Here is a 50,057-nt window from a genome sequence, read left to right as displayed (position 1 = left end):
CGGATTCTTACACAGCCACTGGATCGATCAACCGATCCTTAACTGATCGGCATTACAGCGTAATGCTGGCATTTTCATTTTCAGAGCTATTCGCTTTCAGCCGGTAGCCTGGGCAGCCAGTCAATGGGCGCTTCGCCGCGTTCGGTCAGCCACTGATTCGCCTGCACGAAATGATTACTGCCAAAGAACCCGCGGTGGGCGGAGAGGGGCGACGGGTGCGGCGCTTTGAGCACGCAGTGGCGCTGGCGATCGATTATCGCGCCTTTCTTCTGCGCATGCGAACCCCACAGCAGAAAGACGACGCCTTCCCGATGCTGGTTAATCAGCGAAATGACTTTATCGGTAAAGGTTTCCCAACCGAGGCTGGCGTGAGAGTGCGCTTGTCCGGCACGTACCGTTAATACGGTATTGAGCAGCAACACGCCCTGGCGCGCCCAGCTTTCGAGATAACCGTGAGTCGGGCGCTGAAAGCCTGGTATCGTCCCTTCTAGTTCCTTGTACATATTCAGCAGCGATGGCGGGATCTGAATGCCCGGTAGAACCGAGAAGGCGAGGCCGTGCGCCTGCCCTGGTCCATGGTAAGGATCCTGGCCGAGAATCACCACTTTAACGTCGCTTAGCTCAGTATAACGAAACGCGTTAAAGACATCTTTTTGCGGGGGATAGATGGTGATTCCCGCTTGCCGCTCGTCAGCAACGGTTTTCAGGGTATTAACAAAATAGGGTTGCTGCTTCTCTTCTGCCAGCACGTCATGCCAGGTTAATGGGGCGGTCATTTTGCTCTCCTGCAAAGTGTCATTGCCATAGCTTAACTGCATCTTTCAACATCACAAAATTTGCCCCACGCGATTGACGCTCTTTATGCAAAAAAAATTGAAAACTTACAAATTTATTTGGTAGGCGGCATGGCGTAACTTGATGTAAAACAATAATATCCGCCTATGACCACTTTTGTGATGTGGTTTTTGTTGATTTAAATCAAAGAATGCCGGGTGTACGGCTGATATATATACACTCATAGAACAATGGTTTTACCAATTGGCCGCGAAGGCCAATAATCGAACAAACCCTGCCTGGGAGGCATAAAATGATTACTGGTATCCAAATTACTAAAGCTGCAAACGACGACCTGCTGAACTCTTTCTGGCTGCTGGATAGCGAAAAAGGCGAAGCCCGCTGCCTGTGCGCGAAAGCCGGTTTTGCTGAAGATGACGTGGTTGCAGTGAGCAATCTGGGTGAAATCGAATACCGTGAAATCCCGGTAGACGTGAAGCCTGAAGTCCGCGTTGAAGGCGGTCAGCACCTGAACGTTAACGTGCTGCGTCGCGAAACTCTGCTGGACGCGGTTGAACATCCGGAAAAATACCCGCAGCTGACCATTCGCGTGTCTGGCTATGCGGTACGCTTTAACTCTCTGACTCCGGAACAGCAGCGCGACGTTATCGCCCGTACTTTTACTGAAAGCCTGTAAGATTCCGTTTTAATGTGAAAACGCCGGGATATCCCGGCGTTTTTTTACTCTTCGTTTGACTTCTGCGGAGCATCCGCTGCGCTTGGTTTACGACGCTTACCAATGTTTTTGGTATCGCGATGGCGTTTTTTCACGCGCGGTTTCTCTTTTTCTTTCTCTTTCTTCTCTGCACGCTTGGCTAAAACCTTCTTGGAAGGTTTACCGGTTTGCTTCTCGCTGGGTGCGCGAGTGGTCGGGCGCAGTTCATCGATGACGCGGGCTTTTAACGGCTCTTCAATATAGCGGCCAATTTTACCCAGCAGCAGATGGTCGTGGGCTTCGACCAGAGAGATGGCCGTTCCCTTTTTACCCGCGCGTCCGGTACGACCGATACGGTGCAGATAGATGTCGGCCGTGCGCGGCAAGTCGAAGTTGAAAACGTGACTGACGTCCGCGATGTCGATCCCGCGCGCGGCAACGTCGGTGGCGATTAACACGTTAATACGGCCATCGGTCAGGCGGCTAATCGCTTCATTACGTTTTGCCTGTACCATCTCGCCTTCCAGCCAGCAGGTGTTGATACCCGCTTCACGCAGCCAGCCCGCCAGCTCATGCACGCGCTCGCGCTTACGGACGAAGACGATAGAACGCGTCGCTTCCGGCTGCTTTAGCAGATGGACCAGCAGCGCGGTCTTATGCTTGACGTCATCGGCGCGGTAATACCACTGGTGAATCTTTTTACGCTCGCGGGTGGAGGGAGTCGCAGAGACTTCCACCGGTTCTTCCAGCAGACGCTCAGCAAAATCTTTAATGGCGTCACCTTCGAGGGTGGCGGAGAACAGCATGGTCTGCTTACGCCAGCGGGTTTCACCGGCAATGTGTTCGATATCCTGCGCGAAGCCCATGTCCAGCATGCGGTCCGCTTCATCAAGGATCAGCGTTTCAACGGCGCGGCAATCAAAGTTTTCTTCTTTAATATATTGCAGCAGGCGACCGGTCGTGGCGACCACGATGTCCTGGTTCTCGCTGAACACTTCGGCATGGTTCATATAGGCGACACCGCCGGTGATCGTGGCGATATCCAGATGAGTATGTTTTGCCAGCTCACGCGCATGGTCGGCAACCTGCATCGCCAGTTCGCGCGTGGGGGTCAGGATAAGAATGCGCGGCGGACCAGACTTCTTGCGCGGAAAATCGAGCAGATGCTGCAACGCTGGCAGGAGATACGCCGCCGTTTTACCGGTGCCGGTCGGGGCTGAACCGAGAATATCACGGCCATCAAGCGCAGGCGGAATAGCGGCGGCCTGAATGGCTGTCGGGCGTGTGAAACCTTTATCCTGGAGGGCGTCCAGCAGGTTTTCGTCGAGTTCAAGTTCGGAAAAAGTCGTTACAGTCATGATCTACCTCTGAGTGGACCGCCGATTATAGACGTTACGGACGCAATGTTCATCTGTTTGTAAGGCTATCTGTTCTCCGGTATTGTGCATAGCCTTAAGCTCAGGAGTTTTTTGCCCGCAAGGTTATCGAGGATGTCCCAGTCGAAGTTCGCGCTGCCGCGCAATGGTTTTACGTTTAAGCAGTTTTTTGTCGCCCACGATCGCTGTGCGATGAAAGTGGGTACCGACGGCATTTTACTCGGCGCATGGGCCCCCATCGCTCAGGTTAAGCGCGTGCTGGATATCGGCGCGGGCAGCGGTCTGTTAGCGCTGATGCTCGCGCAGCGAACCGGCGAGGCGGTCATCGTGGATGCCGTGGAGCTGGATGAAGAAGCGGCAGAACAGGCGCGAGAAAACGCCGCGGATTCTCCCTGGGCCGAGCGCCTGCAGATTCATCAGGCGGATATTCAGCAATGGCAGCCGCAGCAAACCCGGCGCTATGAGCTGATTGTCAGCAATCCGCCTTTTTTCGCTGAAGGTGTACCTTGCGCCACCTCGCAGCGCGAGCAGGCTCGCTATACCTCCTCCCTCGATCACGCAACATTATTAACCTGCGCCGCCGAGCTTATTACGGAGGAGGGGTTTTTCTGCGTCGTGCTTCCGGTCGACATTGGTAACGCCTTTGTGCAGCGGGCGCAGAATATGGGCTGGCATCTGCGTCTGCGTACCGACGTGGCGGAAACGGAAGTGCGCCCGCCGCATCGGGTTCTGTTGGCTTTTTCGCCGACGGCGGGGGAGGAGTGCTTTAGCGACAGATTGGTCATCCGTGGGCCAGAGCAGCAGTATTCCGAAGGATTTACCGCTCTGACCCAGGACTTTTATCTTTTTATGTGAGCCAGCGGCGAGAGCACCGACGGCCCGCTCTCCGGCAACTGGTCAGGATAGTCCAGCGTATAGTGAAGCCCGCGGCTCTCTTTACGCAGCATGGCGCAGCGCACAATCAGCTCGGCAACCTGCACCAGGTTTCGCAGCTCCAGTAAATTATTGGAGACGCGGAAGCGGGCGTAGTATTCGTCCAGCTCCTGCTGCAGCATAGTAATGCGGCGCAGGGCGCGCTCAAGACGGCGGGTGGTGCGCACGATGCCGACATAATCCCACATCAGCAAGCGCAGCTCATGCCAGTTGTGCTGAATCACGACCAGTTCATCAGGTATTTCAACCTGGCTTTCGTCCCATGATGGCAGTTCATTGACCGCCTGCGCGAACGGCAGACGCTTAACGATATCTTCGGCGGCGGACCACCCGTAGACGAGGCACTCAAGCAATGAGTTTGATGCCATCCGGTTAGCGCCGTGTAATCCGGTATAGCTTACTTCGCCGATGGCATACAGCCCGTCGACGTCGGTGCGCCCGTGATCGTCAACCATGACGCCGCCGCAGGTGTAGTGCGCGGCAGGAACCACGGGCACCGCTTCTTTTGTCAGATCGATGCCCAGCCCCAGCAGCTTCTCGTAGATCATCGGGAAGTGGTGGCGAATAAATTCTGCCGGTTTATGGCTGATATCCAGATACATGCAGTCAGCGCCAAGGCGCTTCATCTCATGATCGATGGCTCTGGCGACGATATCGCGCGGAGCCAGCTCGCCGCGCTCGTCAAAGTCCGGCATAAACCGCGTGCCGTCAGGGCGTTTCAACAGCGCGCCCTCGCCGCGCAGCGCTTCCGTCAGCAGGAAGTTGCGCGCTTGCGGATGGTACAGCGCGGTTGGGTGGAACTGATTAAATTCGAGGTTGGCGACCCGGCAGCCGGCACGCCAGGCCATCGCGATACCATCGCCGGAAGAGACATCAGGATTCGTCGTATATTGATAAACTTTAGCCGCGCCGCCGGTAGCCAGCACCACGGCCTTTGCGCTACAGGTTTCAACCGCTTCTTTATTACGATTCCAGATCCACGCGCCCACCACCCGGCGCGTGCCGGGCAGGCCGATTTTATCGGAGATAATAAGGTCAACGGCGTTACTGCGTTCCAGTATGCGGATATTTGGGTGGGCCAGCGCCTGGCTCACCAGGGTAGTCTCAACGGCTTTACCGGTCGCATCGGCGGCGTGGAGAATTCTGCGGTGGCTGTGACCTCCCTCGCGGGTCAGATGGTAGCTCTCTTCGCCGTTCGCCTGAACCTGAGTATCAAACAGCACGCCCTGATCGATTAGCCACTGAACGCAGGGTTTGGCGTTGCTCGCCACGAATGAGACCGCATGGCGATCGCAAAGACCCGCTCCGGCTATCAACGTATCCTCGATGTGCGATTCAACGCTATCGGTTTCATCAAATACGGCGGCAATACCGCCCTGAGCGTAGAAAGTAGAACCTTCACTGATAGGGCCTTTGCTGAGAACCGTGACCGCGCAGCGTTCCGCCAGGCGTAAGGCAAGGGATAATCCGGCAGCGCCGCTGCCAATAATCAGCACATCACAGGAGGAATCGGAAGTTGTTTTCATGGCCTTTGTTTAATTTACTAAACACAATAAGCGAACAATAGCACCAGCCAGCGAGAAGTCGTACATTTTTTTTACTCAGCGTTGCGAGGACTAAACATAGCGGCGTAATGAGGCGGGCTGTAAATGGAAAAAAGGTTTTGCGAAGCGGCTCGTGAGCTTCAGATTTTATAGTGAAATAAAAGCCGGGTTACGTTACCCTTCTGGCGGGTCTTGCGCTTTTTCTTATTATCTTACATATCGTTTAGCAACCGGGACATATAATGAGAGATAACAATCCGTCAGCCGGTGCCGGACGAAAAACAAAGGCGTAACGGAACTTTATTGTTTTCAGACACTCCAACCCTCTGCTTGCTCACTTGATGCAGTAATTGGGTGGTGTTTTTGAATACGCATGGGAATTGGGTTTGGGGAGACATTACCTCGGATGAGCGAGCAGTTAACGGATCAGGTCCTCGTTGAACGGGTCCAGAAAGGAGATCAGAAAGCATTTAACCTGCTGGTGGTGCGCTATCAGCATAAGGTTGCAAGTCTGGTCTCCCGCTACGTGCCGCCGGGCGATATCGCTGACGTTGTTCAGGAATCGTTCGTTAAAGCATGGCGTGCGCTGGATTCTTTCCGGGGGGATAGCGCTTTTTACACCTGGTTATATCGCATCGCCGTAAACACGGCGAAGAATTATCTTGTTGCTCAGGGACGCCGTCCGCCATCCAGCGATGTTGATGCGAATGATGCTGAAAACTTCGAAAGTGGCGGGGCATTGAAAGAAATTTCGAACCCTGAGAACTTAATGTTGTCAGAAGAGCTGAGACAAATAGTTTTTCGTACCATTGAATCGCTTCCGGAAGATTTACGCATGGCAATTACCTTGCGGGAGCTGGATGGCATGAGCTATGAAGAAATAGCCGCCATCATGGATTGTCCGGTGGGCACAGTGCGTTCGCGCATCTTCCGGGCGCGAGAAGCTATTGATAATAAAGTTCAACCGCTAATCAGGCGTTGACGATAGCGGAATACTGGAAAAGGGTATCAGGCATGCAGAAAGAAAAACTTTCGGCCTTAATGGATGGTGAAACGCTGGATAACGAACTGCTCAACGAGCTGGAGCGTTCATCTGAAATGCAAAAAACCTGGGAGAGCTACCATCTCATCCGCGATACGCTGCGAGGCGATACGAGTGAGGTGCTCCATTTTGATATCTCAGCTCGCGTCATGGCCGCCATTGAAAACGAGCCCGTTCGTCAGACGGTTCCTCTAATTCCTGAATCTCAGCCCGCACCGCACCAGTGGCGTCAGATGCCTTTCTGGCAAAAAGTACGCCCGTGGGCCAGCTCGCTTACCCAGATGGGCGTTGCCGCGTGCGTATCCCTTGCTGTGATTGTCGGCGTTCAGCAGTATAATGGCCAGTCTGATTCATCCCAGCAGCCAGAGGCGCCGGTGTTTAACACCATGCCGATGATGGGTAAGGCCAGCCCGGTCAGCCTGGGCGTGCCGGCGGATGCTTCGGCAGGTAGCGGTCAGCAGGCTCAGGTGCAGGAACAGCGCCGCAGAATTAATGCTATGCTGCAGGACTATGAATTGCAGCGTCGCCTGCATGCGGAACAGCTTCAGTTTGGCCAGGCCCAGACTCAGCAAGCCGCTGTTCAGGTGCCGGGCTATCAAACTTTAGGAACACAATCGCAGTAATGAAGCAACTTTGGTGTGCCATGTCGCTCATGGCAGGCAGCCTGTTCTTCTCCGTCAACGCCTCGGCTGATACATCGTCCGGGGCGTTGTTGCAGCAGATGAACCTGGCCAGCCAGTCCCTTAATTACGAGCTCTCTTTCGTCAGCATCAACAAGCAGGGTGTTGAGTCGCTGCGTTATCGACACGCTAAACTAAACAATCGCACCCTGGCACAGCTGCTCCAGCTTGACGGGCCGCGTCGGGAAGTGGTGCTGCGCGGAACGGAAATCAGCTATTTTGAGCCCGGACTCGATCCTTTCACCCTGAACGGCGACTATATCGTTGATTCGCTGCCTTCATTGGTCTACTCCGACTTTAAACGTCTGTCATCCTATTACGACTTCATTTCCGTGGGGCGGACGCGTATTGCCGATCGTTTATGCGATGTTGTGCGCGTCGTGGCTCGCGATGGCACCCGCTATAGCTATATCGCATGGTTAGATGCTGAAACTAAGCTGCCTCTGCGCGTTGATCTGCTTGATCGCGACGGCGAAACGCTTGAGCAGTTCCGCGTCGTCTCGTTCAACGTTGGCGATAACGTTAGCGCCAGTATGGAAACCCTGTCTAAGGCTAACCTGCCTCCGCAGCTGTCGGTGCCGGAAGGGGGCAATAAGGCCAACTTTAACTGGGCGCCAACCTGGCTGCCGCAGGGCGTGGCCGAAGTCTCCAGCAGCCAGCGTCGTCTGCCCACTTTCGATGGCCCGGTAGAGTCCCGTTTGTATTCCGACGGGCTGTTTAGTTTCTCTGTCAATATCAATCGCGCCACGGCAAATAGCAGCGATCAGCTGCTGCGTACCGGCCGTCGTACCGTGGCGACTACCGTGCGTGATAACGCAGAGATAACCATCGTTGGCGAGCTGCCGCCGCAAACGGCGAAGCGTATTTCCGATAGTATTAAATTCAGGGCAGTACAATGATTAAAGAGTGGGCGACGGTCGTTTCCTGGCAAAATGGCGTTGCGCTGGTGCACTGCGATGTGAAAGCCTCCTGCAGCAGCTGTGCTTCTCGCGCCGGTTGCGGAAGCCGGGTGCTGAATAAGCTTGGGCCGCAAACCAGCCATACCCTTAGCGTCCCCTGCGAACAGCCGCTGTCGGCCGGGCAAAAAGTCGAACTGGGCATTGCCGAAAGCAGCCTGCTCGGGTCGGCGGTATTGGTTTATATGGCGCCGTTAGTCGGTTTGTTCTTGATGGCATCGATATTCCAGGTGCTGTTTGCCAACGACTTTGCCTCGCTTTGCGGGGCAATTTTGGGCGGCGTTGGCGGGTTTCTGGTCGCTCGCGGTCTTTCGCCTGGCTTAGCCTCCCGGCAGTCGTGGCAGCCGGTTATTATCAGCGTCGGTTTACCGCCAGATTTAGTCCGCATCGAGACGCCTTCCTCCCAGCTGGGTCAGTGATTTCACTGGCCCTTATCTTTATTTACAACTCCCGCAAGAACTCATCGTTTACTCCGGTTATGCTAGCGGTAAGAGCATTTCCTGGTTTCGTGGATGTAGTGTAGAATGCGGCGTTTTCGGATTAAAAAACGTCAGGCACAGAACAGCGGCCTCATGATTCGCGTAAGGCATAATTAACTCTAAATATGAAGAATATACGTAACTTTTCCATCATCGCTCACATCGACCACGGTAAGTCGACATTGTCTGACCGTATTATCCAGATTTGCGGTGGCCTTTCCGATCGTGAAATGGCAGCCCAGGTTCTGGACTCCATGGATCTTGAACGTGAGCGCGGTATCACTATCAAGGCGCAGAGCGTCACCCTGGATTACAAAGCAACTGATGGCGAAACCTATCAGCTGAACTTTATCGACACCCCCGGCCACGTCGACTTCTCTTATGAAGTTTCTCGTTCGCTTGCCGCCTGTGAAGGCGCTTTGCTGGTGGTTGATGCCGGCCAGGGCGTCGAAGCCCAGACGCTGGCTAACTGCTATACGGCGATGGAAATGGACCTTGAAGTCGTACCGGTCCTGAACAAAATCGACCTGCCCGCAGCCGATCCGGAACGCGTAGCGGAAGAGATTGAAGACATCGTTGGTATTGATGCCACCGATGCGGTGCGCTGTTCAGCGAAGACCGGCGTTGGCGTACCGGACGTGCTGGAGCGCCTGGTGCGCGATATTCCGCCGCCGGAAGGCGATCCGGAAGCGCCGCTGCAGGCTCTGATTATCGACTCCTGGTTTGATAACTACCTCGGTGTCGTTTCTCTGGTGCGTATCAAAAACGGCACCATGCGCAAAGGCGATAAAATTAAGGTGATGAGTACCGGGCTGGTGTATAACGCCGATCGCCTGGGCATCTTCACGCCGAAGCAAGTGGACCGTACCGAGCTGAAATGCGGCGAGGTAGGCTGGCTGGTTTGCGCCATTAAAGACATCCTCGGCGCGCCGGTCGGCGATACGCTGACGCTTGCGCGCAACCCGGCAGATAAAGCACTGCCCGGCTTTAAAAAGGTGAAACCGCAGGTCTATGCCGGCCTGTTCCCGGTCAGCTCCGATGATTATGAAAACTTCCGCGACGCGCTGGGCAAACTGAGCCTCAACGATGCTTCTCTGTTCTATGAACCGGAAAGCTCTACGGCGCTGGGCTTCGGTTTCCGCTGCGGCTTCCTGGGTCTTCTGCATATGGAGATCATCCAGGAGCGCCTGGAGCGTGAATACGATCTGGATCTGATCACCACGGCGCCGACGGTAGTCTATGAAGTCGAAACCACCTCGAAAGAGGTTATCTACGTCGACAGCCCGTCGAAGCTGCCGCCGCTGAACAATATTCAGGAGCTGCGCGAGCCGATCGCGGAGTGTCATATGCTGCTGCCGCAGGAGTTTTTGGGCAACGTCATCACCCTGTGTATCGAAAAGCGCGGCGTACAGACCAACATGGTCTACCACGGCAATCAGGTTGCGCTGACCTATGAAATCCCGATGGCGGAAGTGGTGCTCGACTTCTTCGACCGACTGAAGTCTACCTCCCGCGGCTATGCGTCGCTGGACTACAACTTCAAGCGCTTCCAGGCTTCCAACATGGTGCGTGTGGATGTGTTGATTAACGGCGAGCGTGTGGATGCGCTGGCGCTGATCACGCATAACGACAATGCGCCGTACCGCGGCCGCGAACTGGTAGAGAAGATGAAAGAGCTGATCCCGCGTCAGCAGTTCGATATCGCTATCCAGGCTGCCATCGGCAACCACATCATTGCCCGCTCTACCGTAAAACAGCTGCGTAAAAACGTCCTGGCGAAATGCTATGGCGGCGACGTCAGCCGTAAGAAAAAGCTGCTGCAGAAGCAGAAAGACGGTAAGAAACGCATGAAGCAGGTCGGTAACGTTGAGCTTCCGCAGGAAGCGTTCCTCGCCATTCTGCACGTTGGTAAAGACGGCAAATAACCCTAAGGAGTTGGCATGGCGAACATGTTTGCCCTGATCCTGGTCATCGCTACTGTGGTGACGGGTCTGTTGTGGTGCCTGGATAAGTTTATCTTTGCGCCAAAACGTCGCGAAAGTCAGGCCGCTGCGCAGGCGGCGACCGGCGACCAGTTGGACAAGAAAACGCTGAAAAAGGTCGGCCCGAAACCGGGCTGGCTGGAAACCGGCGCGTCAATCTTCCCGGTACTGGCGATTGTGCTGGTGGTTCGCTCATTCATTTATGAGCCCTTCCAGATCCCCTCCGGATCGATGATGCCGACGCTGCTGATCGGCGATTTTATTCTGGTTGAGAAGTTTGCCTACGGCATTAAAGATCCGATTTACCAGAAGACGCTGATCGAAACCGGACATCCGAAGCGCGGCGATATTGTCGTCTTTAAATATCCGCAAGATCCGCGCCTGGATTATATCAAGCGTGCGGTCGGTTTACCGGGTGATAAAGTGACTTACGATCCGATTGCCAAGCAGGTCACTATCCAGCCGGGCTGTAGTTCTGGCCAGGCCTGCGGCAACGCGCTGCCGGTCACTTACTCCAACGTTGAGCCGAGTGATTTCGTACAGACCTTCTCCCGCAGCAACGGCGGCGAAGCGACCAGCGGTTTCTGGCAACTGCCGAAAGGCGAGACGAAAGCCGATGGCATCCGTCTGACCGAACGTAAAGAGACGCTGGGCGAAGTGACGCACCGTATATTGACCGTACCGATTGCTCAGGACCAGGTGGGGATGTATTACCATCAGTCCGGTCTGCCGCTGGCGACCTGGATTGTCCCGCCGGGGCAGTATTTTATGATGGGTGACAACCGCGATAACAGCGCCGATAGCCGTTATTGGGGCTTTGTGCCGGAAGCGAATCTGGTGGGTAAAGCAACCGCAATCTGGATGAGTTTCGAAAAACAGGAAGGCGAATGGCCTACCGGCGTACGTTTATCGCGTATCGGTGGTATCCAGTAAATTTTTCCTGCTTTATTCACGCTGCCGACGCAATAACGGCAGCGTGAATTATTTAAAATTTAAATCTATTCAAACTAACGACATCCCTTGTCGTTGCGTATAGAATATCCCCCCGAAGTTTTAGGTTGTCTCTCGTAAGATTGACACAGCACACGAAACCGCGTTGGTTTTTACTCAGGTCGGTTTCGTGTGCTGCATTTTTGACGCATTCATCTATTGGTAACGCATGAACCCCATCGTAATTAATCGGCTTCAACGGAAGCTGGGCTACACTTTTCATCATCAGGAGCTGTTGCAACAGGCATTAACTCACCGCAGTGCCAGCAGCAAACATAATGAGCGCCTGGAGTTTTTAGGCGACTCAATATTGAGCTTTGTGATCGCGAACGCGCTCTATCATCGTTTCCCTCGGGTAGACGAAGGCGATATGAGCCGCATGCGCGCGACCCTGGTACGAGGCAACACGCTGGCAGAAATTGCCCGCGAGTTCGAATTAGGTGAATGTCTGCGTCTTGGGCCGGGTGAACTGAAAAGCGGGGGCTTTCGCCGTGAATCTATACTGGCGGACACCGTTGAAGCGTTAATCGGCGGGATTTTCCTCGACAGCGATATTCAGAACGTTGAGCGCCTTATTCTCTCCTGGTACCAGAGTCGTCTGGATGAAATCAGCCCGGGTGACAAGCAAAAAGATCCGAAGACGCGCTTGCAGGAGTATCTGCAGGGGCGCCATCTGCCGCTGCCGTCTTACCTGGTGGTACAGGTTCGCGGTGAAGCGCACGATCAGGAATTTACTATCCACTGCCAGGTTAGCGGCCTGAGTGAACCGGTGGTTGGCACGGGTTCTAGCCGTCGCAAGGCGGAGCAGGCTGCCGCCGAACAGGCGCTGAAAAAGCTGGAGCTGGAATGAGCGAAGAAAAGAACTACTGCGGATTTATTGCCATCGTTGGTCGTCCAAACGTGGGCAAATCCACATTGCTGAACAAGCTGCTCGGGCAGAAGATCTCGATCACTTCCCGAAAAGCGCAGACGACGCGTCACCGCATCGTTGGTATTCATACTGAAGGTCCGTATCAGGCGATCTACGTCGATACCCCGGGCCTGCATATGGAAGAAAAACGCGCGATTAACCGTCTGATGAACAAAGCGGCAAGCAGCTCCATTGGCGACGTAGAGCTGGTTATTTTCGTCGTTGAAGGTACCCGCTGGACGCCGGACGACGAGATGGTGCTCAACAAGCTGCGCGATGGTAAAGCGCCGGTGATTCTGGCGGTCAACAAAGTCGATAACGTACAGGAAAAAGCCGATCTTCTGCCGCACCTGCAGTTCCTTGGCAGCCAGATGAACTTCCTTGATATCGTGCCGATTTCCGCGGAAACGGGGCTGAACGTTGATACCATCGCCGGTATCGTGCGTAAGCATCTGCCGGAAGCGATTCATCACTTCCCGGAAGATTACATCACCGACCGCTCTCAGCGCTTTATGGCTTCCGAGATCATTCGTGAAAAGCTGATGCGTTTCCTCGGCGCTGAACTGCCGTATTCCGTTACCGTGGAAATCGAACGTTTTGTAACCAACGAGCGCGGCGGCTACGATATCAACGGTCTGATTCTGGTTGAGCGTGAAGGGCAGAAGAAGATGGTGATTGGCAACAAAGGGGCCAAAATCAAAACCATCGGTATCGAAGCGCGTAAAGACATGCAGGATATGTTTGAAGCGCCGGTTCACCTCGAGCTGTGGGTGAAAGTGAAGTCCGGCTGGGCTGATGACGAACGCGCGCTGCGCAGTCTCGGTTACGGCGACGATCTCTAAGTTTGGATACTCTATGGCTTTCGAGGTGCAGGACAAAACACAAAGTGTTTTGAACAGCGCTTGCGCTGGCTGCGAAGGAGCGAGGCCAGAGGCTGAGTCACGCGGCAAGACCGCGAGTCCCCGGAAGCTTACTTCAGTAAGTGACTGGGGTGAGTGGGCGCAGCCAACGCACCTGCGGCTTGAAAGACGACGAGTATGATGGAAGGCTGGCAACGCGCTTTCGTACTGCATAGCCGTCCCTGGAGCGAAACCAGCCTGATGCTGGACGTCTTCACGGAAGAATCCGGCCGCGTGCGCCTTGTGGCTAAAGGCGCACGTTCCAAACGTTCGAACCTCAAAGGCGCGCTTCAGCCTTTTACTCCCTTACTGCTTCGCTTTGGCGGGCGCGGCGAAGTCAAAACGCTGCGCAGCGCGGAAGCCGTCTCGCTGGCGCTCCCTCTCAGCGGCATCACGCTCTACAGCGGCCTTTACGTCAACGAACTTCTCTCTCGCGTGCTTGAGCATGAAACGCGCTTTTCCGAACTCTTCTTCGATTATTTGCACTGTATCCAGTCTCTGGCTGGCGCAAGCGGCTCGCCGGAACCGGCGCTACGGCGTTTTGAACTGGCGCTGCTGGGGCATCTGGGATATGGCGTGGATTTCCTGCACTGCGCCGGCAGCGGAGAAGCGGTTGACGACGCAATGACCTATCGCTACCGTGAAGAAAAAGGCTTTATCGCCAGCGTGGTTATTGATAACAACACCTTTACCGGGCACCATCTTAAGGCGCTGGCGAGCCGTGAATTTCCGGACAGCGATGCGCTGCGCGCGGCAAAGCGTTTCACCCGTATCGCCCTGAAGCCCTATCTGGGCGGGAAGCCGCTAAAAAGTCGCGAGCTTTTTCGTCAGTTTTTGCCCGCGCGGGCAGCGCGAGCCGATAAAACAAATAACGATTAACGAGGATTGTCATGGCTGAATTACTGTTGGGGGTCAATATTGACCACATTGCGACATTACGCAACGCTCGCGGTACCGCTTATCCGGATCCGGTACAGGCGGCCTTTATCGCCGAGCAGGCCGGCGCTGACGGTATTACCGTCCATCTGCGCGAAGATCGTCGCCATATTACCGATCGCGATGTCCGTATTTTGCGCCAGACGCTGGATACCCGCATGAACCTTGAGATGGCGGTGACGGAAGAGATGCTGAAGATTGCCTGTGAGACTCAGCCCCATTTTTGCTGCCTGGTGCCGGAAAAACGTCAGGAAGTGACCACCGAAGGTGGACTGGACGTGGCGGGCCAGATCGACAAAATGCGCGACGCCTGTAAACGCCTTGCCGATGCCGGTATCCTGGTTTCGCTGTTTATTGACGCGGACAACGCGCAAATTAAGGCGGCAGCGGACGTTGGCGCGCCTTATATCGAAATTCACACCGGATGCTACGCTGATGCGCAAACTGACGCTGAGCAGGCAAAAGAGCTGGAGCGTATTGCCAAAGCGGCGACCTATGCCGCCAGCCTGGGGCTGAAGGTTAATGCCGGTCACGGTTTGACCTACCATAACGTGAAGGCCATTGCCGCGCTGCCGGAAATGCACGAGCTGAACATCGGCCACGCGATTATTGGCCGTGCGGTGATGAGCGGCCTGAAAGAGGCGGTGGCGGAAATGAAGCGCTTGATGCAGGAAGCGCGCGCCTGATGGCCATTCTCGGACTGGGTACTGATATTGTAGAAATTGCCCGTATTGAAGCGGTAATTGCCCGCAGCGGCGATCGTCTGGCGCGTCGCGTCCTGAGCGATAGCGAGTGGGCGATATGGGAACAGCATCAGCAGCCGGTCCGTTTTCTGGCCAAGCGTTTTGCCGTTAAAGAAGCGGCGGCCAAGGCGCTTGGTACCGGCATCCGCAATGGGCTGGCGTTTAATCAGTTTGAGGTTTACAACGACGAGCTGGGTAAGCCAAAGCTGCGATTGTGGGGCGAAGCGAAAAGTCTGGCCGAGCGCATGGGCGTAAGCAGCATTCACGTGACGCTGGCCGACGAGCGTCACTATGCCTGCGCCACGGTGATTATCGAAAGCTAGAGTGTTACAGGCCGGAGAGGTCGGTTAACGCCGCCATCCGGCAATATCACAGTTTGTCCGCGTGGTGCAGCAGGACAAACTTATCCCACAGCTGCTCTTCATTTTCGTTATGGGCCGGATCTTTCAGAATGGTATTTGGGATCGGGCACACCTTCTGGCAGGTCGGCGTATCATAGTGGCCAACGCATTCGGTGCAGCGATCGCTGTTAATTTCATAAATGCTATCACCCATGGATATCGCCTCATTCGGGCACTCCGGCTCGCACATATCGCAGTTGATGCATTTTTTGGTGATTAACAGCGCCATCAGGAAATTCTCAGAAACAACACAAACAGGGCGGGCATTATACGCCCATTTTTCGCCCGGGCCAGCTCTTTTCAACCGCGGTGCGACCATCCGCAGCGGAGAAATTTTGCCCGGCCTGAGCCAATAAGAGAGTGTGTGCTTTTGACAGCGGGCAGGGCACCCGGGGTTACACCAGCTTTTTCACCAGCGCTTCGCTATGGCGAATCCGCTCCGGAGCGTGCTCAAGATCCTGCTGCACCAGCCCCATAAACAGAAGATCGGTCAACATCATTTGCGCGCTGGTGGAGGAGATCGCAGCGCTACGCGTGGCCTGCTCTTCCGCAATGGTGTACAGGCACAGCGTTGCCTGCTGCTGAAGCGCGTTGGGGTTAAAGCCGGTGATCGCCAGGATCTGGCTTCCTACCCGCAGCGCTTCACCGGCCGCCATATTGATCTCGCGTCGTTCACCGGAATAGGAGATGGCCAGCAGCAGATCGTCCGAAGACATCGCCTGTACCGTCGCCAGCAGGGCGTGCATATCCTGTTCTGATACCGCGTTAATACCGATTTTCATCAGCTTCCAGCTAAAGTTTCTCGCCACCAGGCCCGACGCGCCGATGCCGGTAATGATGACCCGACGGGCGTGGCGCAACAGCGTGACGGCTTCCAGCAGCTTCTCTTCGGTGTTGACGTCCAGCGAGGCGTGCATGGCCGCGACGTTATCTTTAATCAGCTTTTCGCCAACCAGGCGCAGGGGATCGTCGCCGCGAATCTGGTTATGCACCGGTACGGATTGCGGAGTCGGCGCACTTGCCAGGGCTTCGCTCAACGCCAGCTTTAACGCCGGGAAGCCTTTGAACCCCATCTTCTGCGCAAATTTCACTACGCTTGACTGGCTGACGCCGGCTTCGCCCGCCAGCTGCTGCGAGCTGAGGTGGCGGGTTTGATCCGGTTGAGCCAGAATGAAATCGGCCAGTTTTTTATCGCTTGCGGCCAACGTCGGATAGCGCTGGCGAATACGGGTCAAACAGTTCATAGCGGCTCCGGAGGACAGCTTCACCCTCGGCTGAAAGAATTTTGTATTCGATTATAAGAGGATTATCGCGAATTAAAAATTCTGTGCCTAAGATTTCTCGGCAAAGACGTTTTCTTAATACGGATTCAACAGCAGCGTATGTTTTCGCTATTGGCGACGTAAGGCTGTTAAGCTATTGGTTATCATGCGATCGTTCAGGGGAGTGGGTTTTGAATAGCAGCACGCGGAGAGTGGTTTTCTTTGATCTGGATGGAACCTTGCATCAGCAGGATATGTTCGGCAGCTTTTTGCGCTATGCCCTGCGCCATCAGCCGCTGAACGCGCTGCTGCTGCTTCCTTTATTGCCGGTTATCGCGGCCGGACTGATGTTATACGGTCGCGCCGCGCGCTGGCCGATGAGCCTGCTGCTCTGGGCATCAACCTTTGGACGCAGCGAGCAGCAGCTTAAACGCCTGGAGGCCAATTTTGTTCGCTGGTTTCGCCAGCACGTCACGGCATTCCCGGTTGTTCAGGCGCGGCTTAAACATTATCTGACCAGCACGGACGCTGACGTCTGGCTGATCACCGGTTCGCCGCAGTCGCTGGTTGAACAGGTCTATTTTGATACCGCCTGGCTGCCGCGGGTGAATCTGATCGCCAGCCGAATGGAGCGACGCTACGGCGGCTGGGGGTTAACCCTGCGCTGTCTCGGTAATGAAAAAGTGACGCAGCTGGAACAAAAGATCGGCGCACCGCTGCGCTTGTATAGCGGCTACAGCGACAGCGAGCAGGACAACCCGCTGCTCTCTTTTTGCCAGCACCGCTGGCGGGTAACGCCGCAGGGCGATCTTCAGCAGTTAGAATAGTGTGTAATACATAGCGCCCATGTATAATGCGCCCCGCTTTTCTGCAGGAGTGCCCGCTTTGTCTGACCATGAATTAAATGATGAATACTGGATGCGTCACGCCCTGACGCTGGCCAAACGCGCCTGGGAAGAGGGCGAGGTGCCGGTCGGCGCCGTGCTGGTGCATAATCATCAGGTCATCGGCGAGGGCTGGAACCGGCCCATCGGCCGCCACGATCCCACCGCGCACGCCGAGATTATGGCGCTGCGTCAGGGCGGGCTGGTGTTGCAAAACTATCGCCTGATTGACGCAACGCTGTACGTTACTCTCGAGCCCTGCGTGATGTGCGCCGGCGCAATGGTGCATAGCCGTATTTCCCGGCTGGTGTTTGGCGCCAGGGATGCGAAAACCGGCGCCGCAGGGTCGCTGATTGATGTGCTGCATCATCCGGGCATGAACCATCGGGTAGAAATAGCGGAAGGTGTTATGGCGGAGGCCTGTTCCGGCATGCTGAGCGATTTCTTCCGCTGGCGGCGGGAAGAGAAAAAAGCGCTAAAGCGAGCTGGCCAACAGGCGCAAGATTAATGCCCCATTCCGGGGATTTTTAATTTTGCGTTATCGACCAGCGTTTCGGCGCGAAAGTTAAAAAAGGACCTGGTGTACTGCTCTTCTTTATCCAGCTCATCCGGCATGACCGCCGGATAGTGTTCACCTAAGGCCGCCATCTGCGCGTCTTTTTTCTCTTTTTCAGAGAGATAGCCCACGAGGCTGATATGATATTTGCGGATATTTTCGACGTAGGCGTAGGCTTCGTGCCCGCGTGCAAAGCCGTACTTCAGTCGGCTGTAGTAGTTTTTCTGGCTTAGCAGCGGCAGACGCTGCTTCACATCCGCCCAGCTATTCGGGTTGCCTTTCTGCTTTTTGGTCAGCGCCATCGCGTCAAGCATGTGCGCGTAGCCCATATTATAAGCCGCCAGCGCAAACCAGATGCGCTCGTCCTGTGGGACCGACTCCGGCACTTTATTCATCATGTCCTGTAAATAACGCATGCCGCCGTCGAGGCTTTGCTCGGCGTCGGTACGATCGGTCAGGCCCAGGCTTTGCGCCGTATTGCGGGTCAGCATCATTATCCCGCGAACGCCCGTCGGAGAGGTGGCCTGCGGATCCCAGTGCGATTCCTGCCATGAGATAGCCGCCAGCAGCCGCCAGTCTATCTGTCGGGCGTATTTTTCAAACATCGGCTGCAGGTCAGGGAGGACGCTCTCCACGGCGCGCAGGAAGGTGCGGGTGTCAACGTAGTCAAAATCGTTGCCGTGGCCGAGGTATTTCTCCTCCAGCCTCGCCAGGGTGCCATCTTCGTTAATGTTATTGAAGAAATCGAGCATTGCCGCCGGCAGGGAATTATCCTCACCTTTTTCGCTAAACCAGGTGACCGGCTGTTCGTCGCTGATATCGAGGGCGACGGCCAGCTCCGGGTGAACGCGCTGGAACAGACTGACGGCGACCGAATCAGCGACGGTATAGTCGAGTTTGCCATCGATAACCGCCTGCATCAGCGCCGTCGTGCCTCGCTTATCGTCCACGTGCCACTCAAGGTCGGGATATTTTTGCTTTTTCAATGCCTGGAGATCGTTAATCGCCACGTGTCCGGGAGCGATGGCCAGCTGCGCGGCGGTGATGTTTGCCAGGGTGCGCGGACGCAGGTTGCCTTTGCGATACACCAGCTGTTGCGAAACGGAATAGTAGGTCGGCCCGACCTGATAGTTTTTCACCCGCTCGGAGTTGTAGACCAGCCCGGCTGCCAGCATGTCGGCTTTGCCTTCATCGAGGTCGTCGAATAGCTGGCTGATATTCTGCCTGACGGTGACTTTGAGCTCGACGCCGAGGTAGTCGGCAAACTGCTGCGCCAGCTCATAATCAAAACCATAGGTCTTGTCATTGATAGTCGCGAAGGTCATCGGCGAATTAATGGTGCTGATTCGCAGTTCTCCGCGCGCCATGATCCCCGCCACGCGGTTTTCTGGTTTTCCCATCCACGGGAGAGACGGCCACAGGGCAGCCGCCAGCAGGAGGGTCACAATGCCGATGAGCAGATAATTAATCTTTAATTTTTTCAGATAGTTAATCTTCTGCAGCTTCGCGTTCCTCAGCAGATTATGACCAGAAAAAGTAAAAGGTTGTCCTGGAATGAGCGGCATTTTGCTTAAGAATGCGCCAGTTGGCAACTTATTCGCGAGATGAGTCACATTAATTGATAAACCCCGGCAATCATTTTATTTCTACGCAAACGGTTTCGTCGGGGCGCAGGATTCACTATAATGGCGCCCGTTTCCCCCCTGGCTCACCATGAAAGCTTCGAAGACGAGAGACTTATGATGGAAATTTTGCGTGGTTCACCTGCACTGTCGGCATTCCGTATCAATAAACTGCTGGCACGTTTCCAGGCGGCCAACCTTCCGGTCAGCACCCTTTATGCCGAGTACGTTCATTTTGCCGACCTCAGCACCCCGCTCAGCGGCGACGATCGCGAGAGCCTGGCAAGATTGCTCAAGTATGGCCCGAACTTAAGCAGCCATACCCCGACCGGCAAGCTACTGCTCGTTACCCCCCGTCCCGGCACCATCTCTCCCTGGTCTTCTAAAGCTACCGACATCGCCCATAACTGCGGCCTGTCACAGGTTTTGCGCCTGGAGCGCGGCGTGGCGTATTACGTCGAAGCGAGCAGCCTGAATGACGAACAGTGGTCGCAGGTGGCGGCCGAACTGCATGACCGCATGATGGAAAGCGTCTTTGGCGCGCTGGAAGAGGGTGAAAAACTCTTCGCCCACCATCAGCCAACCCCGGTCACCAGCGTTGATCTGCTGGGCCTGGGCCGTCAGGCGCTGATTGACGCCAACCTCCGTCTGGGGCTGGCGCTGGCGGATGATGAAATCGACTATCTGCAGGATGCTTTCCAGAAGCTGGGTCGCAACCCGAACGATATCGAACTCTATATGTTCGCGCAGGCTAACTCCGAGCACTGCCGACACAAGATTTTTAACGCCGACTGGGTCATTGATGGCGAAAAGCAGCCGAAGTCGCTGTTTAAAATGATCAAAAACACCTTCGAGAAAACCCCGGACTACGTGCTGTCTGCTTATAAAGACAACGCCGCGGTAATGGAAGGTTCAGCCGTGGGGCGCTACTTCGCCGACCACGAAACCGGCCGCTACGACTTCCACCAGGAAGACGCGCATATTCTGATGAAGGTCGAAACCCATAACCACCCGACGGCGATCTCTCCGTGGCCGGGCGCGGCGACCGGTTCCGGCGGCGAAATTCGCGATGAAGGCGCCACCGGGCGCGGCGCGAAGCCGAAAGCGGGTCTGGTGGGCTTCTCGGTTTCTAACCTGCGTATTCCGGGGTTTGAGCAGCCTTGGGAAGAGGATTTCGGTAAGCCGGAGCGTATCGTCACCGCGCTGGATATCATGACCGAAGGCCCGCTGGGCGGCGCGGCGTTTAACAACGAATTTGGTCGTCCGGCGCTCAACGGTTACTTCCGTACCTATGAAGAGAAAGTGAGCAGCCACAACGGCGAAGAGCTGCGAGGCTATCACAAGCCCATTATGCTGGCGGGCGGTATCGGCAACATTCGCGGCGAACACGTGCAGAAGGGCGAGATCGTCGTCGGCGCGAAGCTGATTGTTCTCGGCGGTCCGGCGATGAACATCGGTCTTGGCGGCGGCGCGGCCTCTTCAATGGCTTCCGGCCAGTCCGATGCCGATCTCGATTTCGCCTCCGTACAGCGCGACAACCCGGAAATGGAACGTCGTTGCCAGGAAGTTATCGACCGCTGCTGGCAGCTGGGCGACGCCAACCCGATTCTGTTTATCCACGACGTCGGCGCCGGCGGTCTGTCGAACGCGATGCCTGAACTGGTCAGCGACGGCGGACGCGGCGGTAAATTCCAGCTGCGCGATATCCTCAGCGATGAGCCGGGCATGAGCCCGCTGGAGATCTGGTGTAACGAATCGCAGGAACGTTATGTGCTGGCGGTCGCGCCGGAGCAGCTGCCGCTGTTTGATGAGCTGTGCCGCCGCGAACGCGCGCCGTATGCTGTGATTGGCGAAGCGACCGAAGCGCTGCATCTGAGCCTCGACGATACTCACTTTGACGATCGCCCGATCGACCTGCCGCTTGACGTGCTGCTGGGCAAAACGCCGAAAATGACCCGCGACGTGCAGACGCTCAAAGCCCAGGGCCAGAGTCTGGAACGCCAGGGAATCACTATTGCCGACGCGGTGAATCGCGTGCTGCACCTGCCGACCGTGGCGGAGAAAACCTTCCTCGTCACCATCGGTGACCGTACCGTCACCGGTATGGTGGCGCGCGATCAGATGGTGGGTCCGTGGCAGATCCCGGTGGCTAACTGCGCGGTGACCACCGCCAGTCTCGACAGCTACTATGGCGAAGCCATGTCCATTGGCGAGCGCGCGCCGGTGGCGCTGCTGGACTTTGCCGCTTCCGCCCGTCTGGCGGTCGGCGAGGCGCTGACCAACATCGCGGCGACGCAGATTGGCGCGCTCAATCGCGTGAAGCTGTCGGCAAACTGGATGGCCGCAGCCGGTCACCCGGGCGAAGACGCCGGTTTATATGAAGCGGTAAAAGCGGTTGGCGAAGAGCTCTGTCCGGCCCTGGGACTGACCATTCCGGTGGGTAAAGACTCCATGTCGATGAAAACCCGCTGGCAGGAAGGCGCTGAACAGCGCGAGATGACCTCTCCGCTGTCGCTGGTGATTTCCGCCTTTGCCCGCGTGGAAGACGTACGCCGTACCGTCACCCCACAGCTCGCGACCGAAGACAACGCCCTGCTGCTGATTGATTTAGGCAAGGGGAACAATGCGCTGGGCGCGACCGCGCTGGCGCAGGTTTATCGTCAGCTTGGCGATGTGACCGCCGACGTGCGCGATGTCGCGCAGCTGAAAGGCTTCTGGGACGCAATGCAGGCGCTGGTGGCCGAAGGTAAGCTGCTGGCGTGGCACGATCGGTCTGACGGTGGCCTGCTGGTCACGCTGGCCGAGATGGCCTTTACCGGCCACTGCGGCGTCAAGGTTGATATCGCCGCGCTCGGCGAGGATCGTCTGGCCGCGCTGTTTAACGAGGAGCTTGGCGGGGTGATTCAGGTTCGTGCCGCCGACCGCCAGGCGGTGGAAGCGCTGCTGGCCGCTCATGGTCTGGCGGATTGCGTTCACTATCTTGGCCAGGCCACGACGGGCGATCGCTTTATCATCGAGGCCGACGGTCACCCGGTATTCAGCGAAAGCCGCACAACGCTGCGCATGTGGTGGGCAGAAACCACCTGGCAAATGCAGCGTCTGCGCGATAACCCGGAGTGCGCCGACCAGGAGCACGAGGCGAAAGCCAACGATGCCGATCCGGGCCTTAACGTGAAGCTCTCCTTCGATATCAATGAGGATATCGCTGCGCCTTATATTGCCACCGGCGCGCGTCCGAAGGTTGCGGTGCTGCGCGAGCAGGGCGTGAACTCCCATGTAGAAATGGCCGCGGCGTTCCATCGCGCGGGCTTTGATGCCATCGATGTGCACATGAGCGACCTGCTGGCGGGGCGTACCGGTCTTGCTGACTTCCAGGCGCTGGTGGCCTGCGGCGGCTTCTCCTACGGTGACGTTTTAGGCGCGGGTGAGGGCTGGGCGAAATCGATCCTGTTCAATGAGCGGGTTCGCGACGAATTTGCCACCTTCTTCCATCGTCCGCAAACCCTGGCGCTGGGCGTATGCAACGGCTGCCAGATGATGTCTAACCTGCGCGAGCTGATCCCGGGCAGCGAGCTGTGGCCGCGCTTTGTGCGTAACCAGTCCGACCGCTTTGAAGCGCGCTTCAGCCTGGTTGAAGTGACCCAGAGCCCGTCGCTGCTGCTGCAGGGGATGGTGGGGTCAATGATGCCGATTGCCGTATCTCACGGTGAAGGACAGGTGGAAGTCCGCGATGGCGCGCATCTGGCGCAGCTGGAAAGCAAAGGCCTGGTGGCGCTGCGCTTTGTCGACAACGTCGGTAAGGTGACGGAAAACTATCCGGCTAACCCGAACGGTTCGCCGAACGGTATCACCGCGGTGACCAGCGAAAGTGGGCGCGCGACCATCATGATGCCGCACCCGGAACGCGTGTTCCGCACCGTGTCGAACTCCTGGCATCCGGAAAACTGGGGCGAAGACAGCCCGTGGATGCGTATTTTCCGCAACGCGCGTAAACAGCTGGGCTAAAACCGCTCACAAATCGCATTAAGCCTCCTGCCCGCGCAGGGGGCTTTTTTATTGGTGAGGCGTATCGACAGCAGGTGTCGGGGATCGCCGACAAACGCGCTATAGTGGTGTCGTCAAAAGGTGACGCTTAACATATTGATTTATAATGGCATTGCTAAACCATTCATCCGGTGTTGCTAATCAGCGACACTTTGCGCGAAAACCGACCATCATCATTCATGCCCATGAATAGTAAAAAGGTATTATATTTCATTGTGTTAATAAAATGTTTTGAGATGTGGCATAGTTCGTGCATAATTATAACCAGTGGCTCATTCACCTTCTTATGTCAGCCCCTTCGGGACGCGCTACATAAACTTCGAATGACGCACAAACAGGTGCCTGCCGTCCAACTCCTGATAACAGCTCTGCTTTATCAGTCATCGGGCGAAACGTCGAGTAAGGCACCGCCTCATTTCTTAATAAAGCCAGGCTCCTGTAGCCTGGCTTTATTATTTCCGGCGTAGATGTTTATTGCGTCCTCGGTTAGCATCGTCATGAGCTAATGATTGAGACCCTATCCGTGAAGCGACTCTCCCTTTTCCCCCGTTCGCTGCGCCAGCTGGTCACGCTATCCTTCGTGCTGATCCTGCTGCCGCTGCTGGTGCTGGCATGGCAGGCGTGGCAAAGCCTCAACGCGCTGAGCGCGCAGGCGGCGCATATCAACCGTACTACCCTTATCGACGCCCGCCGCAGCGAAGCGATGATTAACGCATCGCTGGAGATGGAACGTAGCTACCGTCAGTACTGCGTGCTGGACGATCCGACGCTGGCGCGGGTCTACCAGAATCAGCGCCAACGCTACAGCGAAATGCTTGATGCTCACGCGGGCGTCCTGCCCGATGAGAAAATCTGGCAGGCGCTGCGTCAGGATCTCGACGATCTGGCCGAGCTGCAGTGTAAAAATAGCGGTCCGGCGGCGAAGTCAGCCGCCAGCCTGGAAGCGTTTGCCTCGGCCAATAGCGACATGGTGCAGGCAACCCGAACGGTGGTCTATTCGCGCGGGCAGCAGCTGCAGCAGGAAATTGCCGAGCGCGGGCAGTTCTTCGGCTGGCAGGCGCTGGTGCTGTTCCTGCTCAGCCTGGCGCTGGTGCTGCTGTTCACCCGCATGATTATCGGCCCGGTGAAGGGCATTGAGAGAATGATCAACCGACTGGGGGAGGGGAAGTCGCTGGACGACGCCGCGCTGTTTACCGGTCCGCGCGAGCTGCGCTCCGTCGGTAAACGCATTATCTGGCTGAGCGAACGCCTTGCCTGGCTGGAATCCCAGCGTCATCAGTTCCTGCGCCATCTTTCCCATGAGCTGAAAACGCCGCTGGCCAGCATGCGCGAAGGGACGGAGCTGCTTGCCGACCGGGTGGCCGGGCCGCTGACGCCCGAGCAGCAGGAGATCGTTGAAATTCTGGATAACAGCAGCCGCAACCTGCAAAAGCTGATCGAGCAGCTGCTGGATTACAACCGTAAACAGGCCGATGGCCCGATTGCGCGCGAGACGGTAAACCTGGCCGAACTGGTGGAAAATGTGGTTTCTGCCCATAGCCTGCCGGCAAGAGCTAAAATGATGCATACCGAACTGTTGCTCAGCGAGCGTTTATGCGAAGCGGAGCCCGCTCTGCTGGTGAGCGTCCTGGATAATCTCTACTCCAATGCGGTGCACTATGGTGCTGAATCCGGTAACATTCGCATTCATAGCTATCGGCACGGCGAGCAGGTGCGCATTGACGTCATTAACGACGGCGAGCCGATCCCGCCCGCAGAGAGAAACATGATTTTTGAGCCTTTTTATCAGGGAAGCCACCAGCGTAAAGGGGCGGTAAAAGGCAGCGGTCTGGGGCTGAGCATTGCCCGCGACTGCGTACGGCAAATGCAGGGCGAGCTGAGCCTGGTTGATGATAAATCAGGGCTAATCTGTTTTCGTATCACGCTCCCCGTCGCCGAGTCTGGACAAAATAACGTATAACTATCGGGTGAATATGTCCCACTTCTTCGCACTTGTCCGTCCCCTCAGGGGATGGCTGCTGTCAGGCATGTCCTGCCTGGCGCTGGCGGGATGTTCCGCCTCTACATCACCACACGCCGCGGATGGCAAAACGCTCTCCGCGCTGCCGCAGCATCAGGTCGCCGATTTTCTTTCGGTGGAGTGCGCCGACATCTGGAGCCTGCAAAGCGAGGCCAGTGATAAAAACCCGCTTTACTGGCTGCGGGGAATTGACTGCGCGGATCGCCTTGCTCCGGTACAGGCGCGGGCTGAAGCCCGGCAGCACGATGCCAACAGCTGGCAGGATGCCTTTAAACGCGGCATTTTACTGGCCGATGCCAAAATTACGCCCAACGAACGTCGCGATCTGGTGGCCAGTCTGGATGCCTTCAGCCCGCAAATCGCCGCCCAGGTTCGCCCGCTTTATCAGCTCTGGCGCGATGCCCAGGGCCGGCAGCTTCAGCTGATTGAGGAGCGCTCCCGCTACGCCAAATTGCAGCAGTCAAGCGATGCGGAGCTGGAGACGCTGCGTCAGCAGGAAATTGAACTTCGCAGTCAGCTCGAACTGACGACCCGCAAGCTGGAGAATCTCACCGACATCGAGCGCCAGCTCTCCAGCCGTAAACCCGGCGGGAACTTCAGCCCGGACGCCGGGCACGGCGGCGAGAAGGTCCCGGAGGTGATTCATGACGATCCGTAAACCCGCCCGCCTGCTGCTGGTGGACGACGATCCGGGGCTGCTGAAGCTGCTGGGCATGCGTCTTGTCAGCGAAGGATACAGCGTACTGACCGCCGAGAGCGGGCCGGAGGCCCTGCGCACCCTGAGCCGTGACAAAGTCGACCTGGTAGTCAGCGACCTGCGGATGGACGAGATGGATGGCCTCCAGCTGTTCAGCGAAATCCAGAAGGTTCAGCCGGGAATGCCGGTGATCATTCTCACCGCGCACGGTTCCATTCCGGACGCCGTTGCCGCGACCCAGCAGGGCGTATTTAGCTTTCTCACCAAGCCGGTGGATAAAGACGCTCTGTATAAAGCGATTGATGACGCGCTGGAGCAGAGCGCGCCCACCACCGATGAGCGCTGGCGCCAGGCGATTGTGACCCGCAGCCCGCTGATGGAGCGTCTGCTGGAGCAGGCCGGGATGGTGGCGCAGTCGGACGTCAGCGTGCTGATTAACGGCCAGAGCGGTACCGGCAAGGAGATTGTCGCCCAGGCAATTCATAACGCCAGCCCGCGCCGCGATAAACCTTTTGTCGCCATTAACTGCGGCGCGCTTCCCGAGCAGCTGCTGGAGTCGGAGCTGTTTGGCCACGCCCGCGGCGCTTTTACCGGCGCGGTCAGCAATCGCGAGGGGCTATTCCAGGCCGCAGAAGGCGGGACCCTGTTTCTTGATGAAATCGGCGATATGCCGGTGGCGCTGCAGGTTAAACTGCTGCGCGTCCTGCAGGAGCGTAAAGTGCGCCCGCTGGGCAGCAACCGCGATATCGACATTGATGTGCGGATTATTTCTGCGACCCATCGCGACCTGCCGAAGGCCATGGCGCGCGGCGAGTTTCGCGAAGATCTGTTTTATCGTCTCAACGTGGTGAATCTGAAAATCCCGCCGCTGGCCGAGCGTACGGAAGATATTCCGCTGCTGGCGAACCATCTGCTGCGCCAGTCCGCCGATCGCCACAAACCCTTTGTTCGCGCGTTCTCCACCGATGCGATGAAGCGGCTGATGGCCGCAAAATGGCCGGGCAACGTGCGCCAGCTGGTGAACGTGATTGAGCAGTGCGTGGCGCTAACCTCTTCGCCGGTCATTAGCGACGCCCTGGTGGAGCAGGCGCTGGAAGGGGAAAACACCGCGCTGCCGACCTTTGTTGAGGCGCGGAATCAGTTTGAGCTCAATTACCTGCGCAAGCTGCTGCAAATCACTAAAGGCAACGTCACGCATGCGGCGCGGATGGCGGGGCGCAACCGCACCGAATTTTATAAGCTGCTGTCGCGCCACGAGCTCGACGCTAACGACTTTAAAGAGTAGCTCCGTGTGATGACGCAAGTTATGATACGGTTAGCAACCGGTTACGCGACTAAAACAGGAACACCATGAAAAAGATTGATGCGATTATTAAACCCTTCAAACTGGATGACGTGCGTGAAGCGCTGGCCGAAGTCGGCATCACCGGGATGACGGTAACGGAAGTGAAAGGTTTTGGCCGCCAGAAGGGGCATACCGAGCTGTATCGCGGCGCGGAGTATATGGTCGATTTTCTGCCGAAAGTGAAAATCGAAATCGTTGTCACCGATGATATCGTCGACACCTGCGTGGATACCATTATCCGTACGGCGCAGACCGGCAAAATCGGCGACGGTAAGATCTTTGTTTTCGATGTCGCGCGCGTGATTCGTATCCGCACCGGCGAAGAAGACGACGCGGCGATTTAAGCTGACAAACCGAATGGCGGCCCGATAATTTCCGGGCCGCCTGCATCCATCGCTCTGTTTACAGCACCTTGTGCGGGCCGAAGCACTCGTAATGAATGTTGCCGCTGCTCACGCCCAGATCTACCAGCTGCTTCGCGGCAAACTGCATAAACGCCACCGGGCCGCAGAGATAGAACTGCATCTGCGGGTCGCCGATCTTGTCGGCCAGGGCCGATAAATCCATCAAACCTTCGCTGTCAAACGCGCCGGCGTCACGGTCCGTTTCGCTCGGGCTGCGGTACCAGACGTGAGAAGTAAACTTCGTCAGGGTTTCACCCAGCGCTTTCACTTCCTCCGCGAAGGCGTGCACGTCGCCATTCTCTGCCGCGTGGAACCAGTTCACCTGCGCCGGATGCTGTGCTTTTGCCAGCGTGTCCAGCATCGCCAGCATCGGCGTCTGACCGACGCCGCCGGAGAGCAGCGTGACCGGCGTTTCCGGCGCCACGTTGAGGAAAAAGTCGCCGGCCGGCGCGGCCAGGTAAATCACGTCGCCTTCTTTCGCAGAATCATGCAGCCAGTTTGAAACCTGGCCGCCGTTTTCACGCTTAACCGCAATGCGATAGCCTTTGCCGTCGGGTTTGCGGGTCAAAGAGTACTGACGAATTTCCTGATGCGGAAAGCCTTCCGGCTTCAGCCAGACCGCCAGGTACTGGCCCGGATGGTATTCAGCGACCGCGCCGCCGTCGACCGGCTCAAACTCAAAGCTGGTAATCAGCGCGCTGCGCGGCGTTTTTCTGACGATGCGGAACGCGCGGGTGCCTTCCCAGCCGCCGGTTTTACTGGCGCTTTCGCTGTAGATTTGCGCTTCACGATTAATAAAGACGTTGGCCAGCACGCCGTAGGCCTTGCCCCAGGCATCCAGCACTTCCTGACCCGGGCTGAACATCTCGTCAAGGGTGGCCAGCAGGTGGGTGCCGACAATATTGTACTGCTCGGGCTGGATCTGGAAGCTGGTGTGCTTCTGGGCGATTTTTTCCACCGCCGGCAGCAGGGCGGACAGGTTCTCAAGATTGCTGGCATAGGCGGCAATGGCGTTGAACAGCGCCTCGCGCTGGTCGCCGTTGCGCTGATTACTCATATTAAAGATTTCTTTGAGTTCGGGATTATGAGCAAACATGCGGTCGTAAAAATGGGCGGTCAGTTTCGGACCGGTTTCAACCAGCAGAGGGATGGTGGCTTTCACCGTAGCGATGGTTTGCGCGTCGAGCATAGCAGCTTCCTTTATAGGTTATCTTAATGATGCATATTAAATGCATCTTATAAAAATAACCCTGCTTTGTAAATGGTTCTTTAACTCTTTGCCGTAAGGCAGTTACAACATGAATTATTTGCATCACAAACCTGAAAAGAAATCCGTTGATAATCGAAGGTGCTTTATTGCTCAAAGCCTTGTGTAACGCGGAGCCAATCGTTTGCGTAAAATCCTTTGTCAAGACCTGTTATCGCAGAATGATTCAGTTATACTGTGGGCCGTTGTCCAGGTGGACCGCCTTTTTAGGCCGAAATTTTATTGTTAGCTGAGTCAGGAGATGCGGATGTTAAAGCGTGAAATGAACATTGCCGATTATGATGCCGAACTGTGGCAGGCTATGGAGCAAGAAAAAGTACGTCAGGAAGAGCACATCGAACTGATCGCCTCCGAAAACTACACCAGCCCGCGCGTTATGCAGGCGCAGGGCTCTCAGCTGACCAACAAATACGCTGAAGGATATCCGGGCAAGCGCTACTACGGCGGCTGTGAATACGTCGATATCGTAGAGCAGCTGGCTATCGATCGCGCCAAAGAGCTGTTCGGCGCTGACTACGCTAACGTGCAGCCGCACTCCGGCTCCCAGGCTAACTTCGCGGTCTATACTGCACTGCTGCAGCCGGGCGATACCGTTCTGGGTATGAACCTGGCGCAGGGTGGTCACCTGACTCACGGCTCCCCGGTCAACTTCTCCGGCAAACTGTACAACATCATTCCTTACGGCATCGATGAGTCCGGTAAAATTGACTATGAAGACATGGCTAAGCAGGCTCAGGAACATAAACCGAAGATGATTATCGGTGGTTTCTCCGCTTATTCCGGCGTGGTTGACTGGGCAAAAATGCGCGAAATCGCTGACAGCATCGGCGCATACCTGTTCGTCGACATGGCCCACGTTGCCGGTCTGATCGCCGCTGGCGTTTATCCGAACCCGGTTCCGCATGCTCACGTCGTGACCACCACTACCCACAAGACCCTGGCCGGTCCGCGCGGCGGCCTGATCCTGGCGAAAGGCGGCAGCGAAGAGCTGTACAAAAAACTGAACTCTGCCGTATTCCCTAGCGCCCAGGGCGGCCCGCTGATGCACGTTATCGCGGCGAAAGCCGTTGCGCTGAAAGAAGCGATGGAGCCGGAGTTCAAAGTTTACCAGCAGCAGGTAGCGAAAAACGCGAAGGCAATGGTAGAAGTGTTCCTGAACCGCGGCTACAAAGTGGTTTCCGGCGGCACTGAAAATCACCTGTTCCTGCTGGATCTGGTCGATAAAAACCTGACCGGTAAAGAAGCGGACGCTGCGCTGGGCCGTGCTAACATCACCGTCAACAAAAACAGCGTGCCGAACGATCCGAAGAGCCCGTTTGTGACCTCCGGCATCCGTATCGGTTCTCCGGCAGTCACCCGTCGCGGCTTTAAAGAAGCGGAAGTGAAAGAGCTGGCCGGCTGGATGTGCGACGTGCTGGACAACATCAATGACGAAGCGGTCATTGAGCGCGTGAAGGGTAAAGTGCTGGATATCTGCGCACGCTTCCCGGTTTATGCGTAAGCGTTAGCGTTGACATAAAAAAGGCCGCTGATGCGGCCTTTTTTGCGTCTGTTGATTAGCGGCGGTCGAGCGAAATCGCCCCGGGACCGGTTATCGCCAGCAGCAGGAAGGCGCCGGCAATACTGATGTTTTTCCAGAAGTTAATCATGTTCGGCAGAACCGCATCGCCGGTCATATCCCAGTAGTGATGGCCAATCACCGCGGTACCGAGGGTATAAAAAATAAAGATCACCGCCAGCGGGCGGGTGAAAAAGCCCAGCACAATTAAAATGGCCGCCGGCACTTCCATAATAATGGCAATGATGGCCGCAAGCGTTGGCATCGGCGCGCCGGAGGAGGCCATGTACTGCACCGTGCCGCTAAAGCCGAGCAGCTTGGGATAGCCGAAAAGAATAAACAGCACCACCACCGCGATACGCGCAATCAGCAGCAGCAGAGAGCGGGAGGAGCCAAAGTCAAAGTAGCGTAGAGTGTTCATAATCAGCTCGTTATGAGAGACGTGTGATTTAAACGTAATACACAAATTTGCGCTCCGCCACGTCCGCTGACGATTAACGCAGCGTTTGCAGCTGTTCCTCCACGTACAGATAACCGATCCCCATCAGCTGCTGGGCGCGGGTCAGTTTGCCAAAGCCGATTTGAGTGGCGTGCGCTCGCGGCGTATCGCCGTGGTCAAAGGGATTAAAGCCGGTTTGTTTAACGATACTTTCCAGCCATTGTTCGCCAAAGGCGCAGCTGCGTCCGTATAGCCAGATCTGATTAATATTCAAAATATTTAAGAAATTATAAAGGCTTAAGCCAATGGCGTTGGCCGCGCTATCAACCCATGCGCGAATATGCACGTCTCCCTGTTCCCAGGCTTCAATGAGCGATGCCGTGGTTAATTGCTCGGGAGAGCGCTGCGCTTCCGGCTGCGTTTTGAGCCACATCCGCGCCTGCTTTTTCAACGCGCTGAGGGACGCTACGGTTTCGAGGCAACCGTATCTCCCGCAGTCGCAGGCCTTGCCGTCAGGATTCACAATCGTGTGTCCTATCTGCCCGCTGCCGTAGAGGCTTCCTCGATAAATCTGATCGTTAATCACAAATGACGAGCCGATACCGTAATCGACGTTAATCACGCAAAAATCCGGCTGTATACCCTGATGCTGCCACTTCTCCGCCAGCGCCAGCATCACGCAGTCATTATCCACCCGCACCTGCACGCCGAGCTGTTCCTCCAGCAGATACTTTATTTCAATCGGCGTTTTCCAGCGCGCCTGGGGCATGGTTTGTGACACCCCGGTTACCGGATCAACCTGCCCATGAACGCCAAGCGCGAGATTGATGCTGTGCTGCGGGTAGCGGCGGTGTATACGTCGCCAGCATTCCACGATGGCCTCCAGAAGGGCCTGCGGCGTGGGGGCATCGATGGGCAAATGCTGGTGGCCGTCAACCGCCAGCAGTCGGGCATCGGCAAGCTGATACTCAATGCTGGTCGGCGTGATATTCATGCATAGCGTCCAGGCACCGTGTTCGGGGATCTGGTAGCTTCCGCTGTTCACGCCGCGCTTGCTCATTTTTTCCGTGGAATGGCCGATCAATCCCTCGCTAAGCAGTTCGGCAAGAATGTTGCTCACAGCCGGAATAGAGAGCCCGGTGAGCTGGGAAAGCTGGGATTTACTGAGCTGTTTCTCCCGCCAGAGGTGGGAGAGAAAAATTGATTTGTTGGCCTGCCTGACCCGGGCGTTATTCAAACCGGTGCGCTGCATACACTTAACCCCCTTAACTATATTGCGTGAGCGTTGCGCATTTTAGCAGCTAAATGGCGATATAAACTCCTCTCATAGCAAGTTTTACTTTATTTCGTTTAGTGGAGGCGTCATGTACGGTTCGGTTAAGGTCTGGCAGGAAACAATTACATTACCTACGTGGACGACGGGGGCGGAGGATCCGAACCCCATGTTTCTGGAAAAGCGCGTTTATCAGGGTTCCTCCGGCAACGTCTATCCCTACGGCGTGATAGATACCCTGACCGGCGAGCGTGAAATGCGCGATTATCAGGCAGTATGGATGGAGAATGATTTCATTCGTATCATGCTGCTGCCGGAGCTTGGCGGACGTATTCACCGGGCGTATGACAAAGTCAAACTGCGCGATTTTGTCTATTACAATGAAGTCGTTAAGCCCGCCCTGGTAGGGCTACTGGGGCCCTGGATCTCCGGCGGTATCGAGTTCAACTGGCCGCAGCATCACCGCCCGACGACCTTTATGCCGGTCGATTTTTCGATCCAGCGCGGGGAAAACGGCGTGCAGACCGTATGGATGGGGGAAGCGGAGCCCATGCGCGGTTTACAGGTCATGACCGGGTTTACTCTCTATCCTGACCGCGCGCTGATTGAAATCACCGGTAAGGTTTTTAATGGTAACGCAACGCCGCGTCATTTCCTGTGGTGGGCCAACCCGGCGGTCAAAGGCGGCGATGCTCACCAGAGCGTGTTTCCACCCGACGTCACCGCCGTATTCGATCACGGCAAGCGCGATGTTTCCGCTTTTCCCATCGCCACCGGCACCTACTACAAAGTGGACTATTCTGCGGGCGTCGATATCTCCCGTTATAAAAACGTTCCGGTACCCACCTCGTATATGGCGGAGAAATCGGACTACGACTTTGTCGGCGCTTATCACCACGACGAGCGCGGTGGGCTGCTGCATGTTGCCGACCATCACGTCTCGCCGGGCAAAAAACAGTGGAGCTGGGGCTATGGCGACTTTGGCCAGGCGTGGGACCGCAATCTGACCGACGAAAATGGCCCCTATATCGAGCTGATGACCGGCGTCTACACCGATAACCAGCCTGACTTTACCTGGCTTGCGCCTTATGAAGAGAAGGTGTTTGTGCAAAACTTCCTTCCCTATAGCGAGCTGGGGATGGTGCAAAATGCCAATACGCAGCTGGCGCTGAAGCTGGTTCGTGAGACGGAGCAGCTGCAGCTCGGCGTTTACGCCATTGCGCCGCTGGAAAATATTGTTGTTGAACTCAGCGCGGAAAAGCAGCCGCTGTATGAAACTCAGCTTACGCTGAAGCCCGGCGAGAGCTGGCAGCATACGCTGCCGGAAAATGACGCCCGGCGCTTAACCATTAAGGTGAAAACCGCAGACAACCAGCCGCTGCTGGATTATCAGGAACATATTACTCAGCAGACGCCCCTGCCCGAACCTGCCTGCGCGCCGGCGATGCCGGAAGAGATTCACAACGGCGATGAGCTCTATTTTATCGGCCAGCATCTTGAACAATACAATCATGCAAGCCGCTATGCCGCGGATTACTATCGCCGGGCGATAGCCCTCGATCCGCAAGATTACCGCAATAATGTTGCCCTCGGGACGCTGGCGTTTAATTGCGCCGACTGGGGGCTGGCGGAGCAATGTGCCCGGGCCGCGCTACTTCGCGCCCATCGTCTGAATAAAAATCCGCGCGATGGCGAAGCCAGTATGCTGCTTGGCTGCGCGCTGGAAAGGCAGGGCGATGAAGCTGGAGCATGGGATTGCTATTACAAAGCGTCCTGGAGCGGTAACTGCCGCGATGCCGCCTGGTGGGCGCTGGCAAGGCTGGCGATGAAGCGTGGCGATACCGCCGACGCGCTGGAAAAGGTCAACACCAGCCTGCAGTTTAACGCCAGCAACCATCTGGCTATGGGGCTGAAAGCGCTGGCGTTAGCGAACAGCGGGCGGGCGAAAGAAGCACAGGCGTATATTGTCGTCTGCCTCGAACAATACCCGTTGAGCTATCCGCTGCACTGCGCGCGCTGGATGATTGCGCCGGGCGATGAGTCGCGCGCGAGCCTGCTGCGCGTAACGGGGCGCAGAGGGATCAACGGCAGCCTGCTGGCGGGCTGGCTGCTCTCCATCGGTCAGAAGCAGGCGGCGAAGGAGGTGCTTGAGGTTCTGGATTGCCAGGAGGCGCTGCCGATGCTGTGGCGCGCCTCGTTAAGCGATGATGCGAATAAACGGCAACGGTTAATTGCCGAAGCCGAGCGCTGCCATGCGCGAAAAGTGCGTTTCCCCAATACGCTCGATGAAGTCCAGATGCTGCAAACCCTGAGCGATAGCGCTTTTGCCCGCTATCTGCTCGGTTGCTTCTGGTACAGCAAACGTCGCTATGAAGAGGCGGTCAGCTGCTGGCGCGAGACGCTGGAAAAATCTCCCGACTATGCGCCCGCTCACCGTCTGCTGGGGGTCTACGCCTGGAACAAACAACAGGATGCCGCGCAGGCGCTGGCTTATCTGCAGCGGGCCGTAGAGCTTGAACCCGAAAACGCGCGCTTCCTCTTTGAGCTTGATTTCCTGAAAAAATCACTGGGTACGCCGGTAAACGAACGACTGGAAACGCTGGCGGTGCGCAAAGCGGTGGTGCTGAAACGGGATGACCTGACCGCTGAGCTGTTAAGCCTGTGGAACGCAGCCGGCCATTACGCCGATGCCGCCACTATTCTCGGTACGCGCGTATTTCATCCCTGGGAAGGCGGGGAGGGGAAAGTTACCGGCCAGTATTTGCTCAATCAGCTCCATCGCGCTTTACAGTTGATCGAACGTAAGGCGTTCACGCAGGCCGCTCGCTGCCTGAATGAAGCGTTACGCTATCCCGATAACCTGGGAGAGGGGCGGCTGCCCGGGCAGACGGACAACGATATCTGGTATTTGCTGGGCTATTGCGCGGAACAGGCTGGGGATGCGCACCGGGCAGCGGAATATTACCAGCTTGCCCTGCAAGGGGGCTCAACGCTGGACGCCGGGCGTTACTACAACGATCAGCCCGCCGATTACCTTTTCTGGCAGGGCATCGCGCTGCGTAAGAGCGGTAATTCGACGCAGGCCGAGCAGCACTTCCAGAATTTTATCGCCTGGGCCAGGCAGCATCGGGATGACGTTCCGCAAGCCGACTTTTTTGCCGTCTCTCTCCCGGATCTGGTGGTGCTCGATGTTTCAGCGCAGCGGCAGCATCAGCAGCACTGCTTGTTTATTGAAGCGCTGGGCCATCTGGGGCTGGGCAACGTATCCGCCAGCCAGCAGGCGATGCAGCGGCTGCTGCAGCTGAACCCGGCTCATGATAAGGCGCATCTGATTCGCCACGCCCTGCAAAGCGGCATGTTTTCCTGAACCTGAAACGGGCGGGCCTGGCCCGCCTGAACCCTACTGTTCCCTGCGTTTCCCTTATAGAGGAATCATTATGAATAACGCGCAGACACATCTGAAAATGGGCTACGTCTGGACTATCTGTCTGGTCGCCGCCTGCGGTGGTTTACTCTTTGGCTATGACTGGGTGGTGATTGGCGGCGCAAAGCCGTTTTATGAAGCCTGGTTTTCCATTACCGACCCGGCGCAGTCCGGCTGGGCAATGAGCTCGGCGCTGGTGGGCTGCGTTTTCGGCGCATTAATCTCGGGATGGTGCGCCGATAAACTGGGGCGCAAGCTGCCCTTAATACTGTCCGCCGTGCTGTTCAGCGCCTCGGCGTGGGGGACGGCGGTTGCCAGCAGTTTCGACATGTTTGTGGTTTACCGCATTGTGGGCGGCGTGGGGATTGGTCTGGCATCCGCGCTCAGCCCGCTTTACATCGCGGAAGTCAGCCCGGCAGAAAAAAGAGGGCGCTTTGTTGCGATAAACCAGCTCACTATCGTGATTGGCGTGCTGGCCGCTCAGCTTATCAACCTGATGATTGCGGAACCCGTAGCGACGGGGGCGACGCAGCAGATGATTGTGGATACCTGGAACGGGCAGATGGGCTGGCGCTGGATGTTCGGTGCGGAACTGGTGCCGGCGCTGGCGTTTCTGGTGCTGATGTTTTTTGTTCCTGAGTCGCCGCGCTGGCTCATGAAGGCCGGTAAGCCGGATCGCGCCCGGGCCGCGCTGGAGCGCATTGGCTCCGCCGACTATGCCGACAGGATATTACGCGACATCGCGCACACGCTGGAAAAAGATAACCATAAAATCTCCTACGGCGCGCTGCTGGCTCCGCAGGTTAAACCGATCGTTATCATTGGCATGGTCCTCGCCGTCTTCCAGCAGTGGTGCGGAATTAACGTCATCTTTAACTACGCGCAGGAGATTTTTGCCTCAGCGGGATTCGATATTAACAGTACGCTGAAATCGATCGTCGCAACGGGGATCGTCAACCTGGTGTTTACCCTCGCCGCGCTGCCGCTGGTGGATAAAATCGGCCGCCGTAAATTAATGCTGCTTGGTGCCTCAGGGTTGACGCTGATCTATGTTCTGATTGCCGCCGCCTATGGCATGGGCATCATGGGCTGGCCCGTTCTGCTGCTGGTGCTGGCGGCGATTGCTATTTATGCCTTGACCCTGGCGCCGGTTACCTGGGTACTGCTGGCGGAAATCTTCCCCAACCGCGTTCGCGGACTCGCGATGTCCTTAGGCACCCTGGCGCTGTGGATTGCCTGTTTCTTGTTAACCTACACTTTCCCGCTGCTTAATGCCGGACTGGGCGCGGCGGGCAGTTTCCTGCTGTATGGCGTCATTTGCGCTGCTGGCTACCTCTATATTCTGCGCAACGTGCCGGAAACGAAGGGGGTCACTCTCGAAGCCCTGGAAGAGCAGCTGGCGCAACGTCATGCGGGCGTTCAGGCGATGAAGCAGGAGCAGACGCGCTAATGGCGGAAGAGTGGATTCTGGAAAACGCGCATCTGCGGATGCGCGTCGCTTCTCTGGGCGGCAAAGTGCAAAGTTTATACTCGCGGCGCTATCAGGCGCCGGTGCTGTATGAAAACCCCGCCGGCGGCATGTTTCCGATGCTGCCGCTGGCCAATCGCGTCGCCGGGAACCGCTTTATTTTTCAGGGTCGTGAGATAGTTCTGCCTCGCCACCACGCCGACGCGCATTTTTTTCTCCACGGCGACGGTTGGCTGCAGCGCTGGGATATGATTGCGCGCGGCGGCGACTATTGCGTGTTACAGCTGCGTCGGCAGCATGCCTGCGGTTTCGATTACCTGGCGCAGATCCGCTACCAGCTGCTGCGTAACCAGCTGGTGGCTGCGCTGACGCTTACCCACTGCGGTAGCATGCCCATCCCCTATGGCTGCGGTTTTCATCCGTTTTTTCCTTTTTATAAGCGCAGTACGGTGCAGTTTGTAGCCGCCGGCTACTGGCCGGAAGGGGAGCAGCATCTTCCTCTCGGCTGGCAAGGCCAGTTGCCCGGCTACGCCGATTTCAGCCACGCGCAGTACGGGGAGGATCGCTGGCTGAACGTGGGCTATTCCGGCTGGAGCGGGCGGGCGAGGGTGAGTAGTGGTGTGATGGATATCACAATTCTTTCGCAAACTCCGTGGTTGATGCTTTTCAGAATGCAGGGCGAGCCGTTCCTTTGCCTCGAGCCGCAAAGTCATCCGGTAAACGCCCATAACATGGACGGACAGCCGGGGTTGCGGGTTTTAGGCGCCGGAGATACGCTGAGTTTTTCGCTGAAAATAGACGTACAGGGGCGCGAATAGCGCCATATTTGGGGCGAGGGTATCTTGCACCCGCCCCGCTTTATCGCCAGACTGTCGCCTCCATTCGGGAGGGAATCATGGTCTTACACTCCACGCGCTGGCTGGCGCTTAGTTACTTCACCTATTTTTTTAGCTACGGCATCTTCCTGCCTTTCTGGAGCGTCTGGCTTTCCGGACTTGGCCTGACGCCGGAAACCATCGGCATGCTGCTCGGCGCCGGGCTGGTGTCGCGCTTTCTTGGCAGCCTGCTGATTGCGCCGCGGGTCAGCGACCCGTCCCGTCTTATCTCTTCTCTGCGCATTCTGGCGCTGCTGACGCTGCTCTTTGCGCTCGCATTTTGGATCGGCCACCAGGTTGCCTGGCTGATGGTGATTATCGTCGGCTTTAACCTCTTTTTCTCGCCGCTGGTGCCGCTGACCGACGCGCTGGCGAATACCTGGCAAAAGCAGATCACCATGGACTACGGGCGCGTGCGCCTGTGGGGGTCGATAGCTTTCGTCATTGGCTCGGCGCTGACCGGGAAGCTGGTCAGCCTGTATGACTACCGGATGATACTGGTGATGCTCAGCGTCGGTATTGCCTCCATGCTGCTCGGCATGCTGCTGAAGCCGTCGGTGCAGCCGCAGGGCGAATCCCGCCAGCAGGAAGCGGCCGGCCTGGCGGCCTGGCTTACGCTGGTGCGGCAAAGCTGGCGCTTCCTCGCCTGCGTCTGTTTGCTGCAGGGCGCGCACGCCGCCTACTACGGATTTAGCGCTATCTACTGGCAGGAAGCGGGGTATTCCGCCTCCGCCGTGGGCTACCTGTGGTCGCTTGGCGTCGTGGCGGAAGTGGTGATTTTCGCGCTGAGCAAAAAAGTCTTCCGCCGCTTTAGCGCCCGCGATCTGCTGCTGCTGTCCGCGGTGTGCGGGCTAATTCGCTGGACGTTGATGGGCTGGACGACGGCGCTACCCTGGCTTATCGTCGCGCAGATCCTCCACTGCGGCACCTTTACGGTGTGCCATCTGGCGGCGATGCGCTACATTGCGGCGCGTCAGGGCAGCGAAGTGATCCGCCTGCAGGCGGTCTACTCCGCCGTCGCGATGGGCGGCAGCATTGCGGTGATGACGGTCTTTGCCGGTTTCCTCTACCAGCATCTGCACCAGGGCGTTTTCTGGGTGATGGCGCTGGTGGCCTTACCGGCGCTGGTGGTGCGGCCAAAAGCGGTGGCTTAGGCCTCCAGCATTTTGCAAATCTGCTGCTGCTGATGATCGCTGAACGTCTCTTCGGCGTGAAACAGCGGCGGCGAAAACAGCGGCAGCGCCGTGGCATAGGGAGTGACGATGAGCGTCACTTCCTTCGGCGCGCCCTCTTTCTGAAAGGTGCTCACGCTCAAATACTTTATATTGAGCGGCAGCAGGGTTAACTCGCGCAGCTGCTGCTCCAGCGACTGCTCAAGGTCCGGGTTATCATCGGTCAGCAGAACCACCTGTTTCTCCTGCAGATCGCTTTTTTGCATCAGCCAGGCGCCGAAGATCACCGCGATTAAACTGACTTCCTCCTGGCTAAAGCGTACCTGCCAGCTGGCTTCGAACTCCGCCAGCGCAGCCTGCGTTGTGCGCATCAAACGGGGATAAAGACGGCCAATCTCCTCCGGCAGCGCGTTATCGATACCGATAGCGAAAACGCTGCGGTGTAGCGCCTGCGAAAGGTGAATATAGAGCTGATCGCTCAGCCCCTGTTCATCGCTAAACGGACGGCCCGCCAGGTTCTGAAAGCGGTGAATCAGCCCGGAAATGGCCAGATGCAGACGGCGATCGTGCTGATGACCATCGCGGATAGGATCGGGGGTTTTCAACAGCATAAACAGCAGGGCCAGAAACAGCTGTTCTCCGGCATGGGGCGTTGCCGCAACCCGCCGCTGCCAGTGGCGGACAATCTCCTCGGCGAGGGAAAACTCGGCGGCGGCTTGCGCCCAGCGCTGCTGCTCGTGGGTGAAAGTGGGGCTCTGTCCAAGGTGGTGCTGCAGCAAACAATACTGTAAATAAAGACGCAGAAAATGCACGTCGCGGCAGTCAAACTGCCGGTTCAGGGCGCGCGAGCAGCGGTTGACCAATGCCTGAAGATTGGTGTCGTCATACAGCGTGCGTGCGATACCCTGCTGTTTAAGCTGCGTTTTCAATGCCGGGGTAAAATGGTGGCTGACAAAATGCGGGCACAGGCGCAGCCCGCGGCGCAGGCCGTGCAGCAGGCATAAGCGTTGATCGAGCGCGGCGCCTTCCATCCGATAGCTGCCGTCCGCTTGTGAAGCAAGGGTCAAGCGGTGATAACGCTGAATCTCGCGTCCCGTCTCCGCAATGTCCTGCCGGGCGGTATCCTCATCAACCTGGGTGAGGTTACCCAGCCATTCGGGCGTCACGGACTGCCCGGGCAGATAAAACATCAGGAGCACCTGGCTACGGCGCTGTGGACTGGAAAGCACAGATGGTGGTTCAATCACTGTCATCATCCGGTTAGTTCCAGTTAGGGTTTTCGTTAAGAGTAGTTAATGTATTGAGGGTGAACAGGGCATTTCCGGGTCTTTACATCAGGATTGCTGGCGGGGTTCACAGAATTTTTCACGCGAGGAACAGATGAAGAGAGTGAAACAATGCGTCAGCGTAGCGTTTTTCATGTTTTTATCGCTATCTGCGGCGGCGCATCCGCACAGTTTCATCAGTTTGCAAACGGAGGCCGTGGCGGAAAATGGGCTGCTCACCGGCTTTAAAATGCGCTGGACGATGGATGAAATCACCTCCGCCGATCTGCTCTATGATGCGGGCAACGCTAAACCCGGTAGCGAAATCTGGAAAAAGCTGGCGGCGGAAGTGATGGCGAACGTGCTGGGCCAGCACTATTTCAGCGAGCTATGGCACAACGGCCAGCGGGTGAAGTTTGATAATCGGCCCGCTGGTTATGGCCTTGAACGCAGCGGTCATCAGGCGGTGCTCACCTTTACCCTGCCGCTGGCGAAGCCGCAGCCTCTGGCCGGGCAAACCTTCACCTTTTCCACCTACGACCCGACCTATTATGTTGATATGTATTACGACAAAGACGCAGACTTCACACTACCGACGGCGATGAAGACAAGCTGCACGGCAAAAGTGATGACGCCGAAGCCTAACGAAAAAATGTTGTCCTACGCGCAGTCGCTGGATAAGGCGGATGCGCCGCCGGAGGATATGGAACTGGGGAATTACTTCGCGCAAAAGGTGACGCTGCAATGTCAGTGATTTTTGCTCAAACCGGCCGTTCGCCGCGCTGGCGTCAGCTGTGGCCGCTGGCGCTGTTTCTGCTGCTGGCAGCCGGAGCTGGCTTCTGGCTATGGCGGGCCTGGCCGCAGGTGCTGCTGCAAAGCGCGGTCTGGCAGCGCGCGCTGAATGTCGAACTGAGTCGGCTTCTGCAGGCGGTTGCGGAGAATCCTGCCGCCGCCGGGCTGTCGCTGCTGGGGTTTAGCTTCGTCTACGGCGTTCTGCATGCGCTGGGGCCGGGGCACGGCAAGGTGGTCATAACCACCTGGCTGGCAACCCATCCGTCGAAGCTGAAATCGAGCATCGGCCTGACGCTGGCCGCTTCGTTGCTGCAGGGACTGGTGGCTATCGTCTTAGTGGTGGTGGTACTGACGCTGCTGCGGCTGCCGGCAAGACAGCTGCATCTGAGCAGCTTCTGGCTGGAAAAGGGAAGCTATCTGCTGGTCGGCGCGCTGGGCCTTTTGCTGTGCTGGCGGGCGCTGAAAAAGCTGCGGATGCTGCTGCGCCGGCCGACATTCACCGCCTTCACCGCGCATCACGTTCATCACGCCAGCTGCGGCTGCGGCTGCGGACACCAGCATCTGCCGGCGCCGGAACAGCTGCAAAGCGGCGATGACTGGCGGGCGCGGCTGGCTATCGTGCTGTCAATGGGGATGCGGCCCTGCTCCGGAGCCATTATGGTGCTGTTATTCAGCAAGGTTATCGGCGTATTTGGCTGGGGCATGGCGGCCGCGATGGCGATGGCGGCGGGAACCTCGCTGACGATTAGCGCGCTGGCGCTGCTGGTTCATGGTTTCCGCCAGCTGGCGGTCAGGCTGAGCGCGAATCGGGCGCCGGCGCTGTGGAAGCAGATCGGTTGGGCAACGCTGGCGCTGGCCGGCGGCGTGATTTTACTGGCGGCGGCCATCGTGATGTGGAGTAGCGCGATGCCATCGGGCGGCGGCCTGCGGCCGTTTTAATGCGATAAAAAAAGGAAGCCGCGGCTTCCTTTTGGTTTTTCATGCGGTGAGAAATTAACGCTTCAGCGCTTCACTCAGATGCTCGCGCATATTGGCCAGCATCGCTTTAACGACGCGCGGGTTACCTGCAACGATGTTGCCGGTCAGCAGGTAGTTATGGCCGCCGGTAAAGTCGCAGACGATAGCGCCTGCTTCACGGGCGATCAGCTCGCCTGCCGCGAAATCCCACGGTTTCAGCGCGATTTCAAAGTAGCCGTCAACCCGGCCAGCGGCAACGTAGGCCAGATCCAGGGCAGCGGAACCGGTGCGGCGGAAATCCGCGCATTCGGTGAACATGTTGCCGAGGATGTTCATGTAAGAGGTCGCGTGCTGTTTTGCTTTGAACGGGAAGCCGGTGGCGATGATCGTGCCATCCAGGTCGCGAGCGCTGCTGCCGCGCAGGCGGTAGCCGTTCAGCTGCGCGCCCTGACCGCGGGTCGCGGTGAACAGTTCGTTACGCATCGGATCGTAAACCACGGCCACTTCAGTACGGCCTTTAATGCGTACGGCGATGGAGACGGAGAAGTGCGGCAGACGTTTGACGAAGTTGGTGGTGCCATCCAGTGGATCGATAACCCATTGAACATCCTGATCTTCACCAGCGTGCTCACCGCTTTCTTCGGTGATGATGGTGTGCTGCGGGTAAGATTTGCGAATGGTTTCGATAATCATCGCCTCGGCGGCTTTATCGACGTTAGTCACAAAATCATTGCTGCCTTTCTGGCTGGTTTCTACGGAGTCAGGGGTTTCGTAGTGCTTGGCAATTAAATTACCCGCCTTGCGCGCTGCGCGCACGGCGATGTTCAGCATCGGATGCATCGGTATCTCTCACTGGATGTTAAAGAACGGGAAAAAACGGCGCATATAGTAACAGTGAAATCTCCTTATGTCTTCGTTTTATGATAGCATGCACGAATAATCTTTAGCCGAAGAACCCTAATGCTGCAAAATATTCGAATCGTACTGGTAGAAACCTCACACACCGGCAATATGGGCTCCGTCGCCCGCGCAATGAAAACCATGGGGTTAACCAACCTGTGGCTGGTCAATCCTCTGGTCAAACCCGATTCTCAGGCCATCGCTCTGGCGGCCGGGGCCAGCGACGTCATTGGCAATGCCCACATCGTTGATACCCTTGATGAAGCGCTGGCGGGCTGTAGCCTCGTCGTGGGGACCAGCGCGCGCTCCCGTACGCTGCCGTGGCCGATGCTCGACCCGCGTGAATGCGGCCTGAAAAGCGTTGCCGAAGCGCAGCATGCGCCGATCGCGCTGGTATTTGGCCGCGAACGCGTCGGCCTGACTAACGAAGAGCTGCAGAAGTGTCACTACCATGTGGCAATCGCTGCCAACCCGGAATACAGCTCGCTGAACCTGGCGATGGCGGTGCAGGTTATCTCCTATGAAGTGCGTATGGCCTGGCTGGCGGCGCAGGAGCAAAATGAACCTGTTGTCGAGCATGAAGAAACCCCGTATCCGCTGGTGGATGATTTAGAGCGTTTCTACGGTCATCTGGAGCAGACGCTGCTGGCAACCGGGTTTATCCGCGCCAGCCACCCGGGCCAGGTGATGAACAAGCTGCGCCGTTTGTTTACCCGCGCCCGCCCGGAAAGCCAGGAGCTGAACATCCTGCGCGGCATGCTGGCGTCAATTGAGCAGCAGCAGAAAAATAAAGAGTCATAGTGCACGCCGTTGCCCGGCGGCGCGGTACTGCGGGTTCCCTCTCTCCTTGTGGGAGAGGGCCGGGGCGAGGGCACCAGGCCGCGCTGAAGTGAAACGGCACGGAAAGCCAAATACCTGACTAAAACAGTCAAGTAAATAGTTGACCAATTTACTCGGGAATGTCAGACTTGCCCTTGCTATGCAATACCCATATTAATAAAAAGCCCGGGCAGGGGCGAGTTTGAGGTTAAGTAAGACATGAGACTGACATCTAAAGGGCGTTATGCCGTGACCGCGATGCTTGACGTTGCGCTCAACTCTGAATCGGGTCCGGTTCCGTTGGCTGATATTTCAGAGCGTCAGGGAATTTCGCTTTCCTATCTGGAACAGCTGTTCTCTCGCCTGCGCAAAAATGGCCTGGTTTCCAGCGTACGTGGTCCAGGCGGCGGTTATCTGTTAGGTAAAGAAGCGGGTAGCATCGCGGTTGGCGAAGTTATCAGCGCAGTGGACGAATCCGTTGACGCCACCCGTTGTCAGGGTAAAGGCGGCTGCCAGGGCGGCGATAAGTGTCTGACTCACGCGCTGTGGCGCGATCTGAGCGAGCGACTGACCGGTTTTCTGAATAACATCACGCTGGGCGAACTGGTGAATAACCAGGAAATCCTTGATGTCTCCGGCCGTCAGCACAACCATGAATCCCAGCGTAGCACCCGCGCTCAGGACGCCATCGACGTCAAACTGCGCGCGTAGTTCTCGTTCAGTTTCATCTTGCAGCTATCGGCTGCAAGCTGAAACGAGCTGAGTAAAAAAGATAAAAAAGATTTTCGAATCAGGCCAGGATGTTCCGACATCCTGTGTACTCGGTCGTACATCCAGCCGGTTGCCTGATTCCTTGCATTGAAGCGATGTACGGAGTTTATAGAGCAATGAAATTACCGATCTATCTCGATTACTCCGCAACCACGCCGGTGGACCCGCGTGTTGCCGAGAAAATGATGCAGTTCCTGACCCTGGACGGGACCTTTGGTAACCCGGCCTCGCGTTCACACCGTTTTGGCTGGCAGGCTGAAGAGGCGGTAGATATCGCCCGTAATCAGATTGCCGAGCTGGTCGGCGCTGACCCGCGCGAAATCGTTTTTACTTCCGGCGCGACGGAATCCGACAACCTGGCGATTAAAGGTGCAGCCAACTTTTATCAGAAAAAAGGCAAGCACATCATCACCAGCAAAACCGAACATAAAGCCGTGCTGGACACCTGCCGTCAGCTGGAGCGCGAAGGGTTTGAAGTGACCTACCTCGCCCCTCAGCGTAACGGCATTATCGATTTAAAAGAGCTGGAAGCCGCGATGCGTGATGACACCATCCTTGTTTCCATTATGCACGTGAATAACGAAATCGGCGTGGTGCAGGATATCGCTACCATCGGCGAGATGTGCCGCGCCCGCGGTATCATTTACCACGTTGACGCGACCCAGAGCGTGGGCAAACTGCCTATCGACCTGAGCCAGCTGAAAGTTGATCTGATGTCCTTCTCCGGCCACAAAATCTATGGCCCGAAAGGCATCGGCGCGCTGTACGTGCGTCGTAAACCGCGTATTCGTATCGAAGCGCAGATGCACGGCGGCGGTCACGAGCGCGGCATGCGCTCCGGGACGCTGCCTGTCCACCAGATCGTCGGTATGGGTGAAGCTTACCGTATCGCGAAAGAAGAGATGGAAAGCGAAATGGCCCGCCTGCGCGGCCTGCGTAACCGTCTGTGGGACGGCGTAAAAGATATGGAAGAGGTCTACCTGAACGGCGATCTCGAGCAGGGCGCGCCGAACATTCTCAACGTCAGCTTTAACTACGTTGAAGGCGAGTCGCTGATTATGGCGCTGAAAGACCTGGCGGTCTCTTCCGGTTCCGCCTGTACTTCCGCAAGCCTCGAGCCGTCCTACGTGCTGCGCGCGCTGGGGATGACCGACGAGCTGGCGCATAGCTCTATTCGTTTCTCTTTAGGTCGTTTTACTACCGAAGAAGAGATTGACTACACCATCAATCTGGTTCGCAACTCCATTGGTCGTCTGCGCGAACTTTCTCCGCTGTGGGAAATGTTCAAGCAGGGCGTGGATCTGAACAGCATTGAATGGTCACATCACTAATTCGGCACCAATAAGGAGAATTCATCATGGCTTACAGCGAAAAAGTTATCGATCATTACGAGAATCCGCGCAACGTCGGCTCCTTCGACAATAGCGACGAAAACGTCGGCAGCGGCATGGTTGGCGCACCGGCGTGCGGCGACGTGATGAAGTTGCAGATTAAAGTCAACAATGAAGGTATCATTGAAGACGCGCGTTTCAAGACCTACGGCTGCGGTTCCGCTATTGCTTCCAGCTCCCTGGTGACCGAGTGGGTGAAAGGGAAATCGCTGGACGAAGCTCAGGCGATCAAAAACACCGATATCGCAGACGAGCTTGAGCTGCCGCCGGTGAAAATTCACTGCTCTATTCTGGCGGAAGACGCGATTAAAGCCGCGATTGCGGATTATAAAAGCAAACGTGAAGCAAAATAATTAAGAGTTGAGGTTTGTTATGTCGATTACTTTAAGCGACAGTGCAGCAGCGCGAGTCAACACCTTTCTGGCCAACCGCGGTAAAGGGTTTGGTCTGCGCCTGGGAGTCAGAACTTCCGGCTGCTCGGGTATGGCTTATGTACTGGAGTTTGTTGACGAGCCGGCGGCAGAAGACACCGTGTTTGAAGACAAAGGCGTGAAGGTCGTGATCGACGGCAAAAGTTTGCAGTTCCTCGACGGCACGCAGCTGGACTTCGTCAAAGAAGGTCTTAACGAAGGGTTTAAGTTCACCAACCCGAACGTGAAAGACGAGTGCGGCTGCGGCGAAAGCTTTAACGTGTAATCGGTTATCCCTGACCCCACCGTAGTCTCGCTGCGCGTGGGGTTTGCTTTATCTCGTTAACCCTGAGGTTGCTATGGACTATTTTACCCTCTTCGGGTTACCGGCCAGCTATACCCTTTCATTAGAACCCCTGGCTGCCCGGTACCAGGAGCTACAGCGCCAGTATCATCCCGATAAGTTCGCCAGCGGCAGCGCGGCCGAACAGCTCGCCGCGGTGCAGCAGTCCGCCACCATTAATCAGGCGTGGCAAACCCTTCGCCATCCGCTGACCCGCGCCGAATATCTCCTTTCACTTCACGGTTTCGATCTCGCCAGCGAGCAGCATACCGTGCGCGATACCGCGTTCCTGATGGAACAGCTGGAACTGCGCGAAGAGCTCGATGAGATAGGCAAGGCGAAAGATGAAGCGCGGCTGGAAAGCTTTATCAAGCGGGTCAAAGCGCAATTTGATACCCGGCATCAGCTGATGGTTGAACAACTGAATAACGAGACGTGGGAGGCGGCGGCGGATACCGTGCGCAAGCTGCGTTTTCTCGATAAACTGCGAAGCAGTGCGGAACAACTCGAAGAAAAACTGCTCGATTTTTAATTTTCGGAAGCAATTATGGCCTTATTACAAATTAGTGAGCCCGGACTGAGCGCCGCGCCGCACCAGCGACGTCTGGCGGCGGGTATCGACCTGGGCACCACCAATTCACTGGTGGCTACCGTGCGTAGCGGCCAGGCCGAAACTCTGCCCGACCATCAGGGGCGCTATTTGCTGCCGTCGGTGGTGAACTATCAGGCTTCGGGTTTGACGGTGGGCTATGACGCGCGACAAAACGCCGCTCTGGATCCGGTCAACACCATCAGCTCCGTCAAACGCATGATGGGCCGCTCTCTGGCCGATATCGAGGCCCGCTACCCACATCTGCCTTATCAGCTGCAGGCCAGCGAAAACGGCCTGCCGATGATTCAGACTACGGGAGGTTTGCTCAATCCGATCCGCGTATCTGCCGACATTCTAAAAGCGCTGGCCGAACGCGCCACCGAGGCGCTGGCGGGCGAGCTCGACGGCGTGGTGATTACCGTGCCGGCCTACTTCGATGATGCTCAGCGGCAGGGAACCAAAGACGCGGCGCGTCTGGCGGGCCTGCACGTGCTGCGTCTGCTGAACGAGCCGACCGCGGCGGCGATAGCCTACGGCCTGGACTCCGGTCAGGAAGGGGTCATCGCGGTTTACGATCTCGGCGGCGGTACTTTTGATATCTCCGTGCTGCGCTTGAGCCGCGGCGTGTTTGAAGTCCTGGCCACCGGCGGCGATTCGGCGCTCGGCGGCGACGATTTCGATCATCTGCTGGCCGATTATCTGCGCGAGCAGGCTGGCCTGAACGATCGCAGCGATAACCGCCTGCAGCGCGAGCTGCTCGACGCGGCGATCGCGGCGAAAATCGCCCTCAGCGATGCCGAGACGGCGCGGGTGAACGTCGGCGGCTGGCAGGGGGAGGTGACCCGTAGCCAGTTTAATGCGCTGATCGCGCCGCTGGTCAAACGCACCTTGCTGGCCTGCCGTCGCGCGTTGAAAGACGCCGGCGTTGAGGCGCAAGAGGTGCTGGAAGTGGTGATGGTGGGCGGCTCGACCCGCGTGCCGCTGGTGCGCGAACGCGTCGGCGAATTCTTTGGCCGTACGCCGCTGACCTCTATCGACCCGGATAAAGTTGTCGCCATCGGCGCGGCGATTCAGGCGGATATCCTGGTGGGCAATAAGCCGGACAGCGAGCTGCTGCTGCTTGATGTCATTCCGCTCTCTCTGGGGCTGGAAACCATGGGTGGCCTGGTGGAAAAGGTTATCCCGCGTAACACCACCATTCCGGTGGCGCGCGCGCAGGAGTTCACTACCTTCAAAGATGGTCAGACGGCGATGTCTATCCACGTTATGCAGGGCGAGCGCGAGCTGGTGCAGGACTGCCGCTCCCTGGCGCGCTTTGCGCTGCGCGGCATTCCGGCATTACCGGCGGGCGGGGCGCATATTCGCGTGACCTTCCAGGTGGATGCCGATGGCCTGCTGAGCGTGACGGCGATGGAGAAATCGACCGGCGTTGAGGCCTCTATCCAGGTGAAACCGTCCTACGGTCTGACCGATGGCGAGATCGCCAGCATGATTAAAGATTCGATGAGCTACGCCGAACAGGATGTCCAGGCGCGTATGCTGGCCGAGCAAAAAGTTGAAGCCGCGCGCGTACTGGAAAGTCTGGTCAGCGCGCTGGCCGCCGACGCCGCGCTGTTAAGCGCCGCAGAGCGTCAGGCTATCGATGACGCCGCGGAGCAAGTGCGCGCCGCAGCGGCAGGCGATGATGCCGATGCAATCAAAGAAGCGATTAAAAATATCGACACACAAACCCAGGAATTTGCCGCACGTCGTATGGATCAATCGGTCCGTATCGCGCTGAAAGGCCAATCCGTGGACGAGGTTTAAAATGCCAAAAATTGTTTTTCTGCCCCACCAGGACCTGTGTCCGGATGGCGTAGTTGTGGAAGCTGAGACCGGTGAGACCATTCTTGATGCAGCGCTGCGTAGCGGTATTGAGATTGAACACGCCTGCGAAAAATCCTGTGCCTGCACCACCTGCCACTGCATCGTGCGTGAAGGCTTTGACTCGCTGGCGGAAAGTACCGAAGATGAAGACGACATGCTGGATAAGGCCTGGGGGCTTGAGCCCGACAGCCGTCTGAGCTGCCAGGCGCGGGTGACTGACGAAGATTTGGTCATCGAAATTCCGCGTTACACCATCAACCACGCACGCGAGCATTAATATG

At 56.9% G+C, this 50,057-nt stretch carries 47 protein-coding genes (1 of these 47 only partly in view); 36 read left to right on the top strand and 11 right to left on the bottom strand.

The window, feature by feature from the left end; genetic code table 11:
• Positions 1–86: 86 nt before the first annotated feature.
• On the bottom strand, positions 87–776 hold the full coding sequence (ung, locus tag ABLV30_RS07490; protein ID WP_048260572.1) for a uracil-DNA glycosylase: 690 nt from the start codon (positions 774–776) through the stop codon (positions 87–89).
• Positions 777–1,087: 311 nt separating this feature from the next.
• Between ung and grcA the strand changes: the two genes are divergently transcribed.
• The gene (gene grcA, locus ABLV30_RS07485) at positions 1,088–1,471 is read left to right on the top strand and encodes an autonomous glycyl radical cofactor GrcA (RefSeq protein WP_004104596.1); all 384 of its coding nucleotides are present in this window, start codon (positions 1,088–1,090) and stop codon (positions 1,469–1,471) included.
• Between the two features lie 44 nt (positions 1,472–1,515).
• Here grcA and srmB read toward each other — a convergent pair whose 3' ends face one another.
• On the bottom strand, positions 1,516–2,847 hold the full coding sequence (gene srmB / locus ABLV30_RS07480) for an ATP-dependent RNA helicase SrmB (protein ID WP_004853282.1): 1,332 nt from the start codon (positions 2,845–2,847) through the stop codon (positions 1,516–1,518).
• A gap of 132 nt (positions 2,848–2,979) precedes the next feature.
• On the opposite strand from srmB, the gene ABLV30_RS07475 reads away from it, so the two are divergent.
• Positions 2,980–3,720, top strand: coding sequence for a tRNA1(Val) (adenine(37)-N6)-methyltransferase (locus tag ABLV30_RS07475; protein WP_014839225.1), 741 nt, complete (start codon positions 2,980–2,982; stop codon positions 3,718–3,720).
• On the opposite strand, the gene nadB is transcribed toward ABLV30_RS07475, so the two are convergent.
• Complete coding sequence (nadB, locus tag ABLV30_RS07470) at positions 3,705–5,324, bottom strand: L-aspartate oxidase (protein ID WP_004853280.1); 1,620 nt, start codon at positions 5,322–5,324, stop codon at positions 3,705–3,707. The genes ABLV30_RS07475 and nadB overlap by 16 nt on opposite strands.
• A gap of 424 nt (positions 5,325–5,748) precedes the next feature.
• Here nadB and rpoE point away from each other — a divergent pair, with 424 nt between their 5' ends.
• The 11 genes from rpoE (at position 5,749) to acpS (ending at position 15,282) form a co-directional block, all read left to right on the top strand.
• Entirely contained in the window at positions 5,749–6,324 is a 576-nt protein-coding gene (gene rpoE, locus ABLV30_RS07465) for an RNA polymerase sigma factor RpoE (RefSeq protein ID WP_004104583.1), read from the top strand.
• Between the two features lie 32 nt (positions 6,325–6,356).
• On the top strand, positions 6,357–7,007 hold the full coding sequence (gene rseA / locus ABLV30_RS07460; protein WP_004853279.1) for an anti-sigma-E factor RseA: 651 nt from the start codon (positions 6,357–6,359) through the stop codon (positions 7,005–7,007).
• Positions 7,007–7,963, top strand: a complete 957-nt coding sequence (gene rseB / locus ABLV30_RS07455; protein ID WP_004853278.1) for a sigma-E factor regulatory protein RseB — start codon at positions 7,007–7,009, stop codon at positions 7,961–7,963. The genes rseA and rseB overlap by 1 nt, the downstream gene beginning before the upstream one ends.
• Positions 7,960–8,439: a SoxR-reducing system protein RseC gene (gene rseC, locus ABLV30_RS07450; RefSeq protein WP_025106579.1), complete on the top strand. Its 480-nt coding sequence runs from the start codon at positions 7,960–7,962 to the stop codon at positions 8,437–8,439. The genes rseB and rseC overlap by 4 nt, the downstream gene beginning before the upstream one ends.
• Before the next feature lie 185 nt (positions 8,440–8,624).
• Positions 8,625–10,424 (top strand): translation elongation factor 4, encoded by a 1,800-nt coding sequence (gene lepA, locus ABLV30_RS07445; protein ID WP_025106580.1) that lies wholly within the window; start codon positions 8,625–8,627, stop codon positions 10,422–10,424.
• Between the two features lie 15 nt (positions 10,425–10,439).
• Complete coding sequence (lepB, locus tag ABLV30_RS07440; protein ID WP_025106581.1) at positions 10,440–11,414, top strand: signal peptidase I; 975 nt, start codon at positions 10,440–10,442, stop codon at positions 11,412–11,414.
• Positions 11,415–11,640: 226 nt separating this feature from the next.
• Positions 11,641–12,321 (top strand): ribonuclease III, encoded by a 681-nt coding sequence (gene rnc, locus ABLV30_RS07435; RefSeq protein ID WP_004104573.1) that lies wholly within the window; start codon positions 11,641–11,643, stop codon positions 12,319–12,321.
• Complete coding sequence (era, locus tag ABLV30_RS07430) at positions 12,318–13,223, top strand: GTPase Era (protein ID WP_004104571.1); 906 nt, start codon at positions 12,318–12,320, stop codon at positions 13,221–13,223. Before rnc ends, era begins: the two co-directional genes overlap by 4 nt.
• Before the next feature lie 198 nt (positions 13,224–13,421).
• On the top strand, positions 13,422–14,159 hold the full coding sequence (gene recO / locus ABLV30_RS07425; protein WP_004853269.1) for a DNA repair protein RecO: 738 nt from the start codon (positions 13,422–13,424) through the stop codon (positions 14,157–14,159).
• A gap of 11 nt (positions 14,160–14,170) precedes the next feature.
• Positions 14,171–14,902: a pyridoxine 5'-phosphate synthase gene (gene pdxJ / locus ABLV30_RS07420; RefSeq protein WP_014839220.1), complete on the top strand. Its 732-nt coding sequence runs from the start codon at positions 14,171–14,173 to the stop codon at positions 14,900–14,902.
• A complete protein-coding gene (gene acpS, locus ABLV30_RS07415; RefSeq protein WP_014230399.1) occupies positions 14,902–15,282 on the top strand; it encodes a holo-ACP synthase in 381 nt (126 codons plus the stop codon). The genes pdxJ and acpS overlap by 1 nt, the downstream gene beginning before the upstream one ends.
• Before the next feature lie 46 nt (positions 15,283–15,328).
• Here acpS and ABLV30_RS07410 read toward each other — a convergent pair whose 3' ends face one another.
• Positions 15,329–15,589 carry a YfhL family 4Fe-4S dicluster ferredoxin gene (locus ABLV30_RS07410; protein WP_004114478.1) on the bottom strand — a complete coding sequence of 87 codons (261 nt, stop codon included), beginning with the start codon at positions 15,587–15,589 and terminating at the stop codon, positions 15,329–15,331.
• Between the two features lie 166 nt (positions 15,590–15,755).
• Positions 15,756–16,604, bottom strand: a complete 849-nt coding sequence (locus tag ABLV30_RS07405) for a MurR/RpiR family transcriptional regulator (RefSeq protein WP_025106582.1) — start codon at positions 16,602–16,604, stop codon at positions 15,756–15,758.
• 209 nt (positions 16,605–16,813) lie between these two features.
• Here ABLV30_RS07405 and yfhb point away from each other — a divergent pair, with 209 nt between their 5' ends.
• Both yfhb and tadA read left to right on the top strand, forming a co-directional pair.
• Entirely contained in the window at positions 16,814–17,449 is a 636-nt protein-coding gene (gene yfhb / locus ABLV30_RS07400) for a phosphatidylglycerophosphatase C (protein ID WP_004853258.1), read from the top strand.
• Between the two features lie 58 nt (positions 17,450–17,507).
• Complete coding sequence (tadA, locus tag ABLV30_RS07395) at positions 17,508–18,014, top strand: tRNA adenosine(34) deaminase TadA (protein WP_014230397.1); 507 nt, start codon at positions 17,508–17,510, stop codon at positions 18,012–18,014.
• Here the strand turns inward: tadA and mltF are convergent.
• Positions 18,011–19,627 carry a membrane-bound lytic murein transglycosylase MltF gene (mltF, locus tag ABLV30_RS07390; protein ID WP_014839219.1) on the bottom strand — a complete coding sequence of 539 codons (1,617 nt, stop codon included), beginning with the start codon at positions 19,625–19,627 and terminating at the stop codon, positions 18,011–18,013. The two genes, tadA and mltF, sit on opposite strands and share 4 nt — an antisense overlap.
• Positions 19,628–19,801: 174 nt before the next feature.
• On the opposite strand from mltF, the gene purL reads away from it, so the two are divergent.
• From purL to glnB, 5 genes are all read left to right on the top strand, one after another.
• Positions 19,802–23,689: a phosphoribosylformylglycinamidine synthase gene (purL, locus tag ABLV30_RS07385; protein ID WP_128334628.1), complete on the top strand. Its 3,888-nt coding sequence runs from the start codon at positions 19,802–19,804 to the stop codon at positions 23,687–23,689.
• A 562-nt stretch (positions 23,690–24,251) separates the two neighbouring features.
• Entirely contained in the window at positions 24,252–25,688 is a 1,437-nt protein-coding gene (locus ABLV30_RS07380) for a HAMP domain-containing sensor histidine kinase (RefSeq protein ID WP_025106584.1), read from the top strand.
• Between the two features lie 13 nt (positions 25,689–25,701).
• Positions 25,702–26,406 carry a two-component system QseEF-associated lipoprotein QseG gene (qseG, locus tag ABLV30_RS07375; protein ID WP_032750903.1) on the top strand — a complete coding sequence of 235 codons (705 nt, stop codon included), beginning with the start codon at positions 25,702–25,704 and terminating at the stop codon, positions 26,404–26,406.
• Positions 26,393–27,730 (top strand): two-component system response regulator GlrR, encoded by a 1,338-nt coding sequence (gene glrR / locus ABLV30_RS07370; RefSeq protein ID WP_014230390.1) that lies wholly within the window; start codon positions 26,393–26,395, stop codon positions 27,728–27,730. The genes qseG and glrR overlap by 14 nt, the downstream gene beginning before the upstream one ends.
• Before the next feature lie 65 nt (positions 27,731–27,795).
• The gene (gene glnB, locus ABLV30_RS07365) at positions 27,796–28,134 is read left to right on the top strand and encodes a nitrogen regulatory protein P-II (protein WP_002914032.1); all 339 of its coding nucleotides are present in this window, start codon (positions 27,796–27,798) and stop codon (positions 28,132–28,134) included.
• A 58-nt stretch (positions 28,135–28,192) separates the two neighbouring features.
• Here glnB and hmpA read toward each other — a convergent pair whose 3' ends face one another.
• Positions 28,193–29,383, bottom strand: coding sequence for an NO-inducible flavohemoprotein (hmpA, locus tag ABLV30_RS07360; protein ID WP_049101705.1), 1,191 nt, complete (start codon positions 29,381–29,383; stop codon positions 28,193–28,195).
• A 325-nt stretch (positions 29,384–29,708) separates the two neighbouring features.
• Here hmpA and glyA point away from each other — a divergent pair, with 325 nt between their 5' ends.
• Positions 29,709–30,962: a serine hydroxymethyltransferase gene (glyA, locus tag ABLV30_RS07355; RefSeq protein ID WP_009654385.1), complete on the top strand. Its 1,254-nt coding sequence runs from the start codon at positions 29,709–29,711 to the stop codon at positions 30,960–30,962.
• 55 nt (positions 30,963–31,017) lie between these two features.
• Here glyA and ABLV30_RS07350 read toward each other — a convergent pair whose 3' ends face one another.
• Both ABLV30_RS07350 and ABLV30_RS07345 read right to left on the bottom strand, forming a co-directional pair.
• Positions 31,018–31,440 (bottom strand): DoxX family protein, encoded by a 423-nt coding sequence (locus ABLV30_RS07350; protein WP_025106587.1) that lies wholly within the window; start codon positions 31,438–31,440, stop codon positions 31,018–31,020.
• Between the two features lie 73 nt (positions 31,441–31,513).
• Positions 31,514–32,710 carry an ROK family transcriptional regulator gene (locus ABLV30_RS07345; RefSeq protein ID WP_009654343.1) on the bottom strand — a complete coding sequence of 399 codons (1,197 nt, stop codon included), beginning with the start codon at positions 32,708–32,710 and terminating at the stop codon, positions 31,514–31,516.
• Positions 32,711–32,822: 112 nt separating this feature from the next.
• On the opposite strand from ABLV30_RS07345, the gene ABLV30_RS07340 reads away from it, so the two are divergent.
• The 4 genes from ABLV30_RS07340 (at position 32,823) to ABLV30_RS07325 (ending at position 39,652) form a co-directional block, all read left to right on the top strand.
• Positions 32,823–36,098 (top strand): DUF5107 domain-containing protein, encoded by a 3,276-nt coding sequence (locus ABLV30_RS07340; protein WP_342701643.1) that lies wholly within the window; start codon positions 32,823–32,825, stop codon positions 36,096–36,098.
• Between the two features lie 70 nt (positions 36,099–36,168).
• Positions 36,169–37,605, top strand: a complete 1,437-nt coding sequence (locus ABLV30_RS07335; RefSeq protein WP_186006745.1) for a sugar porter family MFS transporter — start codon at positions 36,169–36,171, stop codon at positions 37,603–37,605.
• Entirely contained in the window at positions 37,605–38,441 is an 837-nt protein-coding gene (locus ABLV30_RS07330; RefSeq protein ID WP_186006746.1) for an aldose 1-epimerase, read from the top strand. Before ABLV30_RS07335 ends, ABLV30_RS07330 begins: the two co-directional genes overlap by 1 nt.
• Before the next feature lie 77 nt (positions 38,442–38,518).
• Complete coding sequence (locus tag ABLV30_RS07325) at positions 38,519–39,652, top strand: 3-phenylpropionate MFS transporter (protein ID WP_004853228.1); 1,134 nt, start codon at positions 38,519–38,521, stop codon at positions 39,650–39,652.
• Here the strand turns inward: ABLV30_RS07325 and csiE are convergent.
• Positions 39,649–40,926, bottom strand: a complete 1,278-nt coding sequence (gene csiE, locus ABLV30_RS07320) for a stationary phase inducible protein CsiE (RefSeq protein WP_032750899.1) — start codon at positions 40,924–40,926, stop codon at positions 39,649–39,651. The genes ABLV30_RS07325 and csiE overlap by 4 nt on opposite strands.
• Positions 40,927–41,050: 124 nt before the next feature.
• Between csiE and ABLV30_RS07315 the strand changes: the two genes are divergently transcribed.
• Positions 41,051–41,689 (top strand): DUF1007 family protein, encoded by a 639-nt coding sequence (locus tag ABLV30_RS07315; protein WP_025106593.1) that lies wholly within the window; start codon positions 41,051–41,053, stop codon positions 41,687–41,689.
• Positions 41,680–42,666, top strand: coding sequence for a nickel/cobalt transporter (locus tag ABLV30_RS07310; RefSeq protein WP_064404361.1), 987 nt, complete (start codon positions 41,680–41,682; stop codon positions 42,664–42,666). Before ABLV30_RS07315 ends, ABLV30_RS07310 begins: the two co-directional genes overlap by 10 nt.
• A gap of 54 nt (positions 42,667–42,720) precedes the next feature.
• On the opposite strand, the gene suhB is transcribed toward ABLV30_RS07310, so the two are convergent.
• Positions 42,721–43,524: an inositol-1-monophosphatase gene (suhB, locus tag ABLV30_RS07305; protein ID WP_004853221.1), complete on the bottom strand. Its 804-nt coding sequence runs from the start codon at positions 43,522–43,524 to the stop codon at positions 42,721–42,723.
• A gap of 120 nt (positions 43,525–43,644) precedes the next feature.
• Between suhB and trmJ the strand changes: the two genes are divergently transcribed.
• From trmJ to iscX, 9 genes are all read left to right on the top strand, one after another.
• Entirely contained in the window at positions 43,645–44,385 is a 741-nt protein-coding gene (gene trmJ, locus ABLV30_RS07300) for a tRNA (cytosine(32)/uridine(32)-2'-O)-methyltransferase TrmJ (protein ID WP_025106595.1), read from the top strand.
• A gap of 237 nt (positions 44,386–44,622) precedes the next feature.
• A complete protein-coding gene (gene iscR, locus ABLV30_RS07295; protein WP_004853217.1) occupies positions 44,623–45,114 on the top strand; it encodes a Fe-S cluster assembly transcriptional regulator IscR in 492 nt (163 codons plus the stop codon).
• A gap of 176 nt (positions 45,115–45,290) precedes the next feature.
• Positions 45,291–46,505 carry a cysteine desulfurase gene (gene iscS, locus ABLV30_RS07290; protein WP_004134936.1) on the top strand — a complete coding sequence of 405 codons (1,215 nt, stop codon included), beginning with the start codon at positions 45,291–45,293 and terminating at the stop codon, positions 46,503–46,505.
• Positions 46,506–46,531: 26 nt separating this feature from the next.
• Positions 46,532–46,918, top strand: coding sequence for a Fe-S cluster assembly scaffold IscU (iscU, locus tag ABLV30_RS07285; RefSeq protein WP_002913991.1), 387 nt, complete (start codon positions 46,532–46,534; stop codon positions 46,916–46,918).
• A gap of 19 nt (positions 46,919–46,937) precedes the next feature.
• Positions 46,938–47,261 (top strand): iron-sulfur cluster assembly protein IscA, encoded by a 324-nt coding sequence (gene iscA / locus ABLV30_RS07280; RefSeq protein WP_004104506.1) that lies wholly within the window; start codon positions 46,938–46,940, stop codon positions 47,259–47,261.
• A gap of 73 nt (positions 47,262–47,334) precedes the next feature.
• Positions 47,335–47,850 (top strand): co-chaperone HscB, encoded by a 516-nt coding sequence (hscB, locus tag ABLV30_RS07275; protein ID WP_004104505.1) that lies wholly within the window; start codon positions 47,335–47,337, stop codon positions 47,848–47,850.
• A gap of 15 nt (positions 47,851–47,865) precedes the next feature.
• Positions 47,866–49,716, top strand: coding sequence for a Fe-S protein assembly chaperone HscA (gene hscA / locus ABLV30_RS07270; protein ID WP_032750897.1), 1,851 nt, complete (start codon positions 47,866–47,868; stop codon positions 49,714–49,716).
• A gap of 1 nt (position 49,717) precedes the next feature.
• A complete protein-coding gene (gene fdx / locus ABLV30_RS07265; protein WP_004104503.1) occupies positions 49,718–50,053 on the top strand; it encodes an ISC system 2Fe-2S type ferredoxin in 336 nt (111 codons plus the stop codon).
• Between the two features lies 1 nt (position 50,054).
• A protein-coding gene (gene iscX, locus ABLV30_RS07260) for a Fe-S cluster assembly protein IscX (protein WP_004104502.1) crosses the window boundary here: on the top strand, positions 50,055–50,057 show its beginning. It continues 198 nt past the right edge of the window; only the first 3 of its 201 coding nucleotides appear in the window; the start codon lies at positions 50,055–50,057; its stop codon lies off the right edge, out of view.

It is taken from the genome of Klebsiella sp. CN_Kp113 (assembly GCF_040064585.1).
Taxonomy (GTDB): Bacteria; Pseudomonadota; Gammaproteobacteria; order Enterobacterales; family Enterobacteriaceae; genus Klebsiella; species Klebsiella michiganensis.
The sequence above is the reverse complement of the archived record's forward strand: the minus strand, read 5'-3'. Positions and strand labels throughout refer to the sequence as shown.

Coding starts and splice junctions, on each gene's coding strand:
- ung (WP_048260572.1), bottom strand. CDS start 776: ATGACCGCCCCATTAACCTGGCATGACGTGCTGGCAGAAGAGAAGCAG.
- grcA (WP_004104596.1), top strand. CDS start 1,088: ATGATTACTGGTATCCAAATTACTAAAGCTGCAAACGACGACCTGCTG.
- srmB (WP_004853282.1), bottom strand. CDS start 2,847: ATGACTGTAACGACTTTTTCCGAACTTGAACTCGACGAAAACCTGCTG.
- ABLV30_RS07475 (WP_014839225.1), top strand. CDS start 2,980: ATGTCCCAGTCGAAGTTCGCGCTGCCGCGCAATGGTTTTACGTTTAAG.
- nadB (WP_004853280.1), bottom strand. CDS start 5,324: ATGAAAACAACTTCCGATTCCTCCTGTGATGTGCTGATTATTGGCAGC.
- rpoE (WP_004104583.1), top strand. CDS start 5,749: ATGAGCGAGCAGTTAACGGATCAGGTCCTCGTTGAACGGGTCCAGAAA.
- rseA (WP_004853279.1), top strand. CDS start 6,357: ATGCAGAAAGAAAAACTTTCGGCCTTAATGGATGGTGAAACGCTGGAT.
- rseB (WP_004853278.1), top strand. CDS start 7,007: ATGAAGCAACTTTGGTGTGCCATGTCGCTCATGGCAGGCAGCCTGTTC.
- rseC (WP_025106579.1), top strand. CDS start 7,960: ATGATTAAAGAGTGGGCGACGGTCGTTTCCTGGCAAAATGGCGTTGCG.
- lepA (WP_025106580.1), top strand. CDS start 8,625: ATGAAGAATATACGTAACTTTTCCATCATCGCTCACATCGACCACGGT.
- lepB (WP_025106581.1), top strand. CDS start 10,440: ATGGCGAACATGTTTGCCCTGATCCTGGTCATCGCTACTGTGGTGACG.
- rnc (WP_004104573.1), top strand. CDS start 11,641: ATGAACCCCATCGTAATTAATCGGCTTCAACGGAAGCTGGGCTACACT.
- era (WP_004104571.1), top strand. CDS start 12,318: ATGAGCGAAGAAAAGAACTACTGCGGATTTATTGCCATCGTTGGTCGT.
- recO (WP_004853269.1), top strand. CDS start 13,422: ATGGAAGGCTGGCAACGCGCTTTCGTACTGCATAGCCGTCCCTGGAGC.
- pdxJ (WP_014839220.1), top strand. CDS start 14,171: ATGGCTGAATTACTGTTGGGGGTCAATATTGACCACATTGCGACATTA.
- acpS (WP_014230399.1), top strand. CDS start 14,902: ATGGCCATTCTCGGACTGGGTACTGATATTGTAGAAATTGCCCGTATT.
- ABLV30_RS07410 (WP_004114478.1), bottom strand. CDS start 15,589: ATGGCGCTGTTAATCACCAAAAAATGCATCAACTGCGATATGTGCGAG.
- ABLV30_RS07405 (WP_025106582.1), bottom strand. CDS start 16,604: ATGAACTGTTTGACCCGTATTCGCCAGCGCTATCCGACGTTGGCCGCA.
- mltF (WP_014839219.1), bottom strand. CDS start 19,627: ATGCCGCTCATTCCAGGACAACCTTTTACTTTTTCTGGTCATAATCTG.
- purL (WP_128334628.1), top strand. CDS start 19,802: ATGATGGAAATTTTGCGTGGTTCACCTGCACTGTCGGCATTCCGTATC.
- qseG (WP_032750903.1), top strand. CDS start 25,702: ATGTCCCACTTCTTCGCACTTGTCCGTCCCCTCAGGGGATGGCTGCTG.
- glrR (WP_014230390.1), top strand. CDS start 26,393: ATGACGATCCGTAAACCCGCCCGCCTGCTGCTGGTGGACGACGATCCG.
- glnB (WP_002914032.1), top strand. CDS start 27,796: ATGAAAAAGATTGATGCGATTATTAAACCCTTCAAACTGGATGACGTG.
- hmpA (WP_049101705.1), bottom strand. CDS start 29,383: ATGCTCGACGCGCAAACCATCGCTACGGTGAAAGCCACCATCCCTCTG.
- glyA (WP_009654385.1), top strand. CDS start 29,709: ATGTTAAAGCGTGAAATGAACATTGCCGATTATGATGCCGAACTGTGG.
- ABLV30_RS07350 (WP_025106587.1), bottom strand. CDS start 31,440: ATGAACACTCTACGCTACTTTGACTTTGGCTCCTCCCGCTCTCTGCTG.
- ABLV30_RS07345 (WP_009654343.1), bottom strand. CDS start 32,710: ATGCAGCGCACCGGTTTGAATAACGCCCGGGTCAGGCAGGCCAACAAA.
- ABLV30_RS07340 (WP_342701643.1), top strand. CDS start 32,823: ATGTACGGTTCGGTTAAGGTCTGGCAGGAAACAATTACATTACCTACG.
- ABLV30_RS07335 (WP_186006745.1), top strand. CDS start 36,169: ATGAATAACGCGCAGACACATCTGAAAATGGGCTACGTCTGGACTATC.
- ABLV30_RS07330 (WP_186006746.1), top strand. CDS start 37,605: ATGGCGGAAGAGTGGATTCTGGAAAACGCGCATCTGCGGATGCGCGTC.
- ABLV30_RS07325 (WP_004853228.1), top strand. CDS start 38,519: ATGGTCTTACACTCCACGCGCTGGCTGGCGCTTAGTTACTTCACCTAT.
- csiE (WP_032750899.1), bottom strand. CDS start 40,926: ATGATGACAGTGATTGAACCACCATCTGTGCTTTCCAGTCCACAGCGC.
- ABLV30_RS07315 (WP_025106593.1), top strand. CDS start 41,051: ATGAAGAGAGTGAAACAATGCGTCAGCGTAGCGTTTTTCATGTTTTTA.
- ABLV30_RS07310 (WP_064404361.1), top strand. CDS start 41,680: ATGTCAGTGATTTTTGCTCAAACCGGCCGTTCGCCGCGCTGGCGTCAG.
- suhB (WP_004853221.1), bottom strand. CDS start 43,524: ATGCATCCGATGCTGAACATCGCCGTGCGCGCAGCGCGCAAGGCGGGT.
- trmJ (WP_025106595.1), top strand. CDS start 43,645: ATGCTGCAAAATATTCGAATCGTACTGGTAGAAACCTCACACACCGGC.
- iscR (WP_004853217.1), top strand. CDS start 44,623: ATGAGACTGACATCTAAAGGGCGTTATGCCGTGACCGCGATGCTTGAC.
- iscS (WP_004134936.1), top strand. CDS start 45,291: ATGAAATTACCGATCTATCTCGATTACTCCGCAACCACGCCGGTGGAC.
- iscU (WP_002913991.1), top strand. CDS start 46,532: ATGGCTTACAGCGAAAAAGTTATCGATCATTACGAGAATCCGCGCAAC.
- iscA (WP_004104506.1), top strand. CDS start 46,938: ATGTCGATTACTTTAAGCGACAGTGCAGCAGCGCGAGTCAACACCTTT.
- hscB (WP_004104505.1), top strand. CDS start 47,335: ATGGACTATTTTACCCTCTTCGGGTTACCGGCCAGCTATACCCTTTCA.
- hscA (WP_032750897.1), top strand. CDS start 47,866: ATGGCCTTATTACAAATTAGTGAGCCCGGACTGAGCGCCGCGCCGCAC.
- fdx (WP_004104503.1), top strand. CDS start 49,718: ATGCCAAAAATTGTTTTTCTGCCCCACCAGGACCTGTGTCCGGATGGC.